Here is a 55,301-nt window from a genome sequence, read left to right as displayed (position 1 = left end):
TCCCCCTCGAGGGGGGAGATTACCGCGCTGGCGCGCCGCGCTGCCGTCCTCGCCAAGGCCGACCTCACCACCGAAGTGGTTGGCGAGTTCCCGGAACTGCAAGGCGCCATGGGCCGCAAATACGCGCTGCTGCAGGGCGAGCATCCTTCCGTCGCCGCGGCGATCGAGGAACACTACAAGCCGCAGGGCCCGTCCGACCGCGTGCCGACCGATCCGGTATCGGTGGCCGTGGCGCTCTCAGACAAGCTCGATACGCTGGTTGGGTTCTGGGCCATCGATGAGAAGCCGACCGGATCGAAGGACCCCTATGCGCTCAGAAGAGCGGCGCTGGGAGTGGTCAGGACTTTGGTCGAGAACGGGGTGAGACTGCCGCTCCAGCGCCAGTTTTTAAACTCGCTGTTCGGGCTTACCTTCAATCGCGGCAATCGGTTTTCGGTGGTTTGGCGAGCGGACGACGAGGGCGATTTCACTACTGGCGTTGGATCAGCCGACGATTTGATCAGTGAACGGGCAGGTTCGCTGTCCTCGGAAATACGCGGCGTCGAATTACCGGACCATTCCGCGTCTGAGATAATTGCCGATCTCCTGTCCTTCTTCCACGACCGCCTGAAAGTCTATCTCCGCGATCAGGGCGCGCGGCATGATCTGATCGACGCGGTTCTGGCGGCAGGTTCGCGCCCGATCTCCCCCCTAGAGGGGGAGATGTCGGCGCAGCCGACAGAGGGGGGCGCTGTCCCGCCAGCCTCTCATTCTGTCGCGCCCCCCTCTGCCCTGCCGGGCATCTCCCCCTCTAGGGGGGAGATCGGCCAATCGTCCAACGACGACCTCCTGCAAATCGTCCGCCGCGTCGAAGCGCTTGGCTCCTTCCTCGACAGCGAGGACGGCAGGAACCTGCTTGCCGGCACCAAGCGCGCTGCCAACATCGTGGCTGCCGAGGAGAAGAAGAACACGACGATCGCCGACCGTGTTGAGCCGGCGCTGTTCCGGGAGGGCGCCGAAAAAACCTTGTACGCCGCAGTCAATCAGGCCGAGAAGCAAGCCGGCGAAGCAATTCAAAACGAAGACTTTTCCGCCGCCATGCTGGCGCTTAGCGTGTTGCGCGAGCCGGTTGATTCATTCTTTGAGAAAGTCCTGGTAAACGATGAGGACCAGGCCGTGCGTGCCAATCGCCTGGCATTGCTCGCCCGCATCCGCGCGGCGACCGACCGGGTCGCGGATTTCTCCAAGATAGCCGGCTGACGTCCGGGAAAAATCATCGCTTGTGGCGCTATTTCGGCTGGTCGGGAGCTGCTAGCGGCGCAGGCTGCTGCGCAGCTGGTTCAGGGGTTTTGCTGGCGACCTTTGGGTCGGCCTTGCTGTCCGCGGCGGGCGCGGCAGCGGTGGCCGGCGCGGCCTTGGGCGCGGGCGTTGCAAAGGCATCGCCGACGATACCGCCGCGAATGATCATCGGACTTCCGTCGAAGCCATGACTCGGCTGGCTCGGGATCGCCGCGACCTTTTCATCGGCGACGTTTTCATTGACGTCAGGCAACTTCTCGCCGAGCGCGACGATCGACGGTGTTTTCGCCCGTTCGAGCGCGCCGGCACTTACAACCGAAGGCGTCGCCGTGGTTTGCCCGAGAAAAACGAGCGATGAGGCCTGTGCCGTGCCGGCCATAAACGCCAGACCAAGCGCTCCAACGATACGCATCGAAAGCATGATAATTCCCCTTGCCCAACAAGACGGCACCGTAGCCGAGGGCAGTTGATGCCGGCTTGCGGGGAAACAGAGCATTTTAGCGATTTGCGATTCGCCTACGCCCGGACTTGCTCCGTCGGCGTCAGCGTATTAGGCACCCGCATCCGTGAGGTGACGACAGTGGCTGAAATTCGTGCCGTCGGCGAGGCGATGGAAAGGGCGTTGGCGCTGCTCGAGAGCGGCGATGTCGTCGCCATCCCGACCGAGACCGTCTATGGGCTGGCCGGCGACGCGACCAATGGCGTTGCCGTGGCTCGTATCTTCGAAGCCAAGGGCCGCCCTCGCTTCAACCCGCTGATCGCCCACATAGCCGACCCGGCGATGGCCGAGCGCATCGCGCTGTTCGATCCGCTGTCGGAAAGATTGGCGCAGGCATTCTGGCCGGGGCCGCTGACGCTGGTGCTGCCGCAACGGCCCGGCAACGGCATTCATCCGCTGGTCACCGCCGGTCTGGAAACGATCGCGCTGCGCATGCCGAAAGGCTTTGGCGGCGAGCTGATCGCCAGGTTCGGCCGCGCGCTGGCGGCGCCCAGCGCCAATTCCTCGGGCAGGATCAGCGCCACGACGGCCGATGCCGTGGCCGCCGATCTCGGTCCCCGGATCAAGCTTGTCGTCGATGGCGGCGCGACGCCGGTCGGGCTGGAATCGACCATTGTCAAGGTTGAAGCTGGAAAGCTGCGGCTGCTGCGGCCGGGCGGCATTGCCGCCGAAGAGATCGAAGCGGTGGCCGGGTCAAAGTTGCTGCGCGGCGCTTCGGTCGTCGAGGCGCCCGGCATGCTCGCCTCGCACTATGCGCCAGGTGCGGCGGTGCGGCTCAATGCTGCGGAGGTCGCACCGGGGGAAGCCTTGCTGGCCTTCGGCCGCCGCCGTGCCGAAGGCTGGCGCGATGCAGCCGCCCTGCGCAACTTGTCGGAGACCGGCGACCTGCGCGAGGCGGCAAGCAATCTCTTCGCCCATCTGCAGGATCTCGATGACAGTGGCGCCAAAACCATCGCCGTCGAGCCGATCCCGTTCGAAGGGCTGGGCGAGGCGATCAACGACCGGCTTTCGCGCGCCGCCGCCCCGCGTGACAAGATCGCCCCGCGTGACAAGATGGATTGAGCACCATAGTTTCCACCCATGAACGACATTTCCCCCGATCTCGACCCCGCCGTCGTCGCCCGCTTTGCGGCAATCGTCGGCGACAAATATGCGCTGCGCGATCAGCGGGACATCGCGCCTTACCTCACCGAGCGGCGCGGACTTTGGCACGGCAGGACGGCTTTGGTGCTGAGGCCGGGGACCGTCGAGGAGGTCAGCAGCATCATGCGGCTGGCGACCGAAACCGGCACGCCCATCGTGCCGCAAAGCGGCAACACCGGGCTGGTCGGCGCCCAGGTGCCGGACGCATCCGGCCGCGAGATCGTGCTGTCGCTGTCGCGGCTGAACCGCATCCGCGAGATCGATACACTGTCCAACACGGTGACGGTCGAAACCGGCGTCATCCTGCAGACGCTGCAGGAAGCGGCCGATGCCGCCGACCGGCTGTTTCCGCTGTCGCTTGCCGCGCAAGGCTCCTGCCAGATCGGCGGCAATCTCTCCTCCAACGCCGGCGGCACCGGCGTGCTTGCCTACGGCAATGCGCGCGAGCTCTGCCTCGGCGTCGAAGTGGTGCTGCCGACCGGTGAAGTGTTCGACGATCTGCGCAAGCTGAAAAAAGACAATACCGGTTACGATCTGAAGAACCTGTTCGTCGGCGCGGAAGGCACGCTCGGCATCATCACCGCCGCCGTGCTCAAGCTGTTCCCCAAGCCCAAGGGGCGCGAGGTGGCGTTTGCCGGCCTGTCATCGCCGGAGGCGGCATTGTCGCTGTTCAGCCTGGCGATGGACCGTGCAGGGGCAGCGCTCACCGCCTTCGAGCTGATCGGCCAGAGGCCCTACGACTTCACGCTTGCCCACGCACAAGGCGTGGTGCGGCCGCTTGCCGGCGATTGGCCGTGGTATGTGCTGATGCAGATCTCGTCGGGCCGTTCGGCCGACGACGCAAGGGCGCTGATCGAGGAGGTGCTGGAGGCAGGCCTCGAGCAAGGGATCGTCGGCGATGCGGTGATCGCGGCAAGCATGGCCCAGGGCGATGCGTTCTGGAATTTCCGCGAGGTGCTGCCCGAGGCGCAGAAACCGGAAGGTGCCTCGATCAAGCACGACATCTCGGTGCCGGTGGCGTCAATCCCGCCCTTCATTGAAAAGGCCGCCGTCGTCGTGCAATCGGTCAGTCCCGGCGCGCGCGTCGTCTGCTTCGGCCACATGGGCGACGGGAACCTGCACTATAACATCTCCCGGCCGGCCGACGGCGATGACGAGGCGTTTCTCGGCCTTTACCACGTCATGAACAAGGCCGTGCACGACGTCGTGCGCGCGTTTCATGGCTCGATCTCGGCCGAGCACGGCATCGGCCAGTTGAAGCGGGACGAATTGATCGCGACGGCGCCGCCGATGGCGATCGAGCTGATGCGCAGGGTGAGGGCCGCCTTCGATCCGGCCGGCATCATGAATCCGGGTAAGGTTATCTGATCCTTTCGCCGGCCTGTGCCGGTTGGCATTCCGATAACCATCCGCCCCGGATCAGCAAAATTTAACCGACTTTCTTAAGCGCGAGGATAAGAAGCCCGCGCTAATGTTTCTCCACAAACGAGGCTGGGAAAACCGGCCCGGAGAACCGGAAACACCGGCTCTCAGGAGAAACAGGAAAGGCACGATATGAACACTGGACTGAAGCCAGTCTGGGCCGGCCGCAATATGCGCCTCGACCCATTCCGCCTGCCGCAGGTGGTGAGCTACGCCACCCGCGACGACTATGGCGACGTTACCTTCACCATCGACCAGCGCGGCGCGGTTATCCGCCGCACGCTGGAGATGAGCGGCGTGCCGGCGATCATCGCTCTGCCCGCCAACGCGTTTCGCGGCGTCGCCGCCCGCGCGATGGAGGATCCGGATGGCAATGTCACAGTGACGCTTGAGCTTCTGCACAATGACCCGATGCTGTCGGTGCCGCTGCTGGTCGCCGACGATCTCGACGACGTCGCCGCCGACTGGCGCGCCTGGGCCGACGCCTACCGCCTGCCGATGCTGCTGATCGAGGCCGACGGCATCGCCCGCACGCTGGAAGAATCGCTCGGCGCCGCCATCAAGGCGCTGCCGGCGCAGGACCGCCGCAAGGGTCGCGTCTCGACCATGCGCCGCCCGCGCTTCCTCGCCCGCCGCCGCGCCGGCGACCTCGGCCTCAGGCTGGTCATCGGCGGCGAAGAGCTTATTTCGCGGGAGTAGATTGAAATCAGCTTGCAAGTTGGCGCTGCCCCTCATCCGGCTGCCGCCACCTTCTCCCCGTATAGTGACGGGGAGAAGCGACACTGGCCGCAATTTCGGCACTCTTTCTGCAAACGCTTGAGATTGGCGAAATCCGTTGCGAAGGCGTGCTTCTCCTCGTCACTATACCGGGAGAAGTGCCCGGCAGGGCGATGAGGGGCGGCATAAGCAGTTGGAGAAAGGTCGATTCCGCAGCTGCCGAATCGATACCGCTGGCTCTTAAACCAGCGGCTTCAGCGCCACCCAGACCGCGCCGCCGATCAGGCCGAGGAAGATCAGCCAGCCGACCTGGTTGTTCGATCTGAACAGTCTCAGGCACTGGTCCGGATCGTCGATGTCGAGCACGCCGATCTGCCGCGCCAGATGCGCGCCGGCGGCGATCAGCCCGGCAAGTGCAGGCACCGGTGCCTGTGCCGAGGCAAAGGCGATGGCGAAGCAGACCAGCGCCCCGCCATAAAGCCCGGCCAGCCAAGCCTTGGTATTGTCGCCGAACAGGCGCGCCGTCGAGCGCACGCCGACGATGGCGTCGTCTTCCTTGTCCTGATGCGCATAGATCGTGTCATAGCCGATCACCCACAGGATCGAGCCGATATAGAGCATGATTGCCGGCCCATCGAGATCGCCGAACTCGACCGCCCATCCCATCAGCGCTCCCCAGGAAAAGGCAAGGCCGAGAACGAGTTGCGGCCAATTGGTGTACCGCTTCATGAACGGGTAGACGGCGACGATGACCAGCGAGCCGATGCCGAGCAAGATGGCGAAGCTGTTGAACTGCAAAAGCACGGCAAGGCCGACCAGTGCCTGCACGACAACAAACATCCAGGCCTGCCGGCGCGTGACCTTGCCGGCCGGCAGCGGCCGCGAGCGCGTGCGTTCCACCTGGTTGTCGATGTCCTCGTCGACCAAATCATTGTAGGTGCAGCCGGCGCCGCGCATGGCGAAGGCGCCAAGAAAAAACAGCAGCAGATACCACGGCGACGGCAGCAGAGAGAGAAGCGGGTCCGTCGGACGCGGATAGGCGCTCGCGGCAAGCGCAGCCGACCACCAGCATGGCCACAGCAGCAATTGCCAGCCGATCGGCCGGTCCCACCGGGCAAGCTGCGCATAGGGCCACAACCGCCGCGGCAGCACGCGATAGACCCAGTGGCCGCTCGGCGCATCGGCGACGCGGCCCTGGGCCGCTTTCGACTGGACGGTTTCCATTTTGCTGGAGTGGCAGCAGAGGCGAATGCCGTCAAGCGTCAAGCAGCCCCCGCACGCTCGCCACGCGCAATCGGCGCTTCGGCAGCCAAATGTCTTGACCCGTCGCGCGCGGCGCAATAGCGCAGTCCTGGTCGTGAAATGGCAAGGAATCTGGGCATGCGTGTTTTGCTGATCGGCTCCGGCGGACGAGAGCATGCGCTTGCCTGGAAGATCGCGGCGTCGCCGCTGCTGACCAAACTCTACGCGGTGCCAGGCAATCCGGGCATCGGCCGCGAAGCCGAGCTGGTGAGGCTCGATATTGCGGATCACACGGCGGTTGCCCGGTTTTGCCTCGAGAATGAAATAGGCCTCGTCGTGGTCGGGCCGGAAGGGCCGCTGGTCGCCGGCATTGCCGACGACCTGCGCGCCGAGGGCATCCGCGTCTTCGGACCGTCAAAGGCAGCGGCACGGCTGGAAGGCTCGAAAGGTTTCACCAAGGACCTCTGCGCCAGATACGGCATCCCGACCGCCGCCTATGGCCGCTTCGACGATCTGGCTTCGGCCAGGACCTATGTCGAGAAGACGGGTGCGCCGATCGTCATCAAGGCCGACGGCCTCGCTGCCGGCAAGGGCGTCACCGTCGCCATGACGCTTGATGAGGCGCTGGCCGCGCTCGACGCCTGTTTTGACGGTTCCTTCGGCCAGGCCGGCGCGGAAGTGGTGGTCGAGGAGTTTCTCGTCGGCGAAGAAGCAAGTTTCTTCTGCCTGTGCGACGGCACCACCGCGCTGCCCTTCGGCACCGCGCAGGACCACAAGCGCCTCAGTGACGGCGACACCGGCCCGAACACCGGCGGCATGGGCGCCTATTCGCCGGCGCCGGTGATGACGCCGGAAATGATCGACCGAACCATGCGCGAGATCGTCGAGCCGACCATGCGCGGCATGGCTGAAACAGGCGCTCCGTTTTCCGGCGTGCTGTTTGCTGGGCTGATGATCACTGACAGCGGGCCGAAGCTGATCGAATACAACACCCGTTTCGGCGACCCGGAATGCCAGGTGCTGATGATGCGGCTGAAGGACGATCTGCTCGTCCTGCTCAACGCAGCAGCCGACGGCCAGCTGGCGCACACCTCGGTGCGCTGGCGCGACGAGGCGGCGCTCACCGTGGTGATGGCAGCCAGGGGTTATCCCGGCACGCCGGAAAGGGGCTCGGTCATCCGCGGCGTCGAGGCGGCGGCGGGTGAGGGCGTCGAGATATTTCATGCCGGCACCGCCATCAACGGCAGCGCACTCGTCGCCAATGGCGGTCGCGTGCTCAACATCACGGCGACCGGCCGCACGGTCGGCGAGGCGCAGAAGAAGGCTTACGCCGCGCTCGAGCGGATCGACTGGCCGCAAGGCTTTTGCCGCCGCGACATTGGCTGGCTGGCGGTGGCGCGCGAGCAGGCGGACTGATGCTCGGGCGGCCTTCGGCCTCAGCGCAAGCCGTGGTCGAATTCGGTCGAGACGCTGCTGACCGCATCGGCGGTGGAGACAAATCCTGGCACCGATGCCGCACGCTTTTCGTTTCGCGTCCAGGCGACATATTCGGCAATCCCGCGCGGCAGGGCCGGCGCCGCCTTCACCGCAGCCATTTGAAAGCCGCTGCTGAACCTGGCCAGGCGCGCCCTGAATACCGCGACCATCTCCTCGAAGCTTGCTGGCGTCACGCTGGCGTAAGTGATGGTGCCGCCGGCGAGCCCCGCCTCGCGTGAGAGCGGCACCGGTATCGAGGTGAGATAATCCGGCTGCACGTCGATCAGGCCGCCGAACGGCCACTGCGCGCTCAATTCCGTGGCGTTCATCGGCGCGACGCTGACGTCGATATCGTTGGGTGTGCCCGCGACCCTGTAAGGGCAGCGGAACCGGCCGCAATTTGCTCGCGCCGAAAACTGCCAGAGCGCATAACCCTGCCAGTTGCCCATCGGAAAATGCACGCCGATGTCGGGCTTGTAGCGCGCATACCACAGCGGCAGCCGCGACAGCAGCTGGTATTTGTATCTGTTGTCGGCGATGTGCCGGGCGGTCGTGCCGTTGGTGTAGAGCACCGGAAAGCGGCCAAGCCGCCGATGCACCTGGCGGACGAATTCTTCGGCGTCGTCCAGCGACATCCACTGCGTCGGGTCGTCGTCCTCGATGTCGAGGGCAAGCAGGTCGTCCGGCCCGGGTTCGGCGAACTCGATGAAATGATTGGCCTGGCCGACCGGGTTGCCGGGGCGGGCGAGGTGATAGGCGCCCCATTTCAAGCCAAGCGCCTTGGCCACAACCTTGCGCGTCTGGAACAGCTCACGCGCCACCGCATGGCGCTTCCAAAGCGTCTTGCACAGCCGCGTCTCGGTCTCGTCGCCGAAACAGAAATAGGGTGGCGGCATTCCGTCGGATGCCTTGTTGATGAAGCCGACAAGACGCTTGTCGGTGGCAAGCCTGGTCCAGTCGATGGAATTGTATTCGTAGGCGTCGACGACCAGCGCCCGGTCGGCATCCTTCCACGGTTCGGAGAAATCCGAGGCCTTTGCCGGCGTCAGCATCAGGGTCATCGCGGCCGCGACAAGGAGAAGCGCTGAGCGGACAAGGGGGCGCGCCGGCGTTTTCAAACAGCAGATCCTTGCTGGCCAAAGCCAAATCCTGAACCGCCATGGTTAAGGAAATGCTTCGGGTGCCGAGTGGGCGAGTTGGAGCGCTGGAGAAGCGATCCTTGGTGCTCCTCAAGAGCAAAGCGATGGTTGCGATTGTCAGCCAAATAGCTTCAACGCTGTTGCTATGGGCAGGAACAGTGATAGCGGGCGGCTCTGAAACGAGGTGAAGCCATGCCTGCGATAATACGCGACCGCCTGGTCATCCTTGGCATCGACAATCAACGCGAAGGCTGCTGGGGCAGCGCTAACGCTACGTCGTAGCGCATCCACGATCAGCGCCGACCCGACCCGCCGCCGCTGGTATCGGGCATCGACGGCCAGCCTGCCGACCAATATCGCGGGCAGAACCGGGTAGCGTGGCAGATGTTTTGTCTGTTCGTCAGGCAAGGACGCGATTGGTATGCTCGACGCCGCCAAAGTGTAATATCCGGCGATCGCGCCGCCATCGCGATCCACGGCAACGAAGCAATTGCCGACTCGGCGTTTGACATCCTGGCTGGCTTGCTCCCGAATGTAGCGGTCGAGCGCCGGTACCCCGCAGCTGAACGCCTTGCGATCATGCGATCCGCCGAGCGGTTCGATAATGACGGCGAAAGTCACCGGGTTTCGACGACCAGCCGTTTGTGGGCGTCGGCAGCTTTGCGCAGTGCCTCATTAGGCTCGGGCGGATTGAGAATCGCCTCCATCATGGCGCGCTGATCTTCGATGGAGATACGCATGATGGTGGTGTTCTCGATAGTACGCTGGGCCGCCTCTTGAGCGGCGGCGACCACGAAGTCGCTGACGCTGCGGCCCTGGATTTCGGCGGCACGTTTCACCACGTCCAGCATATCCGGCGAAATACGGGCTTCGAGACGGGCGGTGCGGGTCTGTTGGTTTGGCATTATCGTCACCCCTGATACTGCCTTGTACGGGAAATAGCCGTACAAATCAAGTGCGTCGTCCGGCTCTAAATAATTTTGCAGACGAGCCAGCAACTGCAAAATCCGCGTGACAAAGTTTGACGTTTACGTAAAACGAGGTGGACGGGGAGCGTCGGCACGGATCTTGAGTTGACCTGCCGGACTGAGGAGAGCCGGACAGAGGAGGAGCGAGCGCCATGTATCGGGCACCGGTCGAGGAGATCGCCTTCACCCTGAAGCATGTCGCCGGCTTGAAGCCGGCGCTCGATACCGGCATCTTTGGCGAACTCGGCGAGGACCTCGTCGACGCCATTCTGGCCGAGGCCGGCCGCTTCGCCAGTGAGGAGGTGGCGCCGCTCTACAAGATCGGCGACCAGCAAGGCGCGGTGCTCGACGGCGCTGCCGTCACCACCCCGCCCGGCTGGAAGGAACTTTATCGCCGCTGGATCGGCGGCGGCTGGAATGCGCTGTCCGCGCCTGAAGCGTATGGCGGCCAGGCGCTGCCGGCCATGCTCGGCGTCGCCGCGCTCGAAATGTGGAACTCCGCCTCGATGGCGTTCGGCATCGCCCCGACGCTGACCATGGCCGCGGTCGAAGCACTCGACAAGCATGGCTCGCAGGCACTCAAGGCCAAATATCTGGAAAAGCTGGTCTCCGGCGAATGGATGGGCACCATGAACCTGACCGAGCCGCAGGCAGGCTCGGACCTGAATGCCTTGCGAACCCGCGCCGAACCGGCCGGCGACGGCACCTACCGCATCTTCGGGCAAAAGATATTCATCACCTATGGCGAGCACGATTTCACCGACAACATCATCCATATGGTGCTGGCGCGGCTGCCGGACGCGCCGGCCGGCACGCGCGGCCTGTCGTTGTTCCTGGTGCCGAAATTCCTGGTCGGAGACGATGGCGCGCTGGGCAGGCGCAACGACGTCTTCTGCTCCGGGCTGGAGCACAAACTGGGCATCCACGCTTCGCCGACCTGCACGATGATTTATGGCGATGGCTTCGAAGGCACCGCGCCCGGCGCGATCGGCTGGCTGGTCGGCGGGGAGAACAAGGGCCTCGCCTGCATGTTCACCATGATGAATAATGCGCGCCTTGCCGTCGGCATTCAGGGTGTCGCGGTCGCCGAGGCGGCGACGCAGAAGGCGCTCGCCTATGCAAACGATCGCCGCCAAGGCAAGGCGGCGAGCTATCGCGGTGCCGGCATGGCGCCGATCGTGCATCACCCCGACATCCAGCGCAGTCTCCTGACCATGAAGGCGCTGACCCAGATTGCCCGTGCCATCTGCTATTCCTGCGCCCACGCCATCGATCTTGCGTCGCAGAGCGAAGATGCAAAGCACTGGCAGGAACGCGCCAATCTGTTGACGCCGCTGGCCAAGGCCTTTTCGACCGACGTCGGCGTCGAGGTCGCCTCGCTTGGGCTGCAGGTGCATGGCGGCATGGGGTTCATCGAGGAGACAGGGGCCGCAGCACTTTATCGCGACGCGCGCATCGCGCCCATTTACGAAGGCACCAATGGCATCCAGGCGATCGATCTGGTGACACGCAAGCTGCCGCTCGGCGGCGGCCGGCATGTGCATGGCTACATCGCCGAACTCAAGGCCGTCGCCGATGCGGTGCGAGCGTCGAACCTTGAAGGCTTCGGCCGGACCGCCGATCGCCTCGACCAGGCGCTCGACGAGCTCTCCCAGGCAACCCGTTTGCTGCAAGACCTGCAGGCCGAAGGCCGTTCGGACGAGGCGCTGGCCGGCGCCACACCCTATCTCACGCTGATCTCGCTTGCCGCGGGCGGGGCCTATCTGGCGCGCGGCGGGCTTGCCGACCAAAACCGTATCGCGCTTTGCCGGTTCTTCGCCGAGAACCTGCTTGGCGAAGTGGGCGCGCTGAAGGAGCGCGTCGTCGGCGGCGCCGACAGCCTTGCCGTTGCCGGCAAGGCGCTGATTTCAGCCTGACGTTCGCACGCGCCGAAATTCACAAAGGCCCGAAATTCACAAAGGACCAATCCGTGACAGAGCATATCCTCGTCGAGCGCCAGGGCGCCATCCAGATCATCCGCATGAACCGTCCGGACAAGAAGAACGCCCTGACCCGCGCCATGTACGCGACGATGTCGGCGGCTCTTGCCGGCGGCGACGCCGATCCGGCGATCCGCGTCCATGTCTTTCTCGGCGTCCCCGGTGCCTTCTCGTCCGGCAACGACCTTGCCGATTTCATGGTCGTCGCCTCGGGCGGCGAAGGCGGTTCCGAGGTCCGGGATTTCCTGATGGCGCTGGCCAAGGTGGAAAAGCCGATGGTTTCCGGCGTCGACGGCATTGCCGTCGGTATCGGCACCACGCTCAACCTGCATTGCGACCTGACGTTCGCCACGCGGCGCACACTATTCCGAACGCCCTTCGTCGATCTCGGCCTTGTGCCGGAGGCAGGATCGAGCCTGCTCGCGCCGCAGATCCTCGGCCGCCAAGGCGCCTTCGCGCTGCTTGGCCTCGGCGAGGGCTTTTCGGCCGAGCGCGCGAAGGCCGCCGGGCTGATCTATGAGGTGGTCGAGGAAGAGGCACTCGAAGCATCGGTATTGGCGGCGGCGGGCCAGATCGCTGCCAAACCGCCGCAAGCGCTGAAGATCGCGCGCGACCTGATGCGCGGCTCGCGCGACGCCCTTGTCGAGCGCATCGGCCAGGAAAGCCAGCATTTCCGCGAGCGGCTCAAATCCGACGAGGCCCGCGCAGCCTTGACGGCCTTCATGACCAGGAAGAAGGCCTAGACCTTCTGGCCTTGTCTCGCATCGTGGACCCGCCGGCAGCAACCGGCGGGTTTTCTTGCCATGATCTCTTTGTCACATCGCCATTTTTTTACATTCGGCCTGGGCCTTTGCCGAAGACGTGTCGATCATGAACGTCTTGCCTTTGGCGTCGGTCATCAACATCATGCAATGCTTGATCGGTTTCGCCATTTTCATCATTTCGGCGCTCATCTTCGCGTCGGGCATCATGGTGCCCATATGCCCATCGGGCATGATCGCCATGACCTCCCCACCCTTCATCACCGTCATTGTCCCCATCGCGTCCTCCGCAAAGGCTTGCGAAGCGAAAAGGCAGGCAAGACCGGCCAGCGTGACCAACCTGAGTGAATGCATTGTTTCCTCCTGAATTTGCGCCAGCGGCGCGTTGAGCCCTTTCCTGGTTCGTTCCGGCAAGTTGGAACGTTTCACGCACACGAGATCGTGATCGTGGGAATTGGAAATCCGGCAGAAGCGGCCCGGCCTTGGCCGCCTTCATGACCAGGAAGAAGGGCTGAAAAAATGGGCGCCGGTGCGGAAGCTGCCGATCTGCCCCACAAGGGCCCACAAGGGGGAGATCGGCGCTCCACCGTCGTGCCCTACGGATAAAGCCTCATTTTGTCCCAGCCGCCCTCGGCGTTGCGCGAAAACACGACACGGTCGTGCAGCCGGAACGGACGGTCGTGCCAGAACTCGATGCTCTGCGGCACGATGCGAAAGCCCGACCAGTGTTTTGGCCGCGGGATCTCGCCGATCGCGTGGCGCGCCGTATATTCGGCAACCGCCTTTTCCAGCGCGAAGCGGCTTTCCAGCGGCCGCGACTGCTTGGAGGCCCAGGCGCCGATGCGGCTGCCGCGCGGACGCGTCGCATAATAGGCATCGGCTTCGGCGTCGGTGACAATCTCCACCGGCCCCCGCGCCCGCACCTGCCGGCGCAGAGATTTCCAGTGGAAGCACATCGCTGCTTTCATGCTGCCAAGGATCTCGCGGCCCTTGGCGCTCTCGAAATTCGTGTAGAAGACAAAGCCACCCTCATCGAACCCCTTGAGCAGCACCATGCGGACATTCGGCATGCCCTCGGCATCGACCGTCGCCAGCGCCACGCTGTTGGGGTCGTTGATCTCGCTCTTCGTAGCGTCGTCGAGCCACGCCGCAAAAAGCCGGAACGGCTCCGCCGCCTCGGTAAAGTCACCGCTTGTTAACCCGGTTTCGCTCATAGTTTTCCCAAATTTGTCGCCGGCTGGGGAGATTGCCGATTGTCGCGTATCGCGCAAGCTTTTGACAGTGGGCAATGGAGCGTTATCGCTTCGGCCAGCGCCAAAGCCATGATCGTGACAATCATCCTGCCGCTTGCCGCCTGTGGCGGGGGCGGCTTCAGCCTGGAGCAGGCGGAGGTGGACCGCTCGATACTGACCTCGAGCACGCCGGCCTCAGTCACGCCGCTCGATCAGGACCGCGCTTCCGACCAGGCTACGATCCGCAACGCCGTGTCCTCCGCCGACGTCGAGCAACTGGCCGGGCAGGCCATTCCCTGGGCGAATGCCGACACCGGCTCGCGCGGCTCCATCACCGAGCTCGCAGAATTCAGGGCTAACGGTGAGACATGCCGTCGCTTCACCGCGTCGCGCGAGAGCTTCGACGGCGTCGCGCTGTTCAAAGGCGAAGTATGCCTGGCCGGCGGCAGCGCCTGGCGAATGCAGGACTTCAAGGCGCTCTGATTTTCCGCCGGCTATATAGCGGTAAGCCACTGGAATTTCTTCCTATGCAAGCGCATATAGGAGGCGATCATGGAACCACTCCTTCTCCAGGGCAGTAAGCATGCGCGACCCCTATGAGGTGCTGGGCGTTGCCAAGAACGCATCGGCCAAGGACATAAAATCGGCGTACCGGAAGCTCGCCAAGAAGTATCATCCGGACCAGAATCCGGATCCCAAGGCAAAGGAGCGTTTTGCCGCCGCCAATCAGGCTTACGAGATCGTCGGCGACGAGAAGAACCGGGCGGCTTTCGATCGCGGTGAGATCGACGCCGAAGGCAAACCGCGGTTTCAGGGTTTCGAGAGTGCGGCCGGCGGCGCCGATCCTTTCGCCGGTTTCCGCCGGCAGCAAGGGCCGGGCGGCGCGCATTTCGAATTCCGCACGGGCCGTCCCGGTGGTGACCCGTTCGACGGCAACAGCGACATCTTCAGCCAGATCTTCGGCGATGCTTTCAGCCAGCAGCGCGGTTCCGGCATGGGCGCCGGCCGCCGGATGCCGACCGCAGCCGACCTCAACGTGACGCTGGACGTCACCATCGAGGAGGCCGCAACCGCCGAGAAAGTGACGGCGATGTTCCCCGACGGCCGCAAGATGGCGGTCAAGTTGCCGGCCTATGTCGAGGACGGCCAGACCATCCGGTTGAAAGGCCAGGGTGAGCAAGGACCGGGGCAGCCGGGCGATGCGCTGGTTAAAATCCGTTTCCGCCGGCACCCGCGCTACCGCGTCGAGGGCCGCGACCTGCATGTCGACCTGCCGGTGGAACTGGCCGATGCGGTGCATGGCGCCAAGGTGGCGGTCGAAACCCCGACCGGCAGGATTGCGGTCAACGTTCCCCCTTGGTCGAGCTCGGACAAGGTTCTGCGGCTGAAGGGCAGGGGCCTGCCGGAAAAGGCCGGCGGTCACGGCGACCTCTACGCGCACGTGCGGCTGATGCTGCCGGAAGGCGGCGACGCCGAGCTCGAGGCACTGATGCGCAGGCGAAAGGGCTGACGGTCGAAAAGGCTGGCGCTTGACGTCGTAAGCGGGCGTGAGTGGTTTCATGCCGCGTCGGTTATTGACAGGAAACGAGCAACCAGCGCCAGGAGCCGCTATTTGGCCGAAGTAGGTTCAACGTCAGCTAACGCCTCAAAGGCCGACATTTGCACCCGCCATAGTTCCGCTTCGCGAACACGGTCGACGCCAGTCGACCGACTGGCGATGAGCCAGTTCGGCGGGGGTTAGCCGCACAAGCTTGTAGGGGTCGATCGATGCAGTCGCCAAGCCAGCAAGGTGGAGGGTCGCACCGCTGACCATCACCAGCGCATCGACGCCTGCGCCATTCTCCCTCTTGCCAGCCTGCTCGACGTGGCGGGCGAAATTTACCTCCGAGCCGACCAGAAAAGAGAAATCCCGCTGGCGATCGTTGACGAACATCACCTCGCCGGAGTGTAAGCCGATCCTGATGCGGCGCGACAGGGAGCCCATTGAACGCTTCCAAGCGTTGCCGAGCGAGATTTCCGGTACCAGTTCCGCGACGGCGGCCAGCGCCTTTAGCGCCGTTTCGCTGGACGTCATTTCGCTCCCCAGCCAGAGAGCTAGCACGCCGTCGCCTGTAAAGTTTTGAACGATCCCCCCATTGGCCACCACGACCTGGCGGGTCAACGTGAAGTGCTCGATCATGAACCGCGTGGTTTCGATCAGGCCAAGCGCGCTCGCCAAGCCGGTCGAGTCCTCCACGTCGGTAAACATGATCGTGGCGATGGCGCGCTGGAATTTCGTTTCACCCATGCCGAATGACGGGAGCACGCGGTCAGTCTGTGGATTCGTATAGGCAGTGATCGGATGCATTGGAGTCCGGCCCCCGAGCGGTTCAAATGTCGCTCGAATATGACTGGACGGCGTAGGCGGATCGTAAGCCCGCCGTGGCGGGCACGTCAGAATTACGTCAGAAATCCATTCGGGCCCGGCTTTGGCGGCTTGCAGCCGACCTTTTAGTCAAAATTCGGCGGGACCCTCAGCTCAGCAACTTACGGAGGTCAAGCAGCCCCGCTCCAAACTGCTGATCGAACGAAGGCACCCTTCTCTCGCAATTAGGGCTGTCCGGTAGAATCGGAACGTCAGCTTCAAGCCAAGGCCATGAAACCTCCTTTGCGCCTGACTGGGTCATCTTCGCCTTAACCTCTATGCCGTTGAGCGGCCTACCGGCGGAGCGATGTTTCGACTGCAACAAAGCGGCTGCTCCCGCGACGATGGCCGAGGCTGCAGATGTTCCGCCAAATACTGTGTAGAGCCCGGCGCGGTCTCTGCTTTCGACGCGCGGTGGCTGGATCCCTTCCAGCTGTCCGCCGGAATAGCCGTGGTGGCCCGGGATGTCCGTGGTGAGCACGCCCTGCGGCGCGTATTCAACCTGGGGGAGCTTCTCGTAGATCTCGAAATTGTGGTCACGTGAACGCAGCGACTCACGGTCCAGTCGTATTTGGCAGCGTGTACACACCTCCTGGTCGTCGGACGGCGCGGAAATGGTGACGGAATTGTCGGTCGGATCGCCGCTGTAGTTGGAATATGCTGAACGTCTCGCCCGATAAGTGGCGGCCGCCACCGCAACCACGCCATTGCTTTCGCCGGCCTTGCTCGCCGGGTAAATCAGATGGTCGTAGCCATCGTTGCCGGCTGCGCAGATGATGGGGATTTCCTCGCTGATCGCCTCGAAAAGCGTCTCGAAATAATCCCAAATTGGCTTTGCCTGTTCGACCGAAGTATATCTGCTGTCGCCATATCCAGGATAGGAACGGTGCGCTCGCCATGGATCGGGTACTTCCCGGGGAAAGTGTATGACTGAAACCTTCTGGTCGCGGGCATAGAGGAACGCCAGAATGAGCTGCGCTGCGTCGGGCCGTGCTGAAATCTCGATCGGCAGGAGTTCAGCGCCTGGGGCGACCCCCCAATAAGGTATTGCGCCTTCACCGTTGCTAAATTGCCTCAACTTCGTGGGCGGGGCCGCAGGGGCGCCGACCATCAGCCCAGCGCAGGCGGTCCCGTGCGCTGAGTAGCGCATACGCGAGGTCTCAGCAGTCTCCTGAATTACGCCGCGCCCATCTTTCAGTGCTCGAAGCAGCGATTTCTGAACCTCGACTTCCTGCGCATTGTTCCTCGATTTGATCAGGCTTGCCGCCCACGCCCAGGTATCGTCGCCCACAAAGCTCTTGCTCTGCTTTTTTTCCGGCCCTCGCAAGACGAGCGGTTGCTGCCTGGGTGTGACGTAACTCAACCCGAAAGGGTGAGCGGCGAAGCTGACCGCAGAAAGGATACGAGGCTCGAGATTGGGATGGCTTGAGTTCACTCCCGTATCGATCTGGGCAATGACCTCGCCGTAACCGGGCTTGTCAGTACCCAACAAATCCCAGGCGTCGGCCTCCAGCAGGTATGCGGCCTCGTGCGGCAACCGCGCTTCAGGGATGCGCGGACGATCGCGTAAGGCGCCGATTGCGATCAGGTGCCACAGGTAGTGATACCAGTCATAACAAAGATGGCCTTCGCCCTTCTTGATGTCGTCCATCATGGCACCCACCTACCATTCGCTCTGGGCGCGTCGGATCGTTTCATCCATCGCGTCCACCAAGTACGGAGAAATGCGCGCAGCCAGTTCCTCGCCGGCATCGGTGTCGCTGGCGTAGTGCAGCCCGGCCCATTCCCTGTTCTCGGCCACCCGGCGGGCGCGCTCATAAACCGCGGTTACGCCGGCGTGCTCGGGCAGCATCCGTTGCAGAACGTTCGCCACTGCAAATGACTGAAATGAATGGTTGGACGGGTAGGAAGCGTGCGAGGGAACCGGAAGCGCCGGCCGCAGCCTCGGCTCAATGATGTTGGGCCGTGGCCGGTTGAATCGATCTTTGTAGTTGAGCCCGATCTCCTCCGTGAGTTCGAGGATCGCAACGATCAATGCGCATGTCCCCTCGAAGCCCGCGAGAGTGTCTATTCCGAGCGGCGCCGTGTAGTCCAAAATCCCGAACGATGCCTGGCGGACGATCTCCTCGCGCCGCAGCGGGTCACCTTCCCTCCTCTTCTGCAGATCGATAAGCGCTTCTGTCTCCCTGAGGCTCTCTGAAGGTCCGGGCGGGGGATCGATAAGAATGTCCTCCCAGATCGCACCGAGATATTTGTTGGCGACGCTTAGTCCGATCCTGTGCAAGGCACGCTTGTCGTGCCACGCCGGCAAAGCCTCCTCGCCAGTTTCGAAAGCCGTTTGCCCCCTGCCGCGTCCCCGTCCTCGTCCGCGCCCTCTGCCCCTGCCTCGACCTCGACCTGCGCTCGGCCCCGCCAGGAAGGCTGGCGAAAGGCGCATGGCACCCTCCACAGGGTCATCAGAAATCGTTATCACGATCTGCTCTTCTTGAATCGACAGAACGCTGCTCTTGGTCATCATAGACGCGAAAGGATGCAGTTTTTCGCCGCCTCTATTTTTGATGTATTCCTCAAGAGATTTTTCAGGACTTGCGTCACCCAATATCAGCGGATATTGCCTTATGGCCGATCCACTTACTAAGAATCGGGCGCTAAACAACTTGTTATTAAGATCAATTGTCGACATCATGTCCACCCCTCAACTAAAGCTTCTAAATTTGATCCGCGCCAACTGGTGGTCGGAGCCTCGACGTAACGCCTGCGGTGCGCAGCGCTAGGGTGCGTACCTTGGCAGCGTTATCCGCGACAACCCGCTCTTGATAACCGAAACTCCGAGTACGCCTGCAATTGGATAATTCTCCTCCGAAAGCAGCTCGAGCGAGAAATCCGGCTCCCAGGCGCGCAAGCGTTCGATAGTTCGAACTGCCTCCACAGTCTGCCCCAAATGCCCGTGGCAGGCAGCCGAGTATCTCAAAGCGGGTAGGTATGTGGGTTGCTGCGCAAGGACACGCTCGCCGTGACGTATCCCCTCCTCGAAGCGCCCGTTCAGAGTTGCCAAGATGCAGCACGTGGTATCGATGCAGTAACGATACAGGGGAGGCCCGCCCAGTGCACGTGCGCGCATCGCATCCTCATAGCCACGCTTCACTTCGCCGAGATAGCCGAGCGTCAAGGCGCGCATGTCCCAGCAAATGGCTTGTAGCGGGTTAGCGGCTATCGCTCGATCGGCGAGTTCCAGTGCCTGTGCGTATTCACGAAAGACGAACGAATGGGCATGAGCGGCCAACGCCAGGGTGATAGGATTGAAGGGGGCCACTTCGACGGCGCGACTGGCGCATTCCCGAACCTGATCGTGAAAGGTGCCCGAGCGGCCGACCCGTCTCTCGCCAAAGCGGGTGACAAACACAAACAGCTGCCACGCCAGATACGTGCTACGCGGGTCGAGCTCATATGCTTCGGCGAGCATGCGCTCCGCCGAATCCAGGTCCGTATCGCGCATGCGGAATACCTGTCGCAGCGCTGTCAATGCAAGCCGAGACGCCCGGTGTCGGGGCTCGTCGCGGATGGACTTAGGATCGAGAACGAATTCGAGGATCGAAAACACGATCTGATTGACCAACGACATCAGCTTCAGGCTCGCCGGGCCAGTCAGGTCGGCCGGCTCGAGAAAATCCGTATGCGACCACAAGAGCCGGCTGTCACCGGGCGCAATTAATGCAAATGTCAGGCCCACTCTGTCGCCCACCACCGTTGCCCTGGTTTGCAACAGCCAGTCTGGTAGCGCTGTGTCAGGCGCTTGGGTCAGCGGTCCCTGCGCTTGAAAATCCACGACGTCGACCACTTCGAAATTCAGGATCGATCGAACCACCAGATCCAGGACAAGGTCGCTGACGGCCCTGTTAGCGGAGCCCTCCGTCCACCTGGCATCGCGAACCAGGCCCAAGCATAGCCGCGACGAATTCAGAAGTGAGGCGCTTCGCTGTCCGGACAACTGATCTGCCGCGGCAACAGGAGAGACGTTTGCTGGCACTGTGCGAGGCCGGGGCCATTGGCTTCTTTGCTCACGAAGCCAATCCTCGAACTCTGGATCGCGAATATCGAGGCCCTCAAGCAGATCACGCGTGGCAGAGCCTTCGGGTGGATCGTTCAAATCGATGCCGATCGAAGCGACGTCGAGTCGAACCACATCACGATCGGTCGAGATTAGATCAATGCCGGCGCTGCGGAGCGACTTCCGAACCTCGGACAGCTCCTGCCGCAAGCTTGCTGCACCCTGCTCCTCGCCGCGAGTGCTCCAGAGCTTGCTTTGCAGCCATTTTCGGCTCCGCGTACCGTTGGGTGCCAGGGCGAGCATGGCCAAGAGCGCCTTAGACCGTCTGCCATGCGGCGTGACGTCCGCGCCATCCGCGCTCTCAATCGCGAATGGCCCAATCAATCTAAGGAAAGGACGGCAATCCGAGTACACTAGCGGCCCCTCGCGTCCCCGCACCCTAATATAGCATCTGCTAATATAAGTCTATCTGTAATTCTCGGCTTCCGTGAGGTCAAACCTACACGTGGCAAAGGATTCGAGACGGGAATTCTGCTGTGACGGAAGGACTCGGTAGCGACATCAAGCGGTCGTTCGATGTAAGCGGTCCCATTGTCGGCTCGGGGTCATGAGCGTGACTTCGGCCGCTGGCCAACGAACTTCCGCCAAAGGGTCCTCTTCCGCCGTGCCACACGGACACCCAGTGTCGGATTTTCCCACCGGCCCATGACTGCAAGGTCAAAGCGCTACAGCGTCCTTTGCACGTCCAAAGGACGCGCGGCGCTGTTGAGCAAACGCTTTTGTCCCCCGAACTGTCCGCTTTGAACGCTTGAAGGGGCACTGTGGCTGTGCGATAGGCACTCCACAAAGCAGAGAACCTTTCGGAGAGCGCTGACATGGCGGGTGGACGGGGCCTTATGGCCGGCAAGCGCGGCCTTATCCTTGGCATCGCCAACAATCGCTCGATCGCTTACGGCATCGCCAAGGCCTGTGTCGACCATGGCGCCGAGATCGCGCTGACCTATCAGGGCGAGGCGTTCAAGAAACGCGTCGAGCCGCTCGCGGCGGAACTGGGCGCGCATGTCGCCGGCCATTGCGACGTGACCGACCCGGCCAGCCTCGATGCGGTGTTCGAAAATGTCAGCAAGCACTGGGGTGGCAAGCTCGATTTCCTCGTCCACGCAATCGCCTTTTCCGACAAGGACGAACTGACCGGCCGCTATGTCGAGACGACGCGCGACAATTTCCTGCGCACCATGGATATTTCGGTCTATTCCTTCACCACCATCGCCAAACGTGCCGAGGCGCTGATGACCGACGGCGGCTCGCTGCTCACGCTGACCTATTACGGCGCGGAAAAGGTGATGCCGCACTATAACGTCATGGGTGTTGCCAAGGCGGCACTCGAAGCCAGCGTGCGCTATCTGGCCGTCGATCTCGGCGCCAAGAAGATCCGTGTCAACGCGATCTCCGCCGGCCCGATCAAGACGCTTGCCGCATCCGGCATCGGCGATTTCCGCTATATCCTGAAATGGAACGAATACAATTCGCCGTTGAAGCAGACGGTCACGCAGGAGGAGGTCGGCGATTCCGGCGTCTATTTCCTGTCCGACCTTTCGCGTGGCGTCACCGGCGAGATCCATCATGTCGATTCCGGCTATCATGTCGTCGGCATGAAGGCGGTCGACGCGCCGGATATTTCGACGGTCAAGGACTGACGCCACCGCCTGCCCTCTTCCGGAAGACCTGATGTACCCGCTCGTCTATATCGTGCGCCACGGCCAGACGGCGTGGAACGCCGAGGCCCGGCTGCAGGGGCAGGCCGATACCGACCTCAACGAGCTCGGCCGCGAGCAGGCTAGCCGCAACGGGCGCAGACTGGCCGAACTCATCGACAAGCCCGAAGATTTCGACTTTGTCGCCAGCCCGATGCGGCGCACGCGCGAGACGATGGAGCGCCTGCGCGCGGCGATGAAGCTCGACCCGCACGCCTATCGTACCGAGCCGCTGCTCGTGGAATTGAGCTTTGGCGACTGGCAGGGTTTTACCTTTGCCGAACTCGAGGCGAACAATCCCGGTTCGACCAGGCGCCGCCGCCTCGATAAATGGAATTTCCAGCCGCCCGGCGAGGGCGCCGAAAGCTACCAGATGCTGCTCGAACGGGTGAAGCCGTGGTTCGACGCGCTCGATCGCCAGACGGTCTGCGTGACCCATGGTGGCATCATGCGCGTAATGTTCCGCTTGGTACTGGGGATGTCCGAACAAGATGCGGTCAGCATGGAAGTGCCGCAGGATCGCGTGCTCAGACTGGACGGCCGGCGCCTGGAGTGGCTCTGAGACCGATGACCTAGCGTATGTTGAGATCAGGTCGGGCCGGCATCAGCTGAATATCGACGCGTCCTACTCGGTCGATCCGGTGTCCGGCAATTCCATGTCGGTGACGACGTTCTCGCCATTGGTCACGTCGTAGGCGAGGACGATGTCCATGCCTGGCTTCAGCGCATCGAGGTCGGTTTCGGCGTTCAGCTTGTAGGACTTGCCGTCGTCCAGCGTCAGCGTCAGCGCATCCTTGTCGACCTTCTTGATCAGGCCCTCGGTCTGGCCGGCGAAGGCGGCGGTGGAAATCAACAGCGTGGCGGCAACAGCGCCAATCAGGATACGCATCATCGTCCTCTTTAATCATTGCCGGTACAGCGGCTCCGTCCAACGGAACGGAACTGAGCAGAAACCAATCGAATGTGTCAAAACTAAATCCGCGGGATCACAGTTTGACCACTGTGGAAAACGCCAATAAAAGGCAGGCGACAGCGCCGCGCGTCCTCCTGGACGCGCAAGGGACGCTGTAGCACTTTTGATTTTGTGCATGATCCTTTCCGAAAATCGCTCCGATTTTCGGGCTCATGCGCTGAGCCGGCTCCGACGCCGGCAGGGCTGGTTCCATGTCGCACAACACGTTCGGCCATCTTTTCCGCGTCACCACCTGGGGCGAAAGCCACGGGCCGGCGCTGGGCTGCGTCGTCGACGGCTGTCCGCCAGGCATCCGCTTCACTCGCGACGAGATCCAGGCCGAACTCGACAAGCGCCGCCCCGGCCAGTCACGTTTTGTAACGCAGCGTCGCGAACCTGACGAGGTGAAGGTCCTGTCCGGCTTCATCCTCGATGAGGACGGTGAGACGATGGTCACCACCGGCACGCCGGTGTCGATGCTGATCGAGAACGTCGACCAGCGCTCCAAGGACTATGGCGACATCGCCCGCCAGTTCCGGCCGGGCCATGCCGATTACACTTACGAGGTCAAATACGGCCTGCGCGATTACCGCGGCGGCGGTCGCTCCTCGGCGCGTGAGACGGCGGCGCGGGTGGCGGCCGGAGCGCTTGCCCGAAAGGTCGTGCCCGGCATGGTGGTGCGCGGCGCGCTGGTGTCGATGGGCGATAAATCGATCGATCGCGCCAATTGGAACTGGAATTTCGTCGGCGACGCCGAAAACCCGTTCTTCACGCCTGATCCGGCGTCCGTCGCCGTCTTCACGAAATATCTGGACGGCATCCGCAAGGCGGGCTCCTCGGTCGGTGCGGTCATCGAGATCGTCGCCGACGGCGTTCCGGCGGGGCTTGGCGCGCCGATCTATGCCAAGCTCGACCAGGACATCGCCGCCGGCCTGATGTCGATCAGCGCCGTCAAGGGCGTCGAGATCGGCAACGGTTTCGAGGCCGCCCGCATCACCGGCGAGGAGAATGCCGATGAGATGCGCATGGGCAATGACGGCAAGCCGGTCTTCCTGTCCAACAATGCCGGCGGCATCCTCGGCGGCATCTCGACCGGCCAGGCGATCGTCGCGCGTTTCGCCGTCAAGCCGACCTCGTCGATCCTGACGCCGCGAAAGTCGATCGACAAGGACGGTAACGACGTCGAGATCATGACCAAGGGCCGGCACGATCCATGCGTCGGCATCCGCGCCGTACCGATCGGCGAGGCGATGGTTGCCTGCGCCATTGCCGATCATTATCTGCGTCATCGGGGACAGACAGGTAGGGGAGTAGGGGAGTAGGTTACGCAGCTCCCACGACAGCATTTTTTCCTTTTCCCTACTCCCGTACTGCCCTACTCCCTTACTCCCCTGTTCCCGCGAGCGAAGCGAGCACCCATGCCTTACGACCAGAAGAAGATCGTCGAAGCCCTGCGCGCCTTCGAGCGCGGCGAGATCGTCGTCGTCATGGACGATGACGGCCGCGAGAACGAGGGCGACCTGATCGTAGCCGCCGTCCATTGCACGCCGGAAAAGATGGCGTTCATCGTCCGCAACACGTCAGGCATCGTCTGCACGCCGATGCCGCGCGAGGAAGCAAAGCGGCTCAACCTGTCGCCGATGGTGGCTGACAATGATTCCGCCCACACCACCGCCTTTACCGTCAGCGTCGACTTCAAGCACGGCACCACGACCGGTATTTCGGCCGACGACCGCACGCTGACGGTGCGCAATCTCGCCAACGGCAATGTCGGCGCCTCCGATTTCGTTCGCCCCGGCCACATCTTTCCGCTGATCGCGCGTGAAGGCGGCGTGCTGATGCGTTCGGGCCATACCGAAGCCGCTGTCGACCTCTGCAAGCTCGCCGGCCTGCCGCCGGTCGGCGTCATTTCCGAGCTGGTCAACGATGACGGCACCGTCATGCGTGGCCCGCAGGTGCAGGCCTTCGCCGAAAAGCACGGGTTGAAGCAGATCTCGGTTGCCGACCTTATCGGCTACCGGCAACGCAAGGAAACGCTGGTCGAGCGCGTCGCCTGTTCCGACATCGAGACGCCGGGCGGCAAGGCACAGGTCTTCACCTACACGCTGCCCTGGGACTCCATGCATCACGTGGCGGTCGTCTTCGGCGATATCCGCGACGGCGTCGAGGTGCCGGTGCGCCTTCATTCCGAGGACGTGGTCAGCGACGTCTTCGGCACCAGTCACAGGCTGGACGCCATCATGAAGGCAATGGGCGAGCGCCAACGCGGCGTCATCGTCTATTTGCGCGAAGGCTCGGTCGGCGTCGCCCATCAGGAGCGCAAGCGGCCGGCTGCCGGCGACCGCGAGGACCATGAAGAGGCGCGCCGGCGCGAGAACGAATGGCGCGAGATCGGCCTCGGCGCGCAAATCCTCAAGGATCTCGGCATTTCCTCGATCAATCTGATCGCCTCGCGCGAGCGCCATTATGTCGGCCTCGAAGGTTTTGGCATCCACATCGCCAAGACCGAGATTCTTTAGGCCATTCTCACGATGCTGGTATGCGTCTGGCCCCGCCTCGGAGCCGGACGCACCGGAACCTATTCCGCAGCGACCGCGGCTGCGTCGCATGCAGCCATGTCGCAGTTCGGCGCGGCAAGGCTGCGCTGGCCGGCGAGCACGATGACCAGCGCGATTGTGCCCGATGCCACCGATACCCAGAACCCGTTCTGCGCGCCGAAAGCGTCCACCACCCAGCCGGCGGCGAACGAGCCGAGCGCCATGCCGATGCCGATGCCGGTCATCACCCAGGTCACGCCTTCGGTCAGCACCGCCTCGGGCACGCGCCGCTCGATCAGGCCGAATGCTGTGATGAAGGTCGGCGAGATTGCCACGCCGCTGACGAAGACGGCCAGTGCCAGCAGCGGCACGGTGTCGGCGACGAGCAGCGGCAGCGTGGTAAGCGCAATGATGGCGATTGCGATGGCAAGCTGAATCTGCAGCGGCACTTTCAGGTTCAGGGCGCCGATGATGATGCCGACGACGAACGATCCGAGCGCGTAGACGCCGATGACGAAGCTGGCGGCGCCCGGCTGGCCAAGCTCCTTGGTGATCGCCACGGTGCTCACCTCCGTGGTGGCGAAGGTCGCGCCGATGAAGATCAGGGCCAAGGTGATGATCTGGACCGGCCGCAGGCGGATTGCCGAGCCGCCCGAACCGTGTTCCACCGGTCGGGCTCGCGGTTCGGTCGAGCGCTGCAGGATGAAGGCCGTCGAACCGAAGGCGAGGAACAATGTGCTCGCGAGCACTCCTGCTTCCGGGAAAAGCGCGACGCTCAGTCCGACCGACAGCGATGCGCCGGCGATGTACACCAGTTCGTCCGCCGCCGACTCGAAGGCGAACGCCGTGTTCAACTCGGGGCGGTTGCGAAAAATCTCGGTCCAGCGTGCGCGCACCATTGCCGGTATGCTGGGCATGACGGCGGCGAGCAGCGCCGAGACGAATAGCGTCCATATCGGCCAATGCTGATTGGCCGCTGCAATCAGGATCGCAAAAGCGAGCGTGGAAATCATGGTGGTCGGCACCACAATCCGCGTCTGGCCGAGCCGGTCCACGAGTCGCGATACCTGCGGGGCGACGAAAGCGTTGGCCAGCGCATATGTCGCGGAGACGGCACCGGCCAGCCAGTATTCGCCATCGGTCTGCGACAGCATCGCGACGATCCCGATCGGAGCCATGGCCATCGGCAGCCGGGCAACGAAGCCGGCGGCGGCAAAGCCCTTGGCGCCCGGCGCGCGAAAGATCTGGGAATAGGGATTTTGCATGGTCTGGTTCCTCGACAACGGCCGGTTCGGCGATTACATACGTGGCGTATGAGTTTAAATAGATCATACGCGGCGTATGTCAATTGGCATACGAGACGTATGTTAATAGGGCCAGAGCATGCATAGACCACGCAAGGAGATGATTGCCGAAACCCGCGCCAAGCTGATCGGAGCGGCGCGCCAGGCGTTCGGCACGCTCGGCTATGCCGAAGCCTCGATGGATGACTTCACGGCATCGGCCGGGCTGACGCGCGGTGCGCTCTATCATCACTTCGGCGACAAGAAGGGCCTTCTCCAGGCGGTCATCGCCGAGATCGATGCCGAAATGTCGGCCCGGCTGAAGGTCGTTTCGGCCAAGCCGGACAATCTCTGGCAGGGCTTTGTCGACGAATGCACCGCTTATATCGAGATGGCGCTGGAGCCGGAGATCCAGCGTATCGTGCTTCGTGACGGGCCGGCGGTGCTCGGCGATCCATCGCAATGGCCAAGCCAGAGCACATGCATCCGCTCGATGACAGAGAGCCTGCAAAGACTGAGCGACGAGGGGACAATTCTCGCCGTCGATCCCGAAGCCGCGGCAAGGCTGGTCAGCGGCGCCTCGTTGCATGCGGCGCAGTGGATCGCAAATTCGAACCATCCCGAAGCGACGTCGAAGAAGGCAGTGAAGGCGTTCAAGGTTCTTCTGGAAGGGCTGCTCAATCGCACCGGCAAGCTGCCTAAGCCTGATCGATCGTCAGCGAAGCAGCCCCAGATTGACCGATCACCGGCCTGAGGTCATTCTTTTCGCCGATCCCAGGCGGCTCGCGGTGGGCTCAGCCGACGCCGGTTGCCTAAACCCTGTTGAACATCGCCTCACCAGCGCGCGAAAACATGGCCAAAGCGGCGAGGCGCGCCTATATCGGGGCATGGTCACGCGACTTTATACCCACCCGATTTTCCTCGAGCACATAACACCGCCCGGTCATCCGGAGCGGCCGGACCGTTTGCGCGCCATAGAGCGTGTGCTTGACGACGAGGCGTTCGCGGCGCTCGATCGCGTCCAGGCGCCGGAAGGCAACGAGGCAACCATCCTCTACGCACATCCGCCCGAATTCGTCGAACGGGTCCGTGCAGCGATACCGGACACCGGCATCGCCCGTATCGATGCCGACACCACCGCCAGCCCGAAGAGCTGGCAGGCGGCCGTGACCGCGATCGGCGCAGCCAACGCCGCGGTCGACGACGTCTTCACCGGCCGTGCCGAAAACGTCTTCGTCGCCGCACGGCCGCCCGGCCATCATGCCGAAAAGACCACCTCCATGGGTTTTTGCCTGTTCAACACCGCCGCGATCGCGGCACGCTACGCGCAGAAGAACCATGGCGCCGACCGTGTCGCCGTCGTCGACTGGGATGTACATCACGGCAACGGCACGCAGGACATTTTCTGGGACGATCCATCGGTGCTCTATTGCTCGACACACCAGATGCCGCTTTACCCGGGAACCGGGGCTGTGAGCGAAACCGGCGCCGGCAACATCGTCAACGCGCCGCTGGCGCCGCAGAGCGGCAGCGATAGTTTTCGCGACGCCTTTCTGTCACGCATCCTGCCGGCGCTCGACAATTTTGCGCCCGATCTCATCATCATCTCCGCCGGTTTCGATGCCCACCACCGCGATCCGCTGGCCGAGATCAACCTGACTGAGGATGATTTCGACTGGGCGACCGGCCAGTTGCTCGAACGAGCCGGGCGCCATAGCCGCAACCGGCTCGTCAGCGTGCTCGAGGGCGGCTACGATCTGCAGGGATTGGCATTTTCAGTCGCCGCCCATGTCGGGCGGCTGATGAAGGGATAGATGATGGCTGGTGAGACCAACGAGGACGTCAAGGCGATGAGCTTCGAGCAGGCGCTCGAGGCGCTGGAGAGGATCGTCGACGATCTGGAGCGCGGCGACGTTCCGCTCGACCAGTCGATCCGCATCTACGAGCGCGGCGAGGCGCTGAAGGCGCATTGCGATCGGCTGCTGAAGGCGGCCGAGGACAAGGTCGAGAAGATCAGGCTGTCGCGTGACGGCAAGCCGGTGGGGACAGAGCCGTTGGACGCGGATTGAGGCGCGGCGTCGAACGACAATTTTGCTTACCGGCTTTGGACATCATCACGATTGAGGGTAAAACTCATCCCGTTTGAAACGGCTCCAGGACGAGAGGAGATTGCGAAGGATGTGCAGAAACATCAAGACCCTGTTCAATTTCGATCCGCCGGCAACCAATGACGAGGTCCGCGATGCCGCACTTCAGTTTGTCCGCAAGCTGAGCGGAACGACGCGGCCGTCGAAACAGAACCAGCATGCGTTCGACCATGCCGTCGAGGCCATTGCCGCCTCGGCGCGCGAATTGCTCGACAGCCTCGAGACGACGCAGCATCCGCGCAATCGCGAAGAGGTGGCGGCCAAGGCGAAGGCCAAATCCGCACTTCGCTTCGCCTGAGGGGACCGCGTGAGCTTCTTTCCCGGAAACGATCCGCAGATAGGCGATGCCTTCGCCAGCGATCAGATCGAGCTGATGGTCATTCCGAATGCCAAGGATATTGGCGGATTTCAGGTTCGCCGCGCCTTGCCGACGGCCAGGCGCCGGCTGGTCGGACCTTTCATCTTCTTCGACCGCATGGGTCCAGCCGTTCTGCGAGCGGGCCAGGCGCTCGACGTGCGTCCGCACCCACATATCGGCCTGTCTACGGTGACTTACCTGTTCGACGGCAAGATCAGGCACCGCGATTCGCTCGGCACCGAGATGGTAATTCAGCCCGGCGATGTGAATTTGATGACCGCCGGCCGTGGCATCGTCCATTCGGAGCGCACGCCGGAAGAACTGCGCGGCGCGCCGATGTCGGTTTCCGGGCTGCAGACATGGCTGGCGCTGCCGGACGGCAAGGAGGAGGTCGCGCCGGTCTTCGAGAACACCGCAGCCCTGCGCCTGCCCGAAGTGGAGGCCGAGGGGGTCAGCGGCCGTGTGATCATCGGTGCGTTTTCCGGACTGCGCTCCCCGGTCGCCACCGCTTCGGACACGCTTTATGCCGATCTCAGGCTGGCGCCGGGTGCCGGCGTGAAAATCCCGGCCGATGCCGAGGAGCGCGCCATCTATACGCTGGAAGGCGAGGTTTCGATATCCGGTGACCGCTTCCCGGCCGAGCGGCTGCTGGTCTTCCGGCCCGGCGACGAAATCGTTGTCTCATCGGAACGCGGCGCCCATTTCATGCTGTTTGGCGGCGCCTCGCTCGGTTCGAAACGCTATATCTGGTGGAATTTCGTATCGTCCTCAAAGGAACGCATCGAGCAGGCGAAAGAAGAATGGAAGACAGGCCGCTTCGATATCGTTCCTGGAGACGAGCAAGAGTTCATCCCGCTGCCCGAAAGCTGATGCGCGTTACCGCCACATTTACATTCGCCGGCCAGCGGCATATTTCACGATGAACAGAAAATCTGACCAGGCTCGCAAACAGTGAACGCAAAGCCCGATACGCCGCTTCTCGACAAGGTCCGCGTCCCAGCCGATTTGCGCACGCTTGCCGAAGGCGACCTGCCGCAACTGGCGTCAGAGCTTCGCGCCGAACTGATCGACGTCGTTTCCCACACCGGCGGCCATCTCGGCGCCGGCCTTGGCGTGGTCGAGTTGACCGTCGCGCTGCACTATGTCTTCAACACGCCGGACGACCGGCTGATCTGGGACGTCGGCCACCAGGCCTATCCGCACAAGATCCTGACCGGCCGCCGCGATCGCATCCGCACGCTGCGCCAGGAGGGCGGCCTGTCCGGTTTCACGCGTCGCGTTGAGAGCGAATACGATCCGTTCGGCGCAGCCCACTCCTCGACCTCGATTTCAGCCGGCCTCGGCATGGCGATGGCGCGCGATCTGTCCGATGGCCGCAACAATGTCATTGCCGTCATCGGCGACGGCGCCATGTCGGCCGGCATGGCCTATGAGGCGATGAACAATGCCGGCGCACTCGATGCCCGGCTGATCGTCATCTTGAACGACAACGATATGTCGATCGCTCCGCCGACCGGCGCAATGAGCGCCTATCTGGCCCGTCTGGCGTCGGGCAAGACCTATCTGGGCTTGCGCGATTTCGGCAAGAAGCTGACGTCGTATCTCGGCGAGCGCGCCGATCGCGCCATCAAGCGAGCGGTCGAGCATGCGCGCGGTTACGTCACCGGCGGCACGTTGTTCGAGGAAATGGGATTCTACCACATCGGCCCGATCGACGGTCACAACCTCGAGCACCTGATCCCGGTGCTGAAGAACGTCCGCGACAATGCCGACGGCCCGGTGCTGATCCACGTCGTGACCCAGAAGGGCAAGGGCTACGCCCCGGCCGAGGCAGCGGCCGACAAATATCATGGCGTCAACAAATTCGACGTCATCACCGGCGCCCAGGCCAAGGCGCCCGCCAATGCGCCGAGCTACACCAAGGTGTTTGCCGAAAGCCTGATCCAGGAGGCCCGAGAGGACGACCGCATCGTCGCCATCACCGCCGCCATGCCGAACGGCACCGGGCTTGACCTGTTCGGCGAGGCGTTTCCGGCGAGGACCTTCGATGTCGGCATTGCCGAGCAGCATGCAGTGACCTTCGCCGCCGGCCTTGCCACGGAAGGCTTCAAGCCTTTCGCTGCGATCTACTCGACCTTTCTGCAGCGCGCCTACGACCAGGTCGTCCACGACGTGGCGATCCAGAAATTGCCGGTGCGCTTTCCGATCGATCGCGCCGGCTTCGTCGGCGCCGATGGTGCCACCCATTGCGGCGCCTTCGACACGACCTTCCTGGCGACGCTGCCCGGTTTCGTCGTCATGGCCGCGGCCGATGAGGCCGAGCTGCGCCACATGGTACGCACCGCTGCAAGCTACGATGACGGCCCGATCGCCTTTCGCTACCCGCGCGGCAACGGCGTTGGTGTCGAGATGCCGCAACGCGGCTCGGTATTGGAGATCGGCAAGGGCCGGATCGTCAGGGAGGGCACCAAGGTTGCGCTGCTTTCCTTCGGCACCAGGCTGCAGGATTGCCTGGCCGCGGCCGAGGAGCTTGGCGCGGCCGGGCTTTCGACCACGGTCGCCGATGCCCGTTTTGCCAAGCCGCTCGACGAGGACCTGATCCGGCGGCTGGCCCGTTCACACGAGATACTGGTGACGGTGGAAGAGGGCGCGGTCGGCGGCTTCGCCAGCCATGTGCTGCAGTTCCTGGCCCATGAAGGGCTGCTGGAGAGCGGCCTGAAGGTGCGCCCGCTGGTGCTGCCCGACACATTTGTCGACCATGCCAAGCCGGAAAAGATGTATGCCGATGCCGGGCTGGACAGCGCCGGCATCGTGCGCACAGTGTTCGTGGCGTTGGGGCATACCGCGCAGGCCCAGCGCGCTTAGCTGTTAGACGCATTCCGGCGACGCCGAAGCGATTCAACTTGGCTGCAAGATGCCAGTCTGAATCAAAATCTCAACTGCTTGAATCAAATTGCCGGCGCACAGTCGTAACATGCTGTTTACGCTGTCGTTTGGCGATTTGCTTACCGTGTCCTTTGGCCGTTCTTCAACGCTGCCCTGCTAGAAGGCAACCAGGCAGGTGAAAGAAGACCAATGAGATCGCTTTTGGGCGGCATTGCGCTTGCGGCCATCTTCGCCGCGTCGGCCGGGGCCGAAACGCGCTACGACCGCAAACTCGAAGAGGCGGTGATGGGCATCGTCGCCGGCAAGATCGGCGAGATCCGCGGCGGCTTCTCCTACAGGCAGGCGCCGCAATTTGTCGTCATGCCAGATACCTCACCGAAGGCGTCAATTTCCGTTGACCGGCCGCGCCCGCAGGTGTTCGGCGACAGCAGCGACGGTCTGGTGCCGGCCGTCGAACGGCGGGTTTCGCGGACCATATTCTAAAGCATGATCCCGAAGAGACTCTAGAGACTAGAACCACATGTCCCGTACACAGCGGCCATCTCTCGGCAAATCCTCGAATGTATCGAGACCCTCGAAATGGTCGATCGGGAGATCGGCGACGGCCTCGGGCGGCGCAAGCCTCACATTGACGGCGATGCGGTAGCGCCCAGCCGCCTCGGGATGCAAACCGCGCCAGGCCAGGACGCAAGCGCAGGTTGGGCAGAAGAGAATCTCAAGCGAAGGATGAGCCTTTCCGACGCGCCGATAGGCGCTTACGGGCCCGGCAAGGCGGATGCGTTCGTCGACATAGTCGTAAGCCCAGAGCGTGCCGTAGCGACGGCAAAGTGTGCAATTGCAGGCAGTGATCGAACCGGGATCGCCCTCCAGGGTCCAGTGGGCTGCGCCGCAGTGGCAGGTTCCCGTCAGCATGTTTCCTCCTCCACGTTTCGACGGCTAAACGGCATCTCTTTCTTAGCATTGCGTCGGATCTCGTGCGAGGTTCGACAAACAGCGGAGTGGCTTGATGCGTTCACCCGTTTCCAACTATGCATTGTCTCATCGCCAATATCCTTGCCATCATCGTTGGCATTCGCCATGAAGGCCGATGACTTCCCTTCCGCCAGCCAGCATACGCCAGCGGCTCGACGAATTGCTCGTCCAGCGCGGTCTGTTTGCCAGCCGCTCGCGTGCCCGCGACGCGGTCGAGCGCGGCACCGTGACGGTCGATGGCATCGTCGCCCTCAAGCCGGGCCAGGCCGTTCTGCCTGAGTGCAACATTGTCGTTGACGATCCGGCGCAGGGTTACGTGTCGCGCGCCGCACTGAAGCTGAAGGCTGGTCTCGACCATTTCGCCCTCGACCCCACCGGCAGCGAAGCGCTCGATGTCGGCGCCTCGACCGGCGGCTTCACGCAGGTGCTGCTCGAACGCGGCGCGGCGCATGTCACGGCGATCGATGTCGGGCACGGCCAGATGCACTCCGACATCGCCGGCGATCCGCGCGTGACGGTAATTGAAGGCCTGAATGCGCGCGAACTATCGGCCGCCGATCTCGGCGGCCGTGTGCCGGATTTCATCGTCTCGGATGTTAGCTTCATATCGCTGAAACTGGCGCTGCCGCCGGCGCTTGCCTTGGCCAGGAACGGCGCAAAAGCTGTGTTTCTGGTCAAGCCGCAATTCGAGGCCGGCCGCGAGGCGATCGGCAAGGGCGGCCTGCTTAAGGACCCCTATGATGCGGCGCGCATTGCCGGCCTGATGCAGGACTGGCTCGATGCCATTCCCGGCTGGCGCTCGCTGGGGCTTCATCTGTCACCGATAGAGGGCGGCGACGGCAACCGCGAGTTCCTGCTCGGCGGCATCAAGGACGTCGAGACCCAGAAGCGATGAGCACCCGTTTCACGATCGCAAGGTTGGGCTCGCAGGGCGACGGCATCGCCGAGACGGAAACCGGCGAGGTTTTCATTCCGTTCGCGCTGCCGGGAGAGGTGGTCACCGCCGCGCGGGAGAAAGATCGCGCCACCTTGATGTCGGTCGTTGAGGCTTCGCCGTTGCGGGTCGATCCGCCGTGCCGGCATTTCGGCGCATGCGGCGGCTGCGCCGTCCAGCATCTCGAGACTGAAGCCTATCACCGGTGGAAGCGCGAAAAGGTCGTGCATGCGCTGAAGAGCAAGGGCATCGCTTGCGATGTCGGGGCGCTGGTGCCGTGCGCACCGCACACGCGCCGCCGCGTCGTCTTCACCGCCCGGCGGAGCGAGGCGGGAATGCAGTTCGGCTTCGTTCGCGCGCTGTCATCCGAGATCATCTCGATCGAGGAATGCCCGATCTCGGCGCCGCAGATCGTCGCTGCGCTCGATCGCTTGAAAGCCCTCGCTGGGCTGATCTGCACCACGACCAAATCGTTCCACATGGCGGTGACGGTGACCGGTTCCGGCCTCGATGTCGCGGTTCACGATTCCGGCAAGCTCGGCGAGAACCAGCGCCGCGTCGCTTCCAACTTCGTCATCGCCGAGGGACTAGCCAGGCTGTCGGTCGACGGCGAGGTCATTATCGAACCAAACAAACCGGTCGTCCTGTTTGGTGGCGTCGCCGTCGCAGTGCCGCCTGGCGCTTTCCTGCAGGCGACCGAGGCTGCCGAACAGGCGATGGCCAACATTGTCGGCCAGCATTTCGCGCGCGCCAAAAAGGTCGCCGATCTCTTCGCCGGCTGCGGCAGCTTCGCGCTGCGCCTGGCCGCAAGATCGGAGGTTCATGCGGTGGAAGGCGATGCGGCAGCACTCGCGGCGCTCGACCGGGCATTCCGTTTCGCCAGCGGCCTGAAGCGGGTGACCGGCGAACGTCGCGACCTGTTCCGGAGGCCGCTCACATTCAAGGAGTTGAATGCCTTTGACGGCGTTGTCTTCGACCCGCCTCGCGCCGGCGCCGAGGACCAGTCGAAGCAGATCGCGCGCTCCGACGTGCCGCTCGTCGCCGCGGTGTCTTGCAATCCGGTAACACTGGCGCGGGACCTACGCATCCTCATGGACGGCGGCTATACCCTGAAGAGCGTGACGCCGATCGACCAGTTCCTGTGGTCGCCGCATGTCGAGGCCGTGGCGCTGTTGGAGAAGCCGAGACGAAGGCGCTAGCAGCCAGGGCCTGAAACGCGCACCAAAAAAGCACATTTTTAGCGCACGTCGTTCAGACCGTGCTAGGAATTGCCATGAGCACCGCAGCCTTCGAAATTTCGCCATCGTGCTTCGGCGAGGAGCGGGCGCCGTTTCTCTCGCCAAGGCGGGTCGCTGAACTGCTAGGGGTCAATACGACAGAACTGGCGGGGCTGACCGGTCTCGCGCGCAACACGCTTGCCGCCGAGTCCGGTGCGCGCAAGGTCGACGCCGCATTGAGTCCCATCGTCCGTATCCTGGCGATGGCCGGCGAGATGGCCGGTGATGAACATCGTGCGGCGATCTGGTTCAAGCATCAGCCGATCCCCGGTTGGGCCGGAAAGACCGCCTACGATCTGGTTCGCGAAGGCAAGACGGACAAGGTGCTTGCCTATCTGGAGGCAGTCCGCTCCGGCATCTATGCCTGAAACCAGGCTGACCCTGTGGCGCGCTTTTGTGCCGCGCTGGGCCGCTGTGAGCTGCTATGCTTCTTGCACGCGTTCGTATCCGGCCGCCTTCGCGGCCCTGACGAACTTGCGGTCAAAAGTCGCGAAGCCAGCGCAGTGAGCGGACTTGCCCAGATGCAGCGCATCAGCGAAATCCAACCCCTGTTCCGAGAGGTCGAGCGCGGACGACACGACCGCCCCGTCTTCCACCTCTACCGTGGGAAGCCCGCTAAACACCCGTAGCGTACGGGCGATTTCAAGCGGCGCAAAACCGTAGGCGCTGCGCAACACCCATTCGACTTCCAGCATCACCGTGACGGCGACAAAGACCGGCTGGCTATCGATCAGCGCCCGGGCGCGGGAAGACTGCGACGGGTGATCGCCCGTCAGGTAGCGGACGATCAGGTTGGTATCAATTGCGAGCATGGCGCCGCCGCGCTTCGGCGAGCACGCCCGCGTCCATTTCCTCCAACGTCTTCGGCCTGCCACTATAGCGCAGCGATCCAAACACGTCCTCTGGCCGTGTCTCGGCGAAGACTGGCGCAGGCTTCAGTAGCACGCCCTCCGGGGTATCCTCGACCAGAAGGCGTGTGCCGGCATGCCATTCCCTCCGTTTCCGGATCGCGCTGGGCAGGATGACCTGTCCCTTGGTCGAGACCGTAGTTACGAGCTTCTTTGCGGCAGCCATCTCGGCACATCCTTAGGTGTAAGACGAATGTAAGATAGTCGAAGCTCTCCGCAAATTCAAGGCGCAAGCTACTCCTACTTAAAGCGATGACAAGGCAGTGGGCGGCGGGGATTGGTTGTTCCGGAGCGGCGATAATTCGGCGTCAACTCCATCAAACCCTGGTGCCGCCGACTGTCATCTGGTTCATCCTGAGATGCGGCTGGCCGACGCCGACCGGCACGCCCTGTCCGGCCTTGCCACACATGCCGATGCCGGTGTCGAGCTTCATGTCGTTGCCGATCATCGCCACACGATGCATGGCATCCGGCCCGTTGCCGATCAGCATGGCGCCCTTGATCGGTTGCGTCACCTTGCCGTTCTCGATCATGTAGGCTTCGGTGCAGCCGAACACGAACTTGCCCGAAGTGATGTCAACCTGGCCGCCACCGAACGACACGGCATAGATGCCGTTCTTGACCGAGGCGATGATCTCGTCCGGCTCCATGTCGCCCGCTGTCATGTAGGTGTTGGTCATGCGCGGCATAGGCTCGTGCGCGTAACCTTGGCGTCGCCCGTTGCCGGTGGCTTTCATGCCCATCAGCCGGGCGTTCTGGCGGTCCTGCATGTAGCCGACCAGCTTGCCATCGTCGATCAGCACGTTATGGGCCGATGGCGTGCCCTCATCGTCGACGGTAAGCGAGCCACGCCGCTCGGGCAGGGTGCCGTCGTCAACGACGGTGACGCCTTTCGCCGCCACCTGCTGGCCAAGCAGGCCGGCAAAGGCCGACGTCTTCTTGCGGTTGAAATCGCCCTCCAGCCCGTGGCCGACGGCCTCGTGCAACATGACGCCCGGCCAGCCGCTCGACAGCACGATGTCGAAAGTGCCGGCAGGTGCTGGAACCGCTTCGAGATTGACCAGCGCTTGCCGCAATGCCTCCTTGGCCGCGTGCCGCCAGCTGTCCTCGATCAGGAATTCACCAAAATCCTTGCGGCCTCCCATGCCGTAGGAGCCGCTCTCCTGGCGGTCGCCGTCGCCGACCACCACCGACACGTTGATCCTGACCAGCGGACGGATGTCGCGCACCATCTGGCCGTCGGCGCGCACGATCTCGACATGCTGCCAGGAGGCGGCGAGCGATGCCGTCACCTGCCTGACGCGCGGATCCTCGGCCCGCAGCCATGCATCGATTTCCTGAAGCAGCTTGGCCTTGGCCTCGAAGGAAGGCGAGGGGATAGGGTTTCCGTCGCCGTAGAGATGGCGGTTGGTGCGGGCAGGCGCTGCGGCAAGCGTACCGGAATAGCCGCTCTTCACCGTCGAAACGGCATCGGCGGCGCGCAGCAGCGAGGCTTCGGAGAGATCGCTGGAATGGGCGTAGCCGCTGGCTTCGCCGGCGACGGCACGCAGGCCGAAACCCTGGTCGGTGTTGAAATTCGCGGTCTTCAGCTTGCCATTGTCGAACATCAGCGATTCGCTTTCGCTATATTCGAGAAACAGTTCGCCGTCGTCGGCGCCGTTAATAGTCTCGGCAACGATTTGCTTGATGCGATCGTCGGAAATGTCAAATTGGCCGATCAGGCTGTTCATGGCAGGTCCATTCGCAGGAGGATTGTTTCCCACGATGTAGGCGCGAAGGCCCGCACAGACAATCTGAAATGAGATTTGCCGTGACCTCGGCCGGTCAACATCACTGGATCGTGTTACAAGACCCAGTCTCAAGGCAGGGCGGCAAAGCCGTCGGCGAAACCCTTGAGGTCGACGGGAATGCCGATGCCCTCTTCCGGCGTCTGGAAAACGATGAAGGTGGCGGACGTACCGGTCTTCAGCGTGTCGAGCAGCGGCTTTTCCAGGATGACCTCGGCATAGCAGCCGTCCTGGAAACAGCGCACGAAATAGGCGCGGCCGATATCCTTGCCGTCGACATTGAGGCCGAGGCCGTTCGGCAACAGCACGCCGAGCGGCGCCAGCACACGCAGGATTTCGGCCTTGTTGTCGGCTGTGCGCAGCACGACGACGGAAAGACCCATTTCCGGACGGTCCTCGGCGACGACGTTCTGCATCATCACGCATTGTTCGGATGTAGCACCGGCGGGCGTATCGCAGATAATCGACCACGCCCCATGCGTTGACTTCACCGTGCCGCTTGGCTGCGCGGCATTGGCCAGGCCGGCGCCGGACAAGCCTATTGCGGCGGCAACAAAGATGACCTTCGCCAAGGTTCTCGAAAGCCAAGGGTTCATGACGGCTCCATTGCGAATCACGGCACTTTAAGCCGCACTAAACCCAAGTAAAGGACGAGACCCCGGCGATCTGCCCCGACACAGGCGACAATGCGCTTTTCAGTGCCAATTTCGCCCTAATTGCGACAGCTCCGCACGCCGCGCGGCTCATTCTACCCGGATGCCGCTCTGGTGATTCGCGGCGAGCCGTCACCGCACGAAGCCAGCGCCGCACTTGCGCGCAAAAATGCCGCACGGGTTCCGGCGCTCCTTTCTTGCGGAGGCAAATAGAGTATGGTTTGAACCAGCCTTGAATTGTCCGGGATTCCCGTCCCGGCATTGTTCGACATTCTTGCGGTCCGATCGCGAGGAACTGGGAGATGACGAGGGCGATGAAAAAATTCCTGGCAACCGCCAAAATCGTAGCTAGTGCCGCCGCCACGTTGTTTGCCGCTGCATCCGCTCATGCAGCCCAGCCCCAACCTTGGGAAACCAGTTTTCAGCCTCCGGCGACCGACATTATGCGGCAGATCGAGTGGTTCGGGAACTACTCGTTCGCGTTCATCATTGTGATCACCGCCTTGGTGCTTTTCCTGATTGCCTACTGCATTTTGCGGTTCCGGGCGAGCGTCAACCCGACGCCGTCGCGCACCAGCCACAACACGCTGATCGAGGTCATCTGGACTGTCGGTCCCGTCGTCATCCTGCTCTGTCTCGCCATTCCCTCGTTCCAACTGCTGACCGCGCAATACACGCCGCCGGAAGAAGCCAAGCTGACCGTCAAGGCGACCGGCAATCAGTGGAACTGGGACTACGAATACCAGGTCGACAACACGCTTTCCTTTAATTCCGCGATCCTTCAGGATGCCGACAGGGCTGCTGCCGGCAAGGAAGATCGCGCCGCGTATCCGCGCCTGCTCGCCGTCGACAATGAGATGGTGGTGCCGGTCAACACCATGACCCGGGTGCTGGTGACGGCGACCGACGTCATTCACGCCTTTGCCATGCCGTCCTTCGGCATCAAGACCGACGCGGTGCCGGGCCGCATCAACGAGGTCTGGTTCAAGGCGGACAAGGAAGGCCTCTATTACGGCCAGTGCTCGGAACTCTGCGGCAAGGACCACGCCTTCATGCCGATCGCCATTCGCGTCGTCTCCGATGCACAATATAAGACCTGGCTGGCGGCAGCCAAGACCGACCTTCCCGGCGCCAACAAGGCGCTGATGGCCGAGGTCGATGGCACGAACAAGGTAGCGGCCGCCGGCAATTGATGCCGCGACCAGAAAAGATTCAGGGAACGGAGCCGACCATGGCGCACGCTGCAGCTCACGACGACCACGACCACAAGCCGTATCATGGCTGGGTCCGGTGGGTGTATTCGACCAACCACAAGGACATCGGCACGCTTTATCTGATCTTCGCGATCATGGCGGGCTGCATCGGTGGCGCCTTGTCGGTCGTCATGCGCATGGAATTGCAGGAGCCGGGCATCCAGATATTCACTGGCCTGGCGCAGATGGTCTACGGCATGAATGGCGACGCCGCCATCGACGGGGGCAAGAGCATGTACAATGCTTTCACCACCGCGCATGCGCTGATCATGATCTTCTTCATGGTGATGCCGGCGCTGATCGGCGGCTTTGCCAACTGGATGGTGCCGATCATGATCGGCGCGCCGGATATGGCCTTCCCGCGCATGAACAACGTCTCGTTCTGGCTGCTGCCGCCGGCTTTCATCCTGCTGATTTTCTCGGCCTTCGTCCCGAGTGCGCCCGGCGCCTACGGCGTCGGCGGCGGCTGGACGCTTTATCCGCCGCTGTCGACATCGGGCCAGCCCGGACCGGCCATGGACCTGGCGATCCTGTCAATCCACATCGCCGGCGCCTCCTCGATTCTTGGCGCTATCAACTTCATCACCACCATCTTCAACATGCGCGCGCCCGGCATGACCATGCACAAGATGCCGCTTTTCGCCTGGTCTGTGCTGATTACCGCCTTCCTGCTGCTGCTGTCGCTTCCGGTGTTGGCCGGCGGCATCACCATGCTCTTGACCGACCGCAATTTCGGCACCACCTTCTTCGCCCCGGACGGTGGCGGTGATCCGATCCTGTTCCAGCACCTGTTCTGGTTCTTCGGCCATCCGGAGGTCTACATTCTGATCCTGCCGGGTTTCGGTATCATCAGCCATATCATCTCGACCTTTTCGAGGAAGCCGGTGTTTGGCTATCTCGGCATGGCCTATGCGATGGTTGCCATCGGCGCGGTGGGCTTCATCGTCTGGGCCCACCACATGTACACGACGGGCCTGTCGCTCGATACCCAGCGCTATTTCGTCTTCGCCACCATGGTCATCGCGGTGCCGACGGGTGTGAAGATCTTCTCGTGGATCGCCACTATGTGGGGCGGGTCGATTTCGCTCAAGACCCCGATGCTGTGGGCGATCGGCTTCATCTTCCTGTTCACTGTTGGCGGCGTCACCGGTGTGCAGTTGGCCAATGCCGGCCTCGACCGCCCGCTGCACGATACCTATTTCGTGGTCGCGCACTTCCACTACGTGCTGTCGCTGGGCGCGGTCTTCGCCATCTTCGCCGGCTGGTACTACTGGTTCCCGAAAATGACCGGCTACATGTATTCGCCCGTGATCGCCAACACCCACTTCTGGGTCACTTTCGTCGGCGTCAACCTGGTCTTTTTCCCGCAGCACTTCCTCGGCCTTTCCGGTATGCCGCGTCGCTATATCGACTATCCGGATGCCTTCGCCGGCTGGAATATGGTGTCGTCCTACGGCTCGTACATCTCGGCTATCGGCGTCGTCATCTTCCTGTTCGGCGTCTTCGAGGCGTTCCAGAAGAAGCGGGTCGCCGGCGCCAATCCTTGGGGCGAGGGTGCGACCACGCTGGAATGGCAGCTGCCTTCGCCGCCGCCGTTCCACCAGTGGGAACAGTTGCCGAAGATCAAGTAGGCGGTTGCCTCCTTTAATACGGAACCGCCGGCCGACCGGCGGTTTTGGCCAACGGAATGATGGACTTTAAGTACGCATGGCCCTTGCCGAAGACAGACTGATTGACGAGCCGGGCTTCCGCATGTCGGAAGCGACAGCGGGCGATTTCTTCGCCCTGCTGAAGCCGCGCGTCATGTCGCTGGTGGTGTTCACTGCGTTTGTCGGCATGGTCGCCGCTCCGGTGACCATCAATCCGCTGCTGGCAGTGATCGCGATCCTAGCTATTGCCATCGGCGCCGGCGCCTCCGGTGCGCTCAACATGTGGTATGACGCAGACATCGATGCGGTGATGACGCGCACCGCCGGCCGTCCCGTGCCGGCCGGCCGTATCCGGCCAGGCGAGGCATTGAGTTTCGGGCTGGTGCTGTCGGTTCTGTCGGTGATGACGCTCGGCGTGCTGGTCAACTGGTTGGCAGCATCGCTTCTGGCCTTCACCATCTTTTTCTATGCCGTCATCTATACGATGTGGCTGAAGCGCTGGACGCCGCAGAACATCGTCATCGGCGGGGCTGCCGGTGCCATTCCACCGGTCATAGGCTGGGCGGCGGTAACCGGATCGGTCAGCCTCGAAAGCTTGGTGCTGTTCCTGGTCATCTTCCTGTGGACGCCGCCACATTTCTGGGCGCTCGCGCTGTTCAAGTCGGAGGACTACGCCAAGGCAGGCATTCCGATGATGCCGAATGTCGCCGGCCAGGCCTCGACCAGACGCCAGATCTTTGCCTATGCGCTGGTCCTCGCGCCGGTTGGCGTGCTGCCCTGGGTTCTCGGGTTCACCACGCCGGTCTATGGCATCGTTGCATTGCTGCTCGGCGCCGGCTTCGTCTGGTATGCGTGGAGGGTGCTGCAAATGGCCGATGACGACCGGGCGATGAAGCCGGCCAAGGCCTTGTTCGGCTATTCGCTGCTCTATCTCTTCGCCATCTTCGCCGCCTACCTTGGCGATTGTGTCGTCGCGCGCGCGCTGACCATTGGTGGAGCATGAGCATGGCCGAAAAGAAGCTTGAACTGGTCACGTTGACCGAACGTCAGCAGAAGGCCCGCCGCAATCGCTCGGCCGCAATCGGTTTCGCGCTGGCGGCGCTGGTCGTCATATTCTACGTCGCGACCATCGTGAAATTTGGTCACAGTTTCCCCGGCTCGATGTGAGCTTAACATGACCAGGCAAACAGTCACCGATCCTAAGAAGAAGAATACGAACCGCGTCGTCGCCGGCGTCTGCATCGCGTTCTTCGGCGGCATGATCGGCATGGCCTACGCCGCGGTGCCGCTCTACGCGATGTTCTGCCAGGCGACAGGCTACGGCGGCACCGTCAAACGGGCGACCCAGCAATATGCCGATCGGGTGCTCGATCGCGACATCACCATCCGCTTCGACGCCAACACCGCCGGCGTTCCCTGGCAATTCCAGCCGGTCGCTCGCTCGATCACCATCAAGATCGGCGAAACCGCCGAGGCGCATTTCAGCGCGACCAACAAATTCAGCCGTCCCATCACTGGACGCGCCACCTTCAACGTGCAGCCGGAACTGGCCGGACCTTACTTCAACAAGGTCGAGTGTTTCTGCTTCACCGACACGACGCTGAAGCCGGGCGAGACACTGGACATGCCGGTCGTCTTCTATGTCGATCCCGACATCGTCAACGCGCCGGAATTGAAGGATCTGACGACGATTACCCTGTCCTACACGATGTTCCCGGTCGACAAGACCAAGCCGGTCGCATCATCGGTGCCGGCCGACGGCCGCCGCAACAAGATTTCAGATACCGAAGCAAGCCTCGGGGGTTGATATGGCAGACGCACACGCAAAACCACAACATGACTACCACCTCGTCGACCCGAGCCCGTGGCCGTTCCTGGGCTCCGTCGGGGCGCTGGTGACCGCGTTCGGCGGCGTCTGTTACATGCAATACCTCAAGGGCGGCGATTTCCCGATCTTCGGTTTCAATGTCGCCAATCCATGGCTGTTCTTCATCGGCCTGCTGATCGTCATCTACACGATGTTCGCCTGGTGGTCGGATACGATCAAGGAGGCGCATGAGGGACACCACACCCGTGTCGTGTCGCTGCATCTGCGCTACGGCATGATCATGTTCATCGCCTCCGAGGTGATGTTCTTCGTCGCCTGGTTCTGGGCCTTCTTCGACGCCAGCCTGTTTCCGGGCGAGGTCCATCAATACGCCCGTACCGCCTTCACTGGCGGCGTCTGGCCGCCCAAGGGCCTCGAAGTTCTCGACCCCTTCCATCTGCCGCTCTACAACACCGTCATCCTGCTTCTGTCGGGTACCACGGTGACCTGGGCGCACCACTCGCTCATCCACGGCGACCGCAAGGGCCTGATCAATGGGTTGGTGCTGACCGTCGGCCTCGGCATGCTGTTCACCATGGTGCAGGCCTACGAGTACATGCACGCACCGTTCGGCTTCAGGGATTCGATCTACGGCGCCACCTTCTTCATGGCGACCGGCTTCCATGGTTTCCACGTCATCATCGGCACGATCTTCCTGTTGGTCTGCCTGATCCGCGCCATAAAGGGCGACTTCACGCCCAAGCAGCATTTCGGCTTCGAGGCCGCCGCCTGGTACTGGCACTTCGTCGACGTGGTGTGGCTGTTCCTGTTTGCCTCGATCTACGTCTGGGCATCGAACGGCGCGATGATCGAACCGCACTGAGATCGAACTGAGGAAATCGACAAGGCGGCTGCGGCGACGTGGCCGCCTTATCTTTTGCGGCAAATGCTCCTAGGATGATCCCATGAGCGACGACAAGGCGATCTGGCCACCAATCGATCCGATCTCGGCCGGCTTGCATGGCCGCTGCCCCCGCTGTGGCGAGGGCAAGCTGTTCTCCGGGTTCCTCACGGTCGGCAATCGCTGCACCAATTGCGGCCTCGATTATTCTTTCGCCGATGCTGGTGACGGGCCGGCGGTGTTCGTTATCCTGATCATCGGCTTCATCGTCGTCGGCCTGGCGTTGTGGATGGAGGTGACGCTCAATCCGCCGCTTTGGCTGCATCTGCTGCTGTGGATTCCGCTGACGCTGGTGCTTTGCCTGGCGGCGCTCCGGCTGATCAAGGGCGTGCTGCTGACGCTGCAATACCGCAACAAGGCGGCCGAGGGCCGGCTGGACCGCGGCGAATGAGCGAGGCATCAGGTTCGGTGGCCGGCCGGTCGCGGCCCAAGCGCGCATTGGCGCTCGGCCTGGGTATCGTCGTGTTTTTGATCCTGCTGGCGCTCGGCACCTGGCAGGTTCAGCGCCTGCACTGGAAAGAGGGCCTTCTCCAGACGATCGACCAGCGTACGCATTCGGCGCCTGTGCCATTGGCCGAGGTCGAAAAGCGGTTTGCTGTCGCCGGCGACGTGGACTACACGCCGGTGATGGTGACCGGCACTTTCCTGCATCAAGACGAGCGGCATTTCCTCGCCACCTGGGAAGGCCAGTCCGGTTTCGACGTCTTCACGCCGCTACAGCTCGACGATGGCCGTTTCGTGCTGATCAACCGCGGCTTCGTGCCTTACGATTTCAAGGATCCAGCCAAGCGGCCGAAGGGGCAGGTAACGGGCAAAGTGACGGTGACGGGGCTCGCCCGCAACCCGCTGCCGGCCAAGCCCTCGATGATGCTTCCCGACAATGACCCGCTGAAGAACATCTTCTACTGGAAGGACCGTGACGCGATGGCCTCGAGCGCCGGCCTGCCGACAGGTGCGGCGCTGGTGCCGATCTTCATCGATGCGAACGCCACGCCCAACCCCGGCGGGCTGCCGGTTGGCGGTGTCACCGTCATCGACCTGCCGAACAGCCATCTGCAATATGCGATAACCTGGTACGGCCTTGCCGCCGCCCTTGCCGGCGTCCTGATCTCCTGGCTCCGCCGCCCGGCGAAAGACCAATGATCGCCGCCACTACCCTTGACAGGGCAGGGCCGCGCACCTCATTTCGCGCCTTGAGCTCAGAAGTCATAGTCCGATCAACCGGCCCACAATCAGCGTAAGATGCAATCATGCTTCACACAAAGCCGCCGCTGACCATCCGGCTCTGCCAGCCCCGCGGTTTCTGTGCGGGCGTTGACCGTGCCATCCAGATCGTCGTGCTGGCGCTGAAGAAATACGGCGCGCCGGTCTATGTCCGCCACGAGATCGTGCACAACCGCTACGTCGTCGAAGGGCTGCAAAGCCTCGGCGCGGTGTTCATCGAGGAGCTCTCCGAGATCCCGCCCGAGCATCGCCAGAGCCCGGTCGTCTTTTCGGCGCATGGCGTGCCGAAATCTGTGCCGGCCGACGCCCAGTCCCGCAACCTGTTCTATCTCGACGCGACTTGCCCGCTGGTCTCGAAAGTCCACAAGCAGGCGATGCGCCATCAGCGGCTTGGCCGCCACGTGCTCTTGATCGGCCATGCCGGGCATCCGGAGGTGATCGGCACAATGGGCCAGTTGCCGGACGGCGCGGTAACTCTGATCGAGACCGAGGCCGACGCCGCAAGCTTCGTGCCCGCAGACCCACAAGCGCTCGGCTTCGTCACCCAGACGACGCTGTCGGTCGAGGATACCGCCGGTATCATCCGCGCCCTGCAGCAGCGTTTTCCCGAGCTGCACGCGCCGGCGGCGGAATCGATCTGTTATGCCACCACCAATCGCCAGGAAGCGGTCAAGGAAACAGCGGCCGGCGCCGATCTCTTCCTGGTTGTCGGCGCACCTAACTCGTCCAACTCGCGGCGCCTGGTCGAAGTGGCCGAGCGCGCGGGCGCCTCGATGTCGCTTCTCGTGCAGCGCGCCTCCGAAATTCCGTGGAATGAGATTGCCGGCATTTCGACGCTCGGCCTGTCGGCGGGCGCCTCGGCGCCGGAGATCATCGTCGACGAGATCGTCGATGCGTTCAGGCAGCGCTTCGACGTGACCATCGAGCTGGCCGTGACGGCGACGGAGACGGAGGACTTTCCGGTGATGCGGGTGTTGCGCGATGTCGAACTGACGGCAGCCGACATGGCCTTCGTCAACGGGGCCGCGTAGCAACGATGGCGGTCTACACCGACGTCAACGAGGGCGAGCTCGGCGCATTCCTCAGGAACTATCCGGTCGGCGACCTCTTGTCCTACAAGGGCATCGCCGAAGGCACCGAAAACTCGAATTTTCTGCTGCACACCAGCAGCGGCTCCTACATCCTGACTCTTTACGAGAAGCGTGTCGACAAGGCTGACCTGCCGTTCTTTCTCGGCCTCATGGCCCACCTCGCCAGAAAGGGCATTTCGTGCCCGCTCCCGGTCACCGCACATGATGGCGGCGTGATCGGAACACTTGCCGGCCGGCCGGCGGTCATCATCACCTTTCTCGAAGGCCTGTCGCTGCGGCGGCCGACGGCTGCGCATTGCGGCGAGGTCGGCAAGGCGCTGGCGGCACTGCATCTCGCCGGCGCGGATTTTCCGATGACCCGCCCCAACGCCCTTGCCATCGATGGCTGGCGCAAGCTGTGGAATGCCGCCCGCGCCCGCGCCGACGAGGTCGAGCCGGGACTGGCGGCCGAGGTCGATGCCGATTTCGCCGATTTCGAGCGGAACTGGCCGAACGGTCTGCCGCAAGGCATCATCCATGCTGATCTTTTCCCGGACAATGTGTTTTTCCTCGGCGAGAAACTGTCCGGGCTGATCGACTTCTATTTCGCCTGCAACGACCTCTATGCCTATGACGTTGCCACGTGCCTGAACGCCTGGTGCTTCGAGAAGGATTTTTCCTTCAATCTGACCAAGGGCACGGCGCTGCTTGCCGGCTACCAAAGCGTGCGGCCGTTGAGCAGTGACGAGAAAGCTGCGCTGCCGATGCTGGCGCGCGGTTCGGCGCTGCGCTTCATGCTGACCCGGCTCTACGACTGGCTGACGGTCCCGGACGGCGGCCTGGTGATGAAACGCGACCCGACCGAGTATATCCGCCGGATGCGCTTCCACCGGGCGATCAACTCTCCTTCCGAATATGGACTGACATGACCAAGCGCGTTGAAATCTTCACCGATGGTGCCTGTTCGGGCAATCCCGGGCCTGGCGGCTGGGGCGCAATCCTGCGCTTCAACGGCGCAATCAAGGAGCTCCATGGTGGCGAGGCTCTGACCACCAACAACCGCATGGAATTGTTGGCGGCCATCTCGGCGCTCAATGCGCTCAAGGAGCCTTGCGTCGTCGATCTTTATACCGACAGCAACTACGTCAAGGACGGCATTTTCGGCTGGATCGACGGCTGGAAGCGCAACGGCTGGAAGACGGCCGCCAGGCAGCCGGTGAAGAATGCCGAGCTGTGGCAGCAGCTCGACGCTGCGCGCAACCGCCACCAGGTCACCTGGCATTGGGTCAAGGGCCACGCCGGCCATCCCGAGAACGAGCGCGCCGACGAATTGGCGCGGCTCGGCATGGCGCCATTCAAGACGAAGTCGGCGAAACCCGTGCTCGCGTCCGTGCCGCCGGAGGAAGGCACCCGCTCCAGGCAATCGGCGGCCAAGAAGGTTCGGCGCTCGACGCAAAGCTATTGAATTCCGGCTGCGGGTCCGCTCTCTGGCAGGAAGAGTTCTTATCATGCCGATTGCATACTACATCACGCATCCCCAGGTTCAGGTCGATGCCAACGTTCCAGTGCCGGAGTGGGGACTGTCCGACATCGGGCGAGCGAGAACATCTGCAATGCTCGATCAGCCGTGGGTTGGGTCGATCCGGCGGATCGTGTCGTCGGGTGAACGCAAGGCGATACAAACCGCCGAGATACTCGGAAGGCATCTCCGCCTTGCAGTCGAGGTGAGGGAACGGATGCATGAGAATGACCGATCGGCAACCGGTTTCCTGCCGCCATCGGAGTTCGAAGCGGTCGCCGACCAATTCTTCGCCAATCCAAACAGCAGCATTCGTGGATGGGAGCGAGCTATCGAAGCCCAGCGTCGTATTCTAAGCGAGGTAGACACTGTGCTACGCACCGACGCCGCTGTCGACGTTGCTTTCATAGGTCACGGAGGTGTCGGAACGCTCCTGCTGCTCTCTTTGAGCGGTCGGGAAATCAGCCGCGAGGCGGATCAGCCAGCGGGCGGTGGGAACTACTTCGCATATGATATCAGCGCGCGTCGCGTTATCCATGGATGGCAGCCGATCGACAGGCCGACGCAGCGCCGCGACGGTCAATTACCTATCGGATCAGAAGAGCGGTGCCGAACAGTCCGATGGCAAACACCGTATGCGAAACTAGATTGAGGGCGCGGACCTGCATCGGATTGGGCCGCTTCGAAGCGGCCCAGCCGGCGCCCATGCCGGGCGCCAGCAGAAACCACCCGGCGCCGACGGTGACGATGCCGAGCATAAAAGCCGGCAGGAAGGTCGGCGTGGTGAGCCAGGCCGTTCCGGCCAGCACGACCAGTATGACGCCGTAGACGATGCCGACAGCATAATGAAAGGCCCAGCCAAGTACTGATTCATGCGGGTAGGGCGAGGCCTCGCCAATGTCGTGATGGAAGACCTTGCCTTCCCTGAGATGCCAGACCCAGCGGCCGACCAGCCCCCAGTTCGGCCGCGGCTGAGCAAATGCCTTGTTCAGGAAAATCGCCCAGAGATCCATAAGCGCGGTTGCGCCGACGCCGATCGCGACGCTGCGCCAGACGATGTCAGACATAATCGAGGTCCCCAGAAGCAAGCAGTCCCGAAGGGCCGACGCATGGTCCCGAAAACCGGGTCGGCTTTCGGAAGGATCATGCGCCGATGCAAAAGTCAGCGTCCTTTGGACGTTGAGCGCTCGAAGGCGCCCTTTGCCGTGCCTGGCCTAGATCTAGGCTGTCGCCAGGACGGAAAGCTGTCCGAGAATGTGAGCCGCACCGGATTCGTCGACGCCGGGCTTTGTCTCGACATTGAGTGCGGTGATCTTGCCGTCATCGACGATCATCGAAAAACGCTTCGAGCGTAGCCCCATGCCGCCGCTGGAGAGGTCGGCGTCGAGGCCGACGGATTTGGCGAAATCGCCATTGCCATCGGCAAGATAAAGGATTTTGCCTTCACCGCCGCTGAAGCGGGCCCAGGCCCCCATAACGTGAACATCGTTGACCGAGACAACGGCGATAGTGTCGACGCCGCGCGCCAGGATGGCGTCGTAATTGTCCAGGTAGCCGGGCAGATGATTGTTGCTGCAGGTCGGCGTGAAGGCGCCTGGAACGCCAAACAGCACGACCTTCTTTCCTGAGAATATCTCGCCCGTCGTTATCGGCTTTGCACCGTCGGCGGTCATTGTCTTGAAGGTCGCATCGGGCAGTTTGTCGCCAACGGAGATCGTCATGATGGTCCTCGCTTGGAAATGGAAGGGAGTGTCCTTGCGATAGCGAATTAAGGCGCGCCCGGCAACCGTCCAGACGTTGGCATCACGGGAATGGCAACAGGCCTTCGACCGCGCCTGCGGCACTTGTCAGCGTGTAGTGCAGGCCGCCATCGGTTGGCGTTGTCGACGGCCTGTCGAGGATCGGCACAGTAAAGATGAGCTTGCCATCCTTTTCGGTGCGTGCCGGGGCACCGAACATGTAGTCGCGTTCGCCGGCAACGAAGAAGTCGGCGCCCTCGGGGCTGCCCGGAAAGCTCGCTTCGACAATCAGCGTTTCGTGGTCGCCCGGCAGTACGTTTATGCCGAAATCGGGCGTTGCCGTGGCGGGCAGGGTGGCAAGGCCTGCCTTGACCAGTGCCGCGTCCTCGGCGTTGTCCGGATCGGCGCCGGGATCGACGGTCAGCCTTGTCTGCACCGGGATGCAGATGGTTTCGCAGATGCCGAGGAAAATGTCCGCATCGATGACGGCCGGCTGGCCGGGCGTGGCAAGCGTAAACGTCACCGGCAACGAAACCGGGTGGTCGTAGCCGGCCCATTTGCCATAGCCGTCGTCATGGCGCTGCGGCGGCGGAAACGAAAGCGTCGCGTCGGCAATGTTGGTGCTGGCCGAGACGTCGATCTGTGGCGGCACGCCCGCATCGCCCGGATCGCGCCAATAGGTCTTCCAGCCGGGCTTCAGCGCAATGTCGAGGACGCCCTGGAGACGCCCGGCCTCATCGGCCTTGCCGCTCGTCACCAGCCGCACCCTGCCGCCTTCGCTATTGTACCAGGCCGATGAGGAGGCTGAGGCGGGGAGGCCGGTCGCCGATCCAATGGCCACGCCAAGCAGCAGGATTTTCAAGATTTGCATGGCAATGATTTGATCGTCTGTTGATGGCCGCACAATGATTTCATGACGCCGCCGGCATCATATTTGCGTGACCTTCGATTTACGAGCCTGATCAAATCGGGCGCCGCCCATCTTTTCGACGCCCCGGAAACGCGTTACGCTGTGGCCATGGATTTGTTGCGCCATAAAAGGACGGCCGCAGGACCCGGCTTTCTCGACGATCAGTTCCTGATTGCCATGCCCGGCATGAAGGATGACCGCTTCACGCGCTCTGTCATCTACATTTGCGCGCACAGCGACGAAGGCGCGATGGGGCTGATCATCAACCAGACGCAGCAGATGCTGTTTCCGGACCTGCTCGTGCAACTCGGCATCATGAACGAGCTGGAGGCAATTCGCCTGCCGCCACCGGCGCGCGACTTCGTCGTGCGCAATGGCGGACCGGTGGATCGTAGCCGCGGCTTCGTTCTGCATTCGGGCGACTACCGGGTGGAATCCTCGCTCGCCGTGTCCGACGATGTCTGTCTGACCGCGACCGTCGACATATTGCGCGCCATCTCCTCCGGCCGCGGACCCCGGCGGGCTCTGATGGCGCTCGGCTATGCCGGCTGGGGTGCGGGCCAGCTTGAAAACGAGATCGTCGAGAATGGCTGGCTGACTTGCCCGGCAAGTGCCGAGCTTCTGTTCGACGCCGACATCGATCGCAAATATGACCGGATCCTCGCCTCAATCGGCATTGATCTCGCGCATCTCAGCCTGGCTGCCGGTCACGCCTGAACCTCATTACGTCCTGAAACTTGTCACGCTTGGGTCAACGGATACTGTTCCTTCAGCGTCTTCAGCACCTGATCGCCCGGCATCGGCGCGCCGAACATGAAGCTCTGCACGTATTCGCAGCCCATCTGCCGCAACTCCAGCGCATCGCTCTCGTCGGAAATGCCTTCGGCGACAACCGACAGGCCGAGTTCATGCGCCATATTGACCATGGATTTGAGCAGCACCGCACGTTTCGGCGTCGCGTCGTCGACGAAGCTCTTGTCGATTTTGATGGTGTCGAACGGAAAGCGCGTCAGATAGGCCAGCGATGAATAGCCGGTGCCGAAATCATCCAGCGACAGGCCGATGCCAAGCTGCTTCAGCTTGGTCAGCACATGGGCGGTCTGCTCGGGATTGTCCATCACCAGCGATTCGGTGAGTTCGAGCCGGAAGCAGCGCGGTTTCAGGTTGGCTCGCGCGATCACCGAGCGGACGTCGCTGACCAGGTCGCGGCGGATGAGCTGACGGCTGGACAGATTGACCGAGACCGACAGCGGCGCATCGCCGATCTGCTTTTGCCATCCCGCCAGGTCTTCGGCAGCCTGTTGCATGGCGAACAGCCCAAGCTGCACGATCAGGCCGCAGTTTTCGGCGACCGGAATGAAATCAGCCGGCGGGATCATGCCGCGACGCGGATGGTCCCAGCGCAGCAGCGCTTCGAAGCCTGCGACGCTGCCGTCCTCCAGCCGCACGATCGGCTGGTAGGCAAGCGTGAATTCGCGTCGTTCGATGGCGCGGCGCAGATCGGACTCGAACTGCAGCCGGTCGGTGCCGACGGTGCGGAAGGCGGGACGGAATGGCTCGATCCGGTCGCCGCCGAAGCGCTTGGCCTGATGCATGGCAAGCTCGGCATCCTTGACCATGTCCTCGGCTGAGGTCTGCGTGGCGGTCCAGGTGATCAGCCCGATCGAGGCGGTCAGCACGATCTCGCGCTTGGCGAAGGTGATCGGGTTGTTGATGGCGTGCTTGATGGCATCGGCAATGCCCGCGATGCGAGCCGGATCCTGCTCCGACAAAAGCATCAGCGCGAACTGGTCGCCGGCAAAGCGCGACAGCGAATCCTTCGGCTTGAGCAGCCGGTGCAGCCGCCGCGCGATGGTCAAAAGGATGGTATCGCCGGCCGAGATGCCGAGCCCGTCATTGACCTGCTTGAAGCGGTCGATGTCGATGACGAAGACGGTCGGGCGCACCTTCTCTTCGGTGCGGGCGATCGAAATGATCGCCTCCAGCCGGTTCATGAACAGCTCGCGGTTGGGCAGGCCGGTCAGATTGTCGTGCACGGCGTCATGCAGCAGCCGTTCCTCGGACTTCTTCTGCTCCGTCACGTCGACCATGGTGCCGACGCAGCGGATGACCTCGCCGTCCGAGCCGATCACCGGCCGGGCGCGCAGCGAAAACCAGTGATAGTGCCCGTCGGCGCCGCGCAGGCGGAAGTTTTGCGACACCCGGCCGCGCCGGTGCTCGAGCACCACGTCGAGTGTCGTGCGAAACGTGTCGCGGTCGTCGGCATGCAGCACCGGCAGCCAGTTGCGGGCGGGCCCGCCGAGACTGTTGGGGGCAAGGCCGAGCTGAATGCTGACGTCGGGACGAGTGACGACGCGGTCGCGCAGCACGTCCCAGTCCCACACGGTATCGCCCGATCCGGCAACCGCCAGCGCCTGCCGCTCGAGATCGGAGAACAGGCCCTGATGCAGGGCGCCGCCGGCAAAAGCGTGCTGCATCACCGTGAAGCCGATCAGCAGGATGATGAGGATCAGCCCGCCGCCCAGCGCCGGCTGGGCGATATCGTTGTCCAGCATGCCGGTGATTGCCATCCACGATCCGCATAGCCACAGCAGAACCATCACCCAACTGGGCACCAGCATGATGGCGCGGTCGTAACCGCGGATACCGAGGAAGATGATCAGGCCGAGCCCGGTCAGCGCGGTGGCGGCGAAGGACAGCCTGGCAATGCCGGCGGCAACCGCCGGATCGATGATGGCGACACCGGCGATCAGCACCAGCCCGAGAATCCAGACCAGCGCGCCGTAGCTGAAATGGCCGTGCCACCGGTTGAGGTTGAGATAGGCAAACAGGAACACCACGAAGGTCGCCGCGAGCGCCACCTCCGTTCCGGCGCGCCACATCTGCTCATTGCCCGGTGAGATCTCTATGATCTTGTTGAGAAAGCCGAAATCGACGCAGATATAGGCAAGCACCGCCCAGGCTAGGGCCGCCGTTGCCGGGAACATCGAGGTCCCCTTGACGACGAAAAGAATGGTCAGGAACAGCGCCAGCAGGCCGGCAATGCCGATGACGATGCCACGAAACAGCGTGTAGGAATTGACCGAGTCCTTGTAGGATTCAGGGTCCCACAGATAGACCTGCGGCAGCTTGGGCGAGGCGAGCTCGGCGATGAAGGTAATCACCGTTCCGGGGTTCAACGTGACCCGGAAGACGTCGGCGTCGGGGCTGGTCTGGCGGTCGAGCGCAAAGCCTTCGCTGGGCGTGATCGCGGCGATACGGGTCGAGCCGAGATCCGGCCAGAACAGGCCGGAATTCACCAGCCGGAAATGCGGTGCGACAATCAGCCTGTCGAGCTGCTGGTCGGTGGTATTGGCCAGCGCGAACACCGCCCAGTCACCGCTCGAGCGCGCATCATTTGCCTCGACCTCGATGCGCCGCACGATGCCGTCCGGGCCTGGCGCGGTCGACACCTGAAAATTCTCGCCCTGGTTCCGGTAGATCAAGACGGCCCCCGAAAGATCGAGCGCAACGTCGTCGCGGGCGATCTTGATCGGTTCTACCGCAAAGGCCGAGGACGCCGCGCAGAGCGTGACGATTGCCGCCAGCATAAAGGCAAGCAGCGACCCGTTGCGCAGAAAATTCGTCAAAATCAGCCCTTTGTTCCAACGCCCGGCGGATCGTCCGCGATTCGGGCGTATAGGTAATGGTCCTGCCAGATGCCGTTGATCCTGAGATAGGATCGTAGCAGTCCTTCGCGCCGGAATCCGGCTTTTTCAAGCACGCGGATCGACCGGGCGTTGTCGGGAATACAGGCAGCTTCGATCCGGTGCAATCGCAGCGTTTCGAAGGCGAAACGCGTCACCACTCTTACGGCATCGGTCATCAGGCCGCGTCCGCTGAAGCGCTCGCCGATCCAGTAGCCGATATGGCCGCTTTGGGCGACCCCGTGGCGGATATTGCCGAGGGTGATACCGCCGGCCAGCTTGCCGCTGCTTTTCTCGAAGATGAAGAAGGCGATCGCCGTCCCCTGCGCGTAGTCCTCGCGGTAGCGCCCGATACGATGCCGCCACGCCGTGCGGTCGAGTTCGTCAGGGGTCCATCGCGGCTCCCACGGCTCAAGGAAGGCGCGGCTTTCACTGCGCAGCACCGACCACTCGCGATAGTCGTTGGTCAGCGGTACGCGCAGCGTGACAAGCTCGCCCTTCAGTGCCGGCAGGTCGCGGCGAAAGAAAGGGAGCGCGAACACGACGCTCGAGTAGGCTTAGACGGCGAGCTTGCGGGCAGTGGTCTGCGTGCCCGAAAGCGAATCGAGGATCGCCTCATAGGGCGCGAGCGTACCCACCGGCCCGACGGCTGTAAGCGTCGGCTTGGTCGAAAAAAGCCGCGACGACAGGTCCGTCAGCCGCTCGACCGTCAGCGCCGACAGCCGCT

General features: G+C 62.9%; 59 protein-coding genes and 1 pseudogene (2 of these 60 running past the window's edge). 36 read left to right on the top strand and 24 right to left on the bottom strand.

What is annotated here, in order from left to right; all coding sequences use genetic code 11:
* Positions 1-1,239 carry the final stretch of a glycine--tRNA ligase subunit beta gene (glyS, locus tag NKH93_RS04775; RefSeq protein ID WP_352969362.1) on the top strand. 1,365 nt of this gene lie to the left of the window's left edge, so 1,239 of the gene's 2,604 nt are visible here — the last part of the coding sequence; its start codon lies beyond the left edge, outside the window; its stop codon occupies positions 1,237-1,239.
* A 28-nt stretch (positions 1,240-1,267) separates the two neighbouring features.
* Here the strand turns inward: glyS and NKH93_RS04770 are convergent, their stop codons facing one another.
* On the bottom strand, positions 1,268-1,699 hold the full coding sequence (locus NKH93_RS04770; RefSeq protein WP_352681134.1) for a hypothetical protein: 432 nt from the start codon (positions 1,697-1,699) through the stop codon (positions 1,268-1,270).
* 159 nt (positions 1,700-1,858) lie between these two features.
* Here NKH93_RS04770 and NKH93_RS04765 point away from each other — a divergent pair, with 159 nt between their 5' ends.
* The 3 genes from NKH93_RS04765 to NKH93_RS04755 all read left to right on the top strand — a co-directional run bounded on the left by NKH93_RS04765 (position 1,859) and on the right by NKH93_RS04755 (position 5,041).
* A complete protein-coding gene (locus NKH93_RS04765) occupies positions 1,859-2,839 on the top strand; it encodes an L-threonylcarbamoyladenylate synthase (protein ID WP_352969360.1) in 981 nt (326 codons plus the stop codon).
* 18 nt (positions 2,840-2,857) lie between these two features.
* A complete protein-coding gene (locus NKH93_RS04760) occupies positions 2,858-4,288 on the top strand; it encodes an FAD-binding oxidoreductase (RefSeq protein WP_352969358.1) in 1,431 nt (476 codons plus the stop codon).
* Positions 4,289-4,474: 186 nt separating this feature from the next.
* Complete coding sequence (locus NKH93_RS04755; RefSeq protein WP_023674094.1) at positions 4,475-5,041, top strand: DUF6101 family protein; 567 nt, start codon at positions 4,475-4,477, stop codon at positions 5,039-5,041.
* Positions 5,042-5,299: 258 nt separating this feature from the next.
* Here NKH93_RS04755 and ubiA read toward each other — a convergent pair whose 3' ends face one another.
* Positions 5,300-6,283 (bottom strand): 4-hydroxybenzoate octaprenyltransferase, encoded by a 984-nt coding sequence (gene ubiA, locus NKH93_RS04750; RefSeq protein WP_352748796.1) that lies wholly within the window; start codon positions 6,281-6,283, stop codon positions 5,300-5,302.
* Positions 6,284-6,439: 156 nt separating this feature from the next.
* Between ubiA and purD the strand changes: the two genes are divergently transcribed.
* A complete protein-coding gene (purD, locus tag NKH93_RS04745) occupies positions 6,440-7,717 on the top strand; it encodes a phosphoribosylamine--glycine ligase (protein WP_352969356.1) in 1,278 nt (425 codons plus the stop codon).
* A 20-nt stretch (positions 7,718-7,737) separates the two neighbouring features.
* Here purD and NKH93_RS04740 read toward each other — a convergent pair whose 3' ends face one another.
* The 3 genes from NKH93_RS04740 to NKH93_RS04730 all read right to left on the bottom strand — a co-directional run bounded on the left by NKH93_RS04740 (position 7,738) and on the right by NKH93_RS04730 (position 9,914).
* A complete protein-coding gene (locus tag NKH93_RS04740; protein ID WP_502893730.1) occupies positions 7,738-8,895 on the bottom strand; it encodes a glycoside hydrolase family 25 protein in 1,158 nt (385 codons plus the stop codon).
* A 138-nt stretch (positions 8,896-9,033) separates the two neighbouring features.
* Complete coding sequence (locus NKH93_RS04735; protein WP_352501976.1) at positions 9,034-9,537, bottom strand: GNAT family N-acetyltransferase; 504 nt, start codon at positions 9,535-9,537, stop codon at positions 9,034-9,036.
* Positions 9,534-9,914, bottom strand: a complete 381-nt coding sequence (locus NKH93_RS04730; RefSeq protein ID WP_352501975.1) for a type II toxin-antitoxin system TacA family antitoxin — start codon at positions 9,912-9,914, stop codon at positions 9,534-9,536. The genes NKH93_RS04735 and NKH93_RS04730 overlap by 4 nt, the downstream gene beginning before the upstream one ends.
* Before the next feature lie 122 nt (positions 9,915-10,036).
* Here NKH93_RS04730 and NKH93_RS04725 point away from each other — a divergent pair, with 122 nt between their 5' ends.
* Together NKH93_RS04725 and NKH93_RS04720 are read left to right on the top strand one after the other, a co-directional pair.
* On the top strand, positions 10,037-11,800 hold the full coding sequence (locus NKH93_RS04725; protein ID WP_352969354.1) for an acyl-CoA dehydrogenase family protein: 1,764 nt from the start codon (positions 10,037-10,039) through the stop codon (positions 11,798-11,800).
* Between the two features lie 53 nt (positions 11,801-11,853).
* Positions 11,854-12,606 carry a crotonase/enoyl-CoA hydratase family protein gene (locus NKH93_RS04720; RefSeq protein WP_352969352.1) on the top strand — a complete coding sequence of 251 codons (753 nt, stop codon included), beginning with the start codon at positions 11,854-11,856 and terminating at the stop codon, positions 12,604-12,606.
* Positions 12,607-12,678: 72 nt separating this feature from the next.
* On the opposite strand, the gene NKH93_RS04715 is transcribed toward NKH93_RS04720, so the two are convergent.
* Positions 12,679-12,963: a hypothetical protein gene (locus NKH93_RS04715; RefSeq protein ID WP_352470673.1), complete on the bottom strand. Its 285-nt coding sequence runs from the start codon at positions 12,961-12,963 to the stop codon at positions 12,679-12,681.
* Between the two features lie 257 nt (positions 12,964-13,220).
* Complete coding sequence (gene pdxH, locus NKH93_RS04710) at positions 13,221-13,838, bottom strand: pyridoxamine 5'-phosphate oxidase (protein ID WP_352470672.1); 618 nt, start codon at positions 13,836-13,838, stop codon at positions 13,221-13,223.
* Positions 13,839-13,877: 39 nt separating this feature from the next.
* Here pdxH and NKH93_RS04705 point away from each other — a divergent pair, with 39 nt between their 5' ends.
* Positions 13,878-14,339: an RT0821/Lpp0805 family surface protein gene (locus NKH93_RS04705; RefSeq protein ID WP_352470671.1), complete on the top strand. Its 462-nt coding sequence runs from the start codon at positions 13,878-13,880 to the stop codon at positions 14,337-14,339.
* A 100-nt stretch (positions 14,340-14,439) separates the two neighbouring features.
* On the top strand, positions 14,440-15,366 hold the full coding sequence (locus NKH93_RS04700; RefSeq protein ID WP_352540107.1) for a DnaJ C-terminal domain-containing protein: 927 nt from the start codon (positions 14,440-14,442) through the stop codon (positions 15,364-15,366).
* A 135-nt stretch (positions 15,367-15,501) separates the two neighbouring features.
* Here the strand turns inward: NKH93_RS04700 and NKH93_RS04695 are convergent, their stop codons facing one another.
* From NKH93_RS04695 to NKH93_RS04680, 4 genes are all read right to left on the bottom strand, one after another.
* The gene (locus tag NKH93_RS04695; protein ID WP_352470669.1) at positions 15,502-16,203 is read right to left on the bottom strand and encodes an adenylate/guanylate cyclase domain-containing protein; all 702 of its coding nucleotides are present in this window, start codon (positions 16,201-16,203) and stop codon (positions 15,502-15,504) included.
* Positions 16,204-16,369: 166 nt separating this feature from the next.
* Positions 16,370-17,914, bottom strand: a complete 1,545-nt coding sequence (locus tag NKH93_RS04690) for a S8 family peptidase (protein WP_352470668.1) — start codon at positions 17,912-17,914, stop codon at positions 16,370-16,372.
* A 9-nt stretch (positions 17,915-17,923) separates the two neighbouring features.
* The gene (locus tag NKH93_RS04685) at positions 17,924-18,946 is read right to left on the bottom strand and encodes a phosphatase PAP2 family protein (RefSeq protein ID WP_352449905.1); all 1,023 of its coding nucleotides are present in this window, start codon (positions 18,944-18,946) and stop codon (positions 17,924-17,926) included.
* 84 nt (positions 18,947-19,030) lie between these two features.
* The gene (locus NKH93_RS04680) at positions 19,031-20,611 is read right to left on the bottom strand and encodes a hypothetical protein (RefSeq protein ID WP_352470667.1); all 1,581 of its coding nucleotides are present in this window, start codon (positions 20,609-20,611) and stop codon (positions 19,031-19,033) included.
* Positions 20,612-21,183: 572 nt separating this feature from the next.
* Between NKH93_RS04680 and fabI the strand changes: the two genes are divergently transcribed.
* Together fabI and NKH93_RS04670 are read left to right on the top strand one after the other, a co-directional pair.
* Positions 21,184-22,005, top strand: a complete 822-nt coding sequence (fabI, locus tag NKH93_RS04675) for an enoyl-ACP reductase FabI (RefSeq protein ID WP_352449903.1) — start codon at positions 21,184-21,186, stop codon at positions 22,003-22,005.
* A gap of 31 nt (positions 22,006-22,036) precedes the next feature.
* Positions 22,037-22,624, top strand: coding sequence for a histidine phosphatase family protein (locus NKH93_RS04670; RefSeq protein ID WP_352456876.1), 588 nt, complete (start codon positions 22,037-22,039; stop codon positions 22,622-22,624).
* Between the two features lie 63 nt (positions 22,625-22,687).
* Here NKH93_RS04670 and NKH93_RS04665 read toward each other — a convergent pair whose 3' ends face one another.
* A complete protein-coding gene (locus tag NKH93_RS04665) occupies positions 22,688-22,951 on the bottom strand; it encodes a DUF1344 domain-containing protein (protein WP_023716902.1) in 264 nt (87 codons plus the stop codon).
* A gap of 275 nt (positions 22,952-23,226) precedes the next feature.
* Between NKH93_RS04665 and aroC the strand changes: the two genes are divergently transcribed.
* The gene (gene aroC / locus NKH93_RS04660) at positions 23,227-24,336 is read left to right on the top strand and encodes a chorismate synthase (RefSeq protein ID WP_352969348.1); all 1,110 of its coding nucleotides are present in this window, start codon (positions 23,227-23,229) and stop codon (positions 24,334-24,336) included.
* A gap of 96 nt (positions 24,337-24,432) precedes the next feature.
* Positions 24,433-25,533, top strand: a complete 1,101-nt coding sequence (ribB, locus tag NKH93_RS04655) for a 3,4-dihydroxy-2-butanone-4-phosphate synthase (RefSeq protein ID WP_352449900.1) — start codon at positions 24,433-24,435, stop codon at positions 25,531-25,533.
* A 59-nt stretch (positions 25,534-25,592) separates the two neighbouring features.
* Here ribB and NKH93_RS04650 read toward each other — a convergent pair whose 3' ends face one another.
* Positions 25,593-26,816: an MFS transporter gene (locus tag NKH93_RS04650; RefSeq protein WP_352969346.1), complete on the bottom strand. Its 1,224-nt coding sequence runs from the start codon at positions 26,814-26,816 to the stop codon at positions 25,593-25,595.
* A 118-nt stretch (positions 26,817-26,934) separates the two neighbouring features.
* On the opposite strand from NKH93_RS04650, the gene NKH93_RS04645 reads away from it, so the two are divergent.
* From NKH93_RS04645 to NKH93_RS04615, 7 genes are all read left to right on the top strand, one after another.
* Positions 26,935-27,588: a TetR/AcrR family transcriptional regulator gene (locus NKH93_RS04645; RefSeq protein WP_352969344.1), complete on the top strand. Its 654-nt coding sequence runs from the start codon at positions 26,935-26,937 to the stop codon at positions 27,586-27,588.
* Between the two features lie 133 nt (positions 27,589-27,721).
* The gene (locus NKH93_RS04640; protein ID WP_352969342.1) at positions 27,722-28,648 is read left to right on the top strand and encodes a histone deacetylase family protein; all 927 of its coding nucleotides are present in this window, start codon (positions 27,722-27,724) and stop codon (positions 28,646-28,648) included.
* A 3-nt stretch (positions 28,649-28,651) separates the two neighbouring features.
* A complete protein-coding gene (locus NKH93_RS04635) occupies positions 28,652-28,903 on the top strand; it encodes an exodeoxyribonuclease VII small subunit (RefSeq protein ID WP_031211056.1) in 252 nt (83 codons plus the stop codon).
* A gap of 109 nt (positions 28,904-29,012) precedes the next feature.
* A complete protein-coding gene (locus tag NKH93_RS04630; protein ID WP_023716908.1) occupies positions 29,013-29,279 on the top strand; it encodes a DUF2277 domain-containing protein in 267 nt (88 codons plus the stop codon).
* Positions 29,280-29,288: 9 nt separating this feature from the next.
* Positions 29,289-30,209 (top strand): pirin family protein, encoded by a 921-nt coding sequence (locus NKH93_RS04625; RefSeq protein WP_352821156.1) that lies wholly within the window; start codon positions 29,289-29,291, stop codon positions 30,207-30,209.
* 81 nt (positions 30,210-30,290) lie between these two features.
* Positions 30,291-32,204, top strand: coding sequence for a 1-deoxy-D-xylulose-5-phosphate synthase (gene dxs / locus NKH93_RS04620; protein ID WP_023674120.1), 1,914 nt, complete (start codon positions 30,291-30,293; stop codon positions 32,202-32,204).
* 210 nt (positions 32,205-32,414) lie between these two features.
* A complete protein-coding gene (locus NKH93_RS04615) occupies positions 32,415-32,708 on the top strand; it encodes a hypothetical protein (protein WP_352768701.1) in 294 nt (97 codons plus the stop codon).
* A 27-nt stretch (positions 32,709-32,735) separates the two neighbouring features.
* Here the strand turns inward: NKH93_RS04615 and NKH93_RS04610 are convergent, their stop codons facing one another.
* Positions 32,736-33,137, bottom strand: a complete 402-nt coding sequence (locus NKH93_RS04610; protein WP_023674122.1) for a GFA family protein — start codon at positions 33,135-33,137, stop codon at positions 32,736-32,738.
* A gap of 175 nt (positions 33,138-33,312) precedes the next feature.
* Here NKH93_RS04610 and NKH93_RS04605 point away from each other — a divergent pair, with 175 nt between their 5' ends.
* From NKH93_RS04605 to NKH93_RS04595, 3 genes are all read left to right on the top strand, one after another.
* Positions 33,313-34,092, top strand: coding sequence for a TlyA family RNA methyltransferase (locus tag NKH93_RS04605; RefSeq protein ID WP_352449892.1), 780 nt, complete (start codon positions 33,313-33,315; stop codon positions 34,090-34,092).
* Positions 34,089-35,330 carry a class I SAM-dependent RNA methyltransferase gene (locus tag NKH93_RS04600; RefSeq protein ID WP_352969339.1) on the top strand — a complete coding sequence of 414 codons (1,242 nt, stop codon included), beginning with the start codon at positions 34,089-34,091 and terminating at the stop codon, positions 35,328-35,330. Before NKH93_RS04605 ends, NKH93_RS04600 begins: the two co-directional genes overlap by 4 nt.
* Before the next feature lie 74 nt (positions 35,331-35,404).
* On the top strand, positions 35,405-35,776 hold the full coding sequence (locus NKH93_RS04595) for an antitoxin Xre/MbcA/ParS toxin-binding domain-containing protein (protein WP_352470658.1): 372 nt from the start codon (positions 35,405-35,407) through the stop codon (positions 35,774-35,776).
* 54 nt (positions 35,777-35,830) lie between these two features.
* Here NKH93_RS04595 and NKH93_RS04590 read toward each other — a convergent pair whose 3' ends face one another.
* The 4 genes from NKH93_RS04590 to NKH93_RS04575 form a co-directional block, all read right to left on the bottom strand.
* A complete protein-coding gene (locus tag NKH93_RS04590; RefSeq protein WP_023674128.1) occupies positions 35,831-36,220 on the bottom strand; it encodes a type II toxin-antitoxin system VapC family toxin in 390 nt (129 codons plus the stop codon).
* Entirely contained in the window at positions 36,207-36,482 is a 276-nt protein-coding gene (locus NKH93_RS04585; protein ID WP_352449889.1) for an AbrB/MazE/SpoVT family DNA-binding domain-containing protein, read from the bottom strand. The genes NKH93_RS04590 and NKH93_RS04585 overlap by 14 nt, the downstream gene beginning before the upstream one ends.
* Positions 36,483-36,633: 151 nt before the next feature.
* Entirely contained in the window at positions 36,634-38,046 is a 1,413-nt protein-coding gene (gene tldD / locus NKH93_RS04580; protein ID WP_352470657.1) for a metalloprotease TldD, read from the bottom strand.
* 128 nt (positions 38,047-38,174) lie between these two features.
* The gene (locus NKH93_RS04575; protein ID WP_352449887.1) at positions 38,175-38,699 is read right to left on the bottom strand and encodes an invasion associated locus B family protein; all 525 of its coding nucleotides are present in this window, start codon (positions 38,697-38,699) and stop codon (positions 38,175-38,177) included.
* A gap of 371 nt (positions 38,700-39,070) precedes the next feature.
* On the opposite strand from NKH93_RS04575, the gene coxB reads away from it, so the two are divergent.
* The 12 genes and pseudogenes from coxB to NKH93_RS04515 all read left to right on the top strand — a co-directional run.
* Positions 39,071-39,949, top strand: coding sequence for a cytochrome c oxidase subunit II (coxB, locus tag NKH93_RS04570; protein ID WP_352969336.1), 879 nt, complete (start codon positions 39,071-39,073; stop codon positions 39,947-39,949).
* 38 nt (positions 39,950-39,987) lie between these two features.
* Positions 39,988-41,640: a cytochrome c oxidase subunit I gene (ctaD, locus tag NKH93_RS04565; protein ID WP_352470655.1), complete on the top strand. Its 1,653-nt coding sequence runs from the start codon at positions 39,988-39,990 to the stop codon at positions 41,638-41,640.
* 76 nt (positions 41,641-41,716) lie between these two features.
* Positions 41,717-42,661, top strand: coding sequence for a heme o synthase (locus NKH93_RS04560; RefSeq protein ID WP_352470654.1), 945 nt, complete (start codon positions 41,717-41,719; stop codon positions 42,659-42,661).
* Positions 42,658-42,825 (top strand): cytochrome c oxidase system small membrane protein, encoded by a 168-nt coding sequence (locus NKH93_RS04555; protein ID WP_023674135.1) that lies wholly within the window; start codon positions 42,658-42,660, stop codon positions 42,823-42,825. The genes NKH93_RS04560 and NKH93_RS04555 overlap by 4 nt, the downstream gene beginning before the upstream one ends.
* Before the next feature lie 7 nt (positions 42,826-42,832).
* Complete coding sequence (locus NKH93_RS04550) at positions 42,833-43,465, top strand: cytochrome c oxidase assembly protein (RefSeq protein WP_352593359.1); 633 nt, start codon at positions 42,833-42,835, stop codon at positions 43,463-43,465.
* A gap of 1 nt (position 43,466) precedes the next feature.
* Positions 43,467-44,348: a cytochrome c oxidase subunit 3 gene (locus NKH93_RS04545; protein WP_352449883.1), complete on the top strand. Its 882-nt coding sequence runs from the start codon at positions 43,467-43,469 to the stop codon at positions 44,346-44,348.
* 82 nt (positions 44,349-44,430) lie between these two features.
* Positions 44,431-44,817: a DUF983 domain-containing protein gene (locus tag NKH93_RS04540; protein WP_352470653.1), complete on the top strand. Its 387-nt coding sequence runs from the start codon at positions 44,431-44,433 to the stop codon at positions 44,815-44,817.
* Positions 44,814-45,569, top strand: coding sequence for an SURF1 family protein (locus NKH93_RS04535; RefSeq protein WP_352969334.1), 756 nt, complete (start codon positions 44,814-44,816; stop codon positions 45,567-45,569). The genes NKH93_RS04540 and NKH93_RS04535 overlap by 4 nt, the downstream gene beginning before the upstream one ends.
* Positions 45,570-45,676: 107 nt before the next feature.
* Positions 45,677-46,681: a 4-hydroxy-3-methylbut-2-enyl diphosphate reductase gene (gene ispH, locus NKH93_RS04530; RefSeq protein WP_254818458.1), complete on the top strand. Its 1,005-nt coding sequence runs from the start codon at positions 45,677-45,679 to the stop codon at positions 46,679-46,681.
* Between the two features lie 5 nt (positions 46,682-46,686).
* Positions 46,687-47,649: a homoserine kinase gene (locus NKH93_RS04525; RefSeq protein ID WP_352456890.1), complete on the top strand. Its 963-nt coding sequence runs from the start codon at positions 46,687-46,689 to the stop codon at positions 47,647-47,649.
* Entirely contained in the window at positions 47,646-48,185 is a 540-nt protein-coding gene (rnhA, locus tag NKH93_RS04520) for a ribonuclease HI (RefSeq protein WP_352768720.1), read from the top strand. Before NKH93_RS04525 ends, rnhA begins: the two co-directional genes overlap by 4 nt.
* Before the next feature lie 43 nt (positions 48,186-48,228).
* A pseudogene (locus NKH93_RS04515) lies at positions 48,229-48,795 on the top strand (histidine phosphatase family protein); the annotation flags it as partial.
* 31 nt (positions 48,796-48,826) lie between these two features.
* On the opposite strand, the gene NKH93_RS04510 reads toward NKH93_RS04515, so the two are convergent.
* The 3 genes from NKH93_RS04510 to NKH93_RS04500 form a co-directional block, all read right to left on the bottom strand.
* On the bottom strand, positions 48,827-49,306 hold the full coding sequence (locus NKH93_RS04510) for a DUF2938 domain-containing protein (RefSeq protein WP_352969332.1): 480 nt from the start codon (positions 49,304-49,306) through the stop codon (positions 48,827-48,829).
* A gap of 153 nt (positions 49,307-49,459) precedes the next feature.
* Positions 49,460-49,960: a peroxiredoxin gene (locus tag NKH93_RS04505; protein WP_352969330.1), complete on the bottom strand. Its 501-nt coding sequence runs from the start codon at positions 49,958-49,960 to the stop codon at positions 49,460-49,462.
* Positions 49,961-50,042: 82 nt separating this feature from the next.
* Positions 50,043-50,849: a protein-disulfide reductase DsbD domain-containing protein gene (locus NKH93_RS04500; RefSeq protein ID WP_352969328.1), complete on the bottom strand. Its 807-nt coding sequence runs from the start codon at positions 50,847-50,849 to the stop codon at positions 50,043-50,045.
* Positions 50,850-50,996: 147 nt separating this feature from the next.
* On the opposite strand from NKH93_RS04500, the gene NKH93_RS04495 reads away from it, so the two are divergent.
* Positions 50,997-51,605 carry a YqgE/AlgH family protein gene (locus NKH93_RS04495; protein WP_031211061.1) on the top strand — a complete coding sequence of 203 codons (609 nt, stop codon included), beginning with the start codon at positions 50,997-50,999 and terminating at the stop codon, positions 51,603-51,605.
* Between the two features lie 23 nt (positions 51,606-51,628).
* Here NKH93_RS04495 and NKH93_RS04490 read toward each other — a convergent pair whose 3' ends face one another.
* The 3 genes in view from NKH93_RS04490 to NKH93_RS04480 are tightly spaced (at most 15 nt apart) and all read right to left on the bottom strand, a layout consistent with a single transcriptional unit that may run on beyond the window.
* Positions 51,629-54,517, bottom strand: coding sequence for an EAL domain-containing protein (locus NKH93_RS04490; protein ID WP_352969326.1), 2,889 nt, complete (start codon positions 54,515-54,517; stop codon positions 51,629-51,631).
* Between the two features lie 2 nt (positions 54,518-54,519).
* Complete coding sequence (locus tag NKH93_RS04485) at positions 54,520-55,116, bottom strand: GNAT family N-acetyltransferase (protein WP_352470647.1); 597 nt, start codon at positions 55,114-55,116, stop codon at positions 54,520-54,522.
* Between the two features lie 15 nt (positions 55,117-55,131).
* On the bottom strand, positions 55,132-55,301 hold the end of the coding sequence (locus NKH93_RS04480; RefSeq protein WP_352470646.1) for a M16 family metallopeptidase. 1,123 nt of this gene lie beyond the right edge of the window; only the last 170 of its 1,293 coding nucleotides appear in the window; its start codon lies beyond the right edge, outside the window; the stop codon is at positions 55,132-55,134.

The organism is Mesorhizobium sp. M0954 (assembly GCF_040319155.1).
Classification (GTDB): Bacteria; Pseudomonadota; Alphaproteobacteria; order Rhizobiales; family Rhizobiaceae; genus Mesorhizobium.
The sequence above is the reverse complement of the archived record's forward strand: the minus strand, read 5'-3'. Positions and strand labels throughout refer to the sequence as shown.

What these genes read in the sequence shown, in the direction of transcription:
- NKH93_RS04770 (WP_352681134.1), bottom strand. Translation starts at nt 1,699, where the DNA reads ATGCTTTCGATGCGTATCGTTGGAGCGCTTGGTCTGGCGTTTATGGCC.
- NKH93_RS04760 (WP_352969358.1), top strand. Translation starts at nt 2,858, where the DNA reads ATGAACGACATTTCCCCCGATCTCGACCCCGCCGTCGTCGCCCGCTTT.
- NKH93_RS04755 (WP_023674094.1), top strand. Translation starts at nt 4,475, where the DNA reads ATGAACACTGGACTGAAGCCAGTCTGGGCCGGCCGCAATATGCGCCTC.
- ubiA (WP_352748796.1), bottom strand. Translation starts at nt 6,283, where the DNA reads ATGGAAACCGTCCAGTCGAAAGCGGCCCAGGGCCGCGTCGCCGATGCG.
- purD (WP_352969356.1), top strand. Translation starts at nt 6,440, where the DNA reads ATGCGTGTTTTGCTGATCGGCTCCGGCGGACGAGAGCATGCGCTTGCC.
- NKH93_RS04725 (WP_352969354.1), top strand. Translation starts at nt 10,037, where the DNA reads ATGTATCGGGCACCGGTCGAGGAGATCGCCTTCACCCTGAAGCATGTC.
- pdxH (WP_352470672.1), bottom strand. Translation starts at nt 13,838, where the DNA reads ATGAGCGAAACCGGGTTAACAAGCGGTGACTTTACCGAGGCGGCGGAG.
- NKH93_RS04700 (WP_352540107.1), top strand. Translation starts at nt 14,440, where the DNA reads ATGCGCGACCCCTATGAGGTGCTGGGCGTTGCCAAGAACGCATCGGCC.
- NKH93_RS04695 (WP_352470669.1), bottom strand. Translation starts at nt 16,203, where the DNA reads ATGCATCCGATCACTGCCTATACGAATCCACAGACTGACCGCGTGCTC.
- NKH93_RS04690 (WP_352470668.1), bottom strand. Translation starts at nt 17,914, where the DNA reads ATGATGGACGACATCAAGAAGGGCGAAGGCCATCTTTGTTATGACTGG.
- NKH93_RS04685 (WP_352449905.1), bottom strand. Translation starts at nt 18,946, where the DNA reads ATGATGTCGACAATTGATCTTAATAACAAGTTGTTTAGCGCCCGATTC.
- NKH93_RS04680 (WP_352470667.1), bottom strand. Translation starts at nt 20,611, where the DNA reads ATGCTCGCCCTGGCACCCAACGGTACGCGGAGCCGAAAATGGCTGCAA.
- fabI (WP_352449903.1), top strand. Translation starts at nt 21,184, where the DNA reads ATGGCGGGTGGACGGGGCCTTATGGCCGGCAAGCGCGGCCTTATCCTT.
- NKH93_RS04670 (WP_352456876.1), top strand. Translation starts at nt 22,037, where the DNA reads ATGTACCCGCTCGTCTATATCGTGCGCCACGGCCAGACGGCGTGGAAC.
- NKH93_RS04665 (WP_023716902.1), bottom strand. Translation starts at nt 22,951, where the DNA reads ATGCGTATCCTGATTGGCGCTGTTGCCGCCACGCTGTTGATTTCCACC.
- aroC (WP_352969348.1), top strand. Translation starts at nt 23,227, where the DNA reads ATGTCGCACAACACGTTCGGCCATCTTTTCCGCGTCACCACCTGGGGC.
- ribB (WP_352449900.1), top strand. Translation starts at nt 24,433, where the DNA reads ATGCCTTACGACCAGAAGAAGATCGTCGAAGCCCTGCGCGCCTTCGAG.
- NKH93_RS04650 (WP_352969346.1), bottom strand. Translation starts at nt 26,816, where the DNA reads ATGCAAAATCCCTATTCCCAGATCTTTCGCGCGCCGGGCGCCAAGGGC.
- NKH93_RS04645 (WP_352969344.1), top strand. Translation starts at nt 26,935, where the DNA reads ATGCATAGACCACGCAAGGAGATGATTGCCGAAACCCGCGCCAAGCTG.
- NKH93_RS04640 (WP_352969342.1), top strand. Translation starts at nt 27,722, where the DNA reads ATGGTCACGCGACTTTATACCCACCCGATTTTCCTCGAGCACATAACA.
- NKH93_RS04635 (WP_031211056.1), top strand. Translation starts at nt 28,652, where the DNA reads ATGGCTGGTGAGACCAACGAGGACGTCAAGGCGATGAGCTTCGAGCAG.
- NKH93_RS04630 (WP_023716908.1), top strand. Translation starts at nt 29,013, where the DNA reads ATGTGCAGAAACATCAAGACCCTGTTCAATTTCGATCCGCCGGCAACC.
- NKH93_RS04615 (WP_352768701.1), top strand. Translation starts at nt 32,415, where the DNA reads ATGAGATCGCTTTTGGGCGGCATTGCGCTTGCGGCCATCTTCGCCGCG.
- NKH93_RS04610 (WP_023674122.1), bottom strand. Translation starts at nt 33,137, where the DNA reads ATGCTGACGGGAACCTGCCACTGCGGCGCAGCCCACTGGACCCTGGAG.
- NKH93_RS04605 (WP_352449892.1), top strand. Translation starts at nt 33,313, where the DNA reads ATGACTTCCCTTCCGCCAGCCAGCATACGCCAGCGGCTCGACGAATTG.
- NKH93_RS04600 (WP_352969339.1), top strand. Translation starts at nt 34,089, where the DNA reads ATGAGCACCCGTTTCACGATCGCAAGGTTGGGCTCGCAGGGCGACGGC.
- NKH93_RS04595 (WP_352470658.1), top strand. Translation starts at nt 35,405, where the DNA reads ATGAGCACCGCAGCCTTCGAAATTTCGCCATCGTGCTTCGGCGAGGAG.
- NKH93_RS04590 (WP_023674128.1), bottom strand. Translation starts at nt 36,220, where the DNA reads ATGCTCGCAATTGATACCAACCTGATCGTCCGCTACCTGACGGGCGAT.
- NKH93_RS04585 (WP_352449889.1), bottom strand. Translation starts at nt 36,482, where the DNA reads ATGGCTGCCGCAAAGAAGCTCGTAACTACGGTCTCGACCAAGGGACAG.
- tldD (WP_352470657.1), bottom strand. Translation starts at nt 38,046, where the DNA reads ATGAACAGCCTGATCGGCCAATTTGACATTTCCGACGATCGCATCAAG.
- NKH93_RS04575 (WP_352449887.1), bottom strand. Translation starts at nt 38,699, where the DNA reads ATGAACCCTTGGCTTTCGAGAACCTTGGCGAAGGTCATCTTTGTTGCC.
- coxB (WP_352969336.1), top strand. Translation starts at nt 39,071, where the DNA reads ATGAAAAAATTCCTGGCAACCGCCAAAATCGTAGCTAGTGCCGCCGCC.
- ctaD (WP_352470655.1), top strand. Translation starts at nt 39,988, where the DNA reads ATGGCGCACGCTGCAGCTCACGACGACCACGACCACAAGCCGTATCAT.
- NKH93_RS04560 (WP_352470654.1), top strand. Translation starts at nt 41,717, where the DNA reads ATGGCCCTTGCCGAAGACAGACTGATTGACGAGCCGGGCTTCCGCATG.
- NKH93_RS04555 (WP_023674135.1), top strand. Translation starts at nt 42,658, where the DNA reads ATGAGCATGGCCGAAAAGAAGCTTGAACTGGTCACGTTGACCGAACGT.
- NKH93_RS04550 (WP_352593359.1), top strand. Translation starts at nt 42,833, where the DNA reads ATGACCAGGCAAACAGTCACCGATCCTAAGAAGAAGAATACGAACCGC.
- NKH93_RS04545 (WP_352449883.1), top strand. Translation starts at nt 43,467, where the DNA reads ATGGCAGACGCACACGCAAAACCACAACATGACTACCACCTCGTCGAC.
- NKH93_RS04540 (WP_352470653.1), top strand. Translation starts at nt 44,431, where the DNA reads ATGAGCGACGACAAGGCGATCTGGCCACCAATCGATCCGATCTCGGCC.
- NKH93_RS04535 (WP_352969334.1), top strand. Translation starts at nt 44,814, where the DNA reads ATGAGCGAGGCATCAGGTTCGGTGGCCGGCCGGTCGCGGCCCAAGCGC.
- ispH (WP_254818458.1), top strand. Translation starts at nt 45,677, where the DNA reads ATGCTTCACACAAAGCCGCCGCTGACCATCCGGCTCTGCCAGCCCCGC.
- NKH93_RS04525 (WP_352456890.1), top strand. Translation starts at nt 46,687, where the DNA reads ATGGCGGTCTACACCGACGTCAACGAGGGCGAGCTCGGCGCATTCCTC.
- rnhA (WP_352768720.1), top strand. Translation starts at nt 47,646, where the DNA reads ATGACCAAGCGCGTTGAAATCTTCACCGATGGTGCCTGTTCGGGCAAT.
- NKH93_RS04510 (WP_352969332.1), bottom strand. Translation starts at nt 49,306, where the DNA reads ATGTCTGACATCGTCTGGCGCAGCGTCGCGATCGGCGTCGGCGCAACC.
- NKH93_RS04505 (WP_352969330.1), bottom strand. Translation starts at nt 49,960, where the DNA reads ATGACGATCTCCGTTGGCGACAAACTGCCCGATGCGACCTTCAAGACA.
- NKH93_RS04500 (WP_352969328.1), bottom strand. Translation starts at nt 50,849, where the DNA reads ATGCAAATCTTGAAAATCCTGCTGCTTGGCGTGGCCATTGGATCGGCG.
- NKH93_RS04495 (WP_031211061.1), top strand. Translation starts at nt 50,997, where the DNA reads ATGGATTTGTTGCGCCATAAAAGGACGGCCGCAGGACCCGGCTTTCTC.